The organism is Denitromonas iodatirespirans (genome assembly GCF_018524365.1).
GTDB lineage: Bacteria > Pseudomonadota > Gammaproteobacteria > Burkholderiales > Rhodocyclaceae > Nitrogeniibacter > Nitrogeniibacter iodatirespirans.
The window spans coordinates 1-54846 of record NZ_JAEKFT010000021.1 but is presented as its reverse complement, the minus strand read 5'-3'; the positions used below and the strand labels follow the sequence as shown (position 1 = coordinate 54846).

Below are 54846 nucleotides of genomic sequence, written 5' to 3'. Positions count from 1 at the left end.
AATCAAGAGATGTCCAGCTAGTTAGTCGCCGCGCGCGACACAGCGATGAAGCGATGAGTACGGCCAGTCACCTGCCGCTTCGACCAGTCCGCGTTTGAGCGGATTGATAAGGACGTCGTCCACATGCGCCGCGTAATCGCTTTCATCCCGGATCGTATGCTCCCAGAACCGACGCTGCCAGATGCCTCGCTCGCCCTTTGCAACGCGCCTCGGTGATCGCCATTCCGTTTTCGGAAGCGCCTTGGCGAAGGCAATCTTGATCGCCCGCCAGCGGCCGGAGTAATCGCTATCGCCCAGCGGTAGCGTCCACACCGCGTGCTTGTGATCAGGGAGCACCACCCACGCGTCGATGTGAAACGGACGGCGCGTGCGCACCTTTCGAACGGCATCGCGCAGCAGGTCGATGTGCACCGCCAGTGCATCGCTGTCGCGGTCGAGCAGGTTGACCGTGAAGAAGTAGCACCCGCCCGGGATGCGGTTTCGGCGGTAGTCGGGCATTCAAGGGGTGTTTCTTTGTGCTTTTCGCGGTGGCGGTGGATGCGGAGAACGTTTGGCGGAAGGCGCTTCGCTTTTCCGCCCTACGCGAGCTGAACTGCATGCGTTTTCACCCAAAACTGGTCTCCCGACGAGCGGCGAGTTTTCAGGAGGTCCGCGCCAGATGCGGCGCTCCGAGCGCCCATGGAGACTACCCCTTTTGGGTGTGTGCTGCGCTACGCAAGAATGCGGTTGGCATGCCAGGAGGCCAGGCTAAATTCGGGATATCGCCATGGCATTGGCCGAAGTGGCGGTACTTGCCGAGGATAGTGGCTGAAGCGGTGAGTCTTGCTCGGCAACAGCGAAGGAAGCTGATTATGCGCACAAGTCGTGTCTTGATCCCCACTATCGCGTTCGCGACTGCATTCATGTCGAGCTGTGCGAGTCCACCAGTCCAGTCCTCTACAGATGAGGCAACGCGAGAGTTTGCCGACCTTCGCGGGCTATGGGGAAAACTCCTTGCGCCATATCGGTTAACCGCGCGTTTCCCGCCGGACGAGAGCACAAGACCTGGTGATATCTTCCTTGTTTGCCACAACGATGACCCCAAGGCCAAGGAGGCGTTCCCGGCCGAGAGAATAGGGAACCTGTTTTCCACCGCTCCGGCCTCGGACAGAACTCCCGCTCCGGAGAGCGATCGGTTCTACCCCTCACTTCCAGACAAGAACGGAAAGATTGGCGATCCCATGGCGTCCAAGAAGCCACACCCGAGGTTGCCAGTTGCCAGCTTCCCGGCATTGGTGAGCAAGCTGGGGGACGCCAAGAGCTTTGGCATATCACTGCCCACGGGGAGCGGACTGTGGGGCTTTGGCGCCTCAGAAGAACGCAACTTGTACTACACCCTGAGTATCCCGCTTGCCGAGGTGAACGAACTTCCCCGAGTGCAGTTCCTTCAGCAACTGGCCAAGCAGAATACCCCGGAACAGAAAGAGATGTGGGCCAAGGCTAAGGCCATCAGGACTGATTTTTCCAAAGCATACCGAGAGGTATGCCAGGAGGTGCGTCTAGCCGTGGTTCGGCAAACCTATGCTACACGTCGATTCAGTGTCTCCTTGTCCGCCGACAGGGCTGGTGCGCTCGGTGGTCAAATGCAGATGGCGCTTGGAAAGGAAAGGGCCAAGGTGGTTGAGGCCTTGGCCGCGTACGCGTCCGACGACGCGCAGGCCGACAACCAAGGGAACCAATCGGCCAATAGCAAGGATGCTGAGATCTCGCGCCTTCGCAAGGCCCTACTCGCCAAGGATCTGGCGCTCGATCTTGGTTTCCCTGGTGTCAGAGGAGAATCGGCAAATTCTTCGGAGACATCCGTGAAGCTGGAGTATGTGTTCGACGTACCGGTTGTTTTTGCGGTCGCGACGCTATGGGAACAAGAGATCGGCGACCCTCCGGGCGAGGGAGGACCTCCGCCGGGTGTTTCACCGAACGGGCCGGATATTCTTAATAAGAAAAATGCCGAAGGCGTGAAGTAATCGACCTGTGGCTTCAAGAGATAAAAGTCCGGCGAATGCACCAGGTTTTCTTTGTTGGAGGCAGAACTTCTGACGACTCGTCCGCGGCCGTCATAGCTCAAGCGTGAGGCTGTGCCCTTCCTGCTCAAGTGGGTGCGCACCCATGGTTGACTGTGTGATTTGCTTACCGAACTAACGTCCGGCACCGCAACGTTCCTTCAATCCCCCGCAGCCGCTTGAGATCCTCCGCCGACAACGCGGCATCGATATCAATCGCCGCATAGCCGAGCTCCGGCCCGGTTTGCAAATACTGCGCTTCGATGTTGATGCCGGCGGCGGAGAAGATGTCGTTGATCTTGGCGAGGACGCCGGGGACGTTGCGGTGGATGTGGAGGATGCGGGTGGCGCCGTGTTGGACGGGGAGGGAGAGCTCGGGGAAGTTGACGGCCATGAGGACGGAGCCGTTCTGGCCGTAGCGCATGAGGTGGGTGGCCACTTCGGTGCCGATGTTTTCTTGCGCTTCGAGGGTGGAGCCGCCGATGTGGGGGGTGAGGATGACGTTGTCGAAGCGGGTGAGGGGCGAGGTGAAGGTGTCGCTGTTGCCGCCGGGCTCCTGCGGGAAGACGTCGATGGCGGCGCCGCGCAGGTGGCCGCTGGCCAGGGCCTTGGCGAGGGCGTCGATGTCGACAACGGTGCCGCGCGAGGCGTTGATGAGGTGGCTGCCGGGTTTCATCTGTGCGAGGCGGTCGGCGTCGATGAGGTTTTGGGTGGCGGCGGTATCCGGCACATGCAGGCTGACGACGTCGGCCTGGGCGAGCAGGGCGTCGAGGGTGGGCATGGCGCGGGCGTTGCCCAGTGCCAGGCGGCTTTCGATGTCGTGGAACAGGACGCTCATGCCGAGCTGTTCGGCGAGGATGCCGATCTGCGTGCCGATGTGGCCGTAGCCGATGATGCCGAGCGTTTTGCCGCGGGCTTCATGGGCGCCGGTGGCGTGTTTCATCCACCCGCCGCGGTGCTGGGTGGCGTTCTTTTCGGGGATGCCGCGCAGCAGCATGATGATTTCGGCCAGCACCAGTTCGGCGACGCTGCGGGTGTTGGAGAAGGGGGCGTTGAAGACCGGGATGCCGCGGCGCGCGGCGGCGGTGAGGTCGACCTGGTTGGTGCCGATGCAGAAGCAGCCGATGGCGAGCAGGTGCTCGGCCTTGGCCAGCACGGCGTCGGTGAGGTGGGTGCGCGAGCGGATGCCGATGATGTGGGCGTCGGCAATGGCGGCGTTGAGCGCGTCGCCCGAGAGGGCGGTGGCGTGCTGCTCCACATGGGTGTAGCCGTGGCTTTCGAACACGCTGACCGCCGAGGCGTGGATGCCTTCGAGCAGGACGCATTTCATGGTTTCGGGGTGGAAGGCTTCGTCGATCATGGGGCGTGCTCCGGAGGAGGTGCCGGCTGCGGTGGCGTGTCGGGTTGGCGCGGGCGGGTTGAAGCCCGCCCGGCGGGGGCTGCGCCGGGTTGGCCGCGGTGCGGGTGACGGCTAGAACATGCCCATTTCGAGGCGGGCGGCGTCGCTCATCATTTCGCGGCTCCAGGGCGGGTCCCACACCAGATTGACTTCGGCTTCGGTGACGCCGGGGAGGGTGAGCAGCTTGTCGCGCGCTTCGTCGGCGATCAGGGTGCCCATGCCGCAGCCGGGGGCGGTGAGCGTCATGTTCACCACCACGCGGAAGCTGTCGGGCCCGATCGATTCGGCGGTGCAGCCATACACCAGGCCAAGATTCACGATGTCGATGGGGATCTCGGGGTCGTAGCAGCTGCCCAGTTGGGTCCAGGCGGCCTGTTCGACGCTGTCGGCGGTGCGCTCGCCGGTGTCGGTGGGCGGCGGGGTGGCGGGCAGCTGCGGTTCGAGGCCGAGGGCGTCGGCGTTGCGCTCGTCGATGCGGTAGAGGTTACCGCCGCACATGACGGTGATCGAGCCGCCGAGGCGCTGGGTGATCAGCGCGTAGCTGCCCGCCTCGAGCGTTTCACGCTGGCCCCAGGGCACGCTGATCGCGGCGCAGTCGCGCTGCAGGGTGCGGGAGTCGGTTTCGCCGTAGGCGTCGCCCATGATGCGCTCCTTATTCCGTTTGAGCCGGGGTGTGTTCCCCGATCAGTGCGTTGTGCAGGGTGTGCCAAGCCAGCGTGGCGCATTTGACCCGGGCGGGGAATTCGCGCACGCCGGTGAGCACGGCGAGCTTGCCGAAGTCGCGCTCGGGCGGGATGTCGGTGAGCAGGGCGTGGAAGTCCTTGAACAGGGCCTCGACCTCGGCCACCGTCTTGCCCTTGACCGCTTCGGTCATGAGCGAGGCGGAGGCGGTGGAGATGGCGCAGCCGTGGCCGACGAAGCTCACGTCTTCGATCATGTCGTCCTTGACCCGCAGATACACCGTGAGCTGGTCGCCGCACAGCGGGTTGTGGCCGTCGGCATGGCGGTCGGCCTCGGGCATGTCGTGGAAGTTACGCGGCTGGCGGTTGTGATCGAAGATCACCTCCTGGTAGAGCTCGCGCAGGTTGCCGTCCATGGTGTTCATCGTTTGGGCCTCGTGCCGAACAGGGTTTGCGCCTTTTCGATGGCGGCGACCAGCGCGGCAATGTCAGTTTCATTGTTATAGACCGCCAGCGAGGCGCGCGCGGTGCCGGGGATGCCGAAGCGGGTCATGAGCGGCATGGCGCAGTGGTGGCCGGCGCGGATGGCCACGCCTTCGCTGTCGAGAATGGTGCCCAGGTCATGCGGGTGAATATGCTCGATGACGAAGGAGAGGATGCCGATCTTGTCCGCCGCGGTGCCGACCATGCGCAGGCCGGGGATCGCGGTGAGTGCGGCGGTGGCATGCTCAAGCAGGGCATGCTCGTGCGCCACGATGGTGTCCATGCCAAGGCCTTGCACATAGTCGATGGCGGCGGCCAGGCCGACGGCGCCGGCGATGTTGGGGGTGCCGGCCTCGAAGCGTTGCGGCGCCTCGGCGTAGGTGCTGCGCTCGAAGCTGACGGTGCGGATCATGTCGCCGCCGCCGTGCCAGGGCGGCATCTCGGCGAGCAGCCGGGCGCGGCCGTAGAGCGCGCCGATGCCGGTCGGGCCGTACAGCTTGTGACCCGAGAACACATAGAAGTCGCAGCCCAGCGCCTGTACGTCGACCGCCTGGTGGGCCACCGCCTGCGCGCCGTCGACCAGCACCACGGCGCCGACCGCATGGGCGCGCTCGACCATGCGGGCCACCGGGTTGACGGTGCCCAGCGCGTTCGACACATGGGTGATGGCGACCAGCCGGGTGCGCTCGCCCAGCAGGGCATCGAAGCCGTCCTGCTCGACCTCGCCGGCGTCATTCACCGGCGCCACCTTGAGCACCGCGCCGGTCTGCTCGCACAGCATCTGCCAGGGCACGATGTTGGAGTGGTGCTCCAGCGTGGTGATCAGGATCTCGTCGCCGGCCTTGAGCGTCTTGCGCCCCCAGGTGTTGGCGACCAGGTTGATGGCCTCGGTGGTGCCGCGAGTGAACACGATCTCGTCGGCCCGCGCGGCGCCGATGAAGCGCTGCACCGTGACGCGCGCGGCGTCGTACAACTCGGTGGCGTGCTGCGACAGCCAGTGCACGCCACGGTGGATGTTGGCGTTCGACTCGCGATAAAAGCGCGCCTCGGCCTCGATCACCGCATTGGGTTTTTGCGTGGTGGCGCCGTTGTCGAGGTAGGCCAGGCGGCGGCCATGCACCGGCCGGGCGAGGATCGGGAAGTCGTCCGCCGCCGGCAGCGCGGTGGCCGCCGAGGCGCGGAGCGGGTCAGCAACGGTGTTCACAACAGTTCCTCCAGCAGTTCGCCGCCGGGCAGGCGCGCCATCAACGCGGCGCGCGCCTGCTTGCGCAGCGGCGCCAGGTCGATGCGGTCGAGCGCTTCGGTGGCAAAGGCGTAGGTGAGTAGCCGGCGGGCATGGGTTTCGTCCAGGCCGCGGGTCTGCAGGTAGAACAGGCTGTCCTCGTCGATCTGGCCGACCGTGGCGCCGTGGCTGCACTTGACGTCGTCCGCATAGATCTCCAGCTCCGGCCGGGCGTCGGCCTCTGCCTGGCGCGACAGCAGCAGGTTGTCGCAGCGCTGCATGGCGTCGCTGCGCTGGGCGTCCTTGGCGACGATGACGCGCCCGGTGAACACCCCGCGCGACAGCCCGTCGAGCAGGCCGCGGTAGAACTCGCGGCTGGTGCCGCGCGGCTGGGCGTGGTCGATGCGGGTGTGGTGGTCCACATGGCGCCGGCCGTCGAGGTGATAGAGCCCGTTGAACAGCGCCTCGCAGCCCTCGCCGTCGAAGCGGGTGCCGATGTCGTGGCGCGCCAGGCGGGCACCGAAGGACAGCGAGTGCGAGGCGAAGCGCGCGCCGCGCCCCTGCACCGCGTCGATGCGCGCCAGGTGTACGGTCTGCTCGGCTTCCTGCTGCAGTTTGAGATGGGTGAGCCGCGCGTCGGCGTCCACCTGCAGACGGGTGACCGCGGTGGTCAGCGTGCTGGCCTCGCCGCTGCCCAGGTAGTGCTCGACCACCGTGGCTTCGCTGTTGGCCTCGGCGACGATCAGGTTGCGCAGGTGGCGGCTGGCCTCGTCGGCGCCGGCGATGAACACCAGATGCACCGGGGCCTCCAGCGTCACGCCGCGCGCCAGGCGCAGCCAGGCGCCGTCGCTGGCCAGCGCGGCGTTGAGCGCGGCCGGGCTGTCGCCGTCCTCATGGCTGCCGAAGGCGGCTTCGACCGCTTCGGGATGCGTGGCCAGCGCCTCGGCGAGGCTGCTCAGCTGGGCGCCGGCGGGCAGGGGGCCGATGTCCGACAGGGCTGCGTCGAAGCGGCCGCCGACGAACACCAGCCAGTGGCCGGCATCTTCACCGCGCAGGCGGGCGAGCGCCGCGGCGGCATCGGGGGCGACGCCGGCCGGGGCGAAGTCCTGCTGGTCCATGAAGGCCAGCGAGGTGTGGTTCCAGCGCGGATGGCGGCGGGTCGGCCAGCCTTCGTCGGCAAAGCGGTAGATGGCCTGCCGGCGGATGTCGGCCAGCCAGGGCAGCTCGGCGCCCGGCAGCACGGCCGAGTGGGCATGGTAGTGGGCCAGCCAGGTGTCGACGTCGCTCATTGCGCGCCTCCTGCCGGCTCGGGCGCGGAATGCACCTCGCCACTGTCGCCGATCCAGCCGTAGCCTTTTTCTTCCAGCTCCAGCGCCAGTTCGCGGCCGCCCGAGCGCACGATGCGCCCGTGCGAGAGCACGTGCACCTGGTCGGGCACGATGTAGTCGAGCAGGCGCTGGTAGTGGGTGATGACGATCAGCGCGCGCTCGGGCGAGCGCAGGCGATTGACGCCGTCGGCCACCACCTTGAGCGCATCGATGTCTAGGCCGGAGTCGGTCTCGTCGAGGATCGCCAGGCGCGGTTCGAGCAGCGCCATCTGCAGCACTTCGTTGCGCTTTTTCTCGCCGCCGGAGAAGCCTTCGTTCACCGCGCGGTAGAGGAATTCCTCCTTCATGCCGACGGCCTTCATCTCGGCCTTGACGCGGGTGAGGAAGTCCATGGCATCGAACTCGGGCAGGCCACGGTGCTTGCGCACCGCATTGACCGCCGCCTTGAGAAAGTAGGCGTTCGACACGCCGGGGATCTCGACCGGGTACTGGAAGGCAAGGAACAGACCGGCGCGGGCGCGCTCTTCGATCGGCATGGCGAGCAGGTCGTGCTCGTCCCAGGTGACCGAGCCGCCGGTCACCTCGAAGGCATCGCGCCCCGCGAGCACCTGCGCCAGCGTGCTCTTGCCCGAGCCGTTGGGGCCCATGATGGCGTGCACTTCGCCGGCTTTCACATGCAGGTCCAGGCCCTTGAGGATGGATTTGCCTTCGACCGAGGCTTGCAGGTTGTTGATATCGAGCATATTTAGTTCTCCAAGGGGGCTGCTGACATGGTTTTGGACATCGCGCTCATGGCGGTTTGGTTGCAGGGCAAGGCGCGCCGACGCTGCTTGGGTGGCCCCCAAGCGAGGAGGCGCAACGCAGCCATGCGACCAAACCGCCTTGAGCCCGGAGGGTTGTGCCCAAACAGCCTGCATGCCGGGTGGTAGCCTTCGTCGGAGCGTACGACGCTCCGCCGTTTGGTGTGGGGTATTGGGGCGCTGTTTGGGCGCAACGCGATGTTCAAAATCATGTCGGCAGCCCCCATTAACCGATGCTGCCTTCGAGGCTGACACCGAGCAGTTTTTGCGCCTCGACGGCGAATTCCATGGGCAGTTCCTTGAACACCTCGCGGCAGAAACCATTGACGATCATCGACACCGCGTCCTCGGCGGTCAGGCCGCGCTGCATGGCGTAGAACAGCTGGTCTTCGCCAATGCGCGAGGTGGTGGCCTCGTGCTCGACATGCGCCGTGGGGTTGCGCGCCTCGATGGTCGGGAAGGTGTGGGCCGCGCACTGGTCGCCGATCAGCAGCGAGTCGCACTGCGTGTAGTTGCGCGCGCCCTCGGCCTTGGGGCTGACCCGCACCAGGCCGCGGAAGGTGTTGCTGCCGTGGCCGGCCGAGATGCCCTTGCTGAGAATGGTGCTGCGGGTGTTGCGGCCCATGTGGATCATCTTGGTGCCGGTGTCGGCCTGCTGGCGATGGTTGGACAGCGCCACCGAGTGGAAGTCGCCCACCGAGTCGTCGCCGCGCAGGATCACGCTGGGGTATTTCCAGGTGATCGCCGAGCCGGTCTCGACCTGCGTCCAGGAGATGTGCGAGCGCGCGCCACGACAGTCGCCGCGCTTGGTGACGAAGTTGTAGATGCCGCCCTTGCCGTCCTTGTCGCCGGGGTACCAGTTCTGCACCGTGGAGTATTTGATCTTGGCGTCGTCGAGCGCGATCAGCTCCACCACGGCGGCGTGCAGCTGGTTTTCGTCGCGCATCGGCGCCGTACAGCCTTCGAGGTAGCTGACCGAGGCGCCTTCCTCGGCGATGATCAGCGTGCGCTCGAACTGCCCGGTGTCGCGGGCGTTGATGCGGAAGTAGGTGGACAGCTCCATCGGGCACTTGACGCCTTTCGGCACGAACACGAAGGAGCCGTCGGAGAACACCGCCGAGTTGAGCGCGGCATAGAAGTTGTCGCCCTGCGGCACCACGGTGCCGAGGTATTTGCGCACCAGCTCCGGGTGCTTCTGCACCGCCTCGGAGAAGGAACAGAAGATGATGCCGTGCTCGCCCAGTTCCTTCTGGAAGGTGGTGGCCACCGACACCGAGTCGAACACCGCATCGACCGCCACGCCGGCCAGGCGTGCGCGCTCATGCAGCGGCACGCCGAGCTTGTCGAAGGTTTTCAGCAGCTCGGGGTCGACCTCGTCGAGGCTCTTCGGACCGTCCTTTTTCTTCGGCGCGGAGTAATACACGATGTCCTGGAAGTCGATCTCCGGGAAGCTGACCGCGGCCCATTTGGGCGGCGTCATGGTCAGCCAGTGGCGATAGGCCTCGAGGCGCCATTCGAGCAGGAACTCGGGCTCCTTCTTCTTGGCCGAGATCACGCGGATCACGTCCTCCGACAAGCCCTTGGGCAGGGTGTCGGCCTCCAGCAGGGTCTCGAAACCGGCGGAATATTCCTGGTCGAGAAAGTTGGTGATCGGGCGGTTGGCCGGTGCGGTGGCGGTAGCGGTTTTCATGGGTGACGTCTCCTGTGGGCTACGGCGTCGATTTGCGTTCGGGGGTGCGGCGGAGGAGCAGCGCCTCGGTGGCCAGGGGCGTGGGTTGCACCATGTCGGCCAGGCTCACGTCGTCGAGCACGCGGCGCACCACGGCATTGATGCGTTGCCAGTTGGCCCGGATGCGGCAATCGCCTTCGATGTCACAGGTGCCCGCGGTGGCGCTGCATTCGGTGAGGCCGAAGGGCTGGTCCTCGAGCGCGTCGATGATCTGCGCGACGCTGATCTCGGTCGCCGGGCGGGCCAGCGCATAGCCGCCATGGGCGCCGCGCACGCTGCTGACCAGCTCGTGGCGGCCGAGCGCCTTGAGCACCTTGCTGATGGTCGGGGCGTTCAAGTGCAGCACCTGCGCCAGTTCGGTGACGCTGAACAGGCGCTCGGGAAAGCTCGCCAGGTGCGTCAGCACCAGCGTGCCGTAGTCGGTCAATTTACTTACGCGCAGCATGTGGATTCCTTTCGCCCATCGCAGTGAGCGGGTGGCGATCATCGGTCTGCCGACGGGCTGCCGCGGCCGGGCGATCCGCTCCGCCGTGCGCCACGAGCATGGACACCGTCTCCGGCGGAAGGCCGAAGTAGCGGGCCGAAACGGTCAGCAGGCGATCGAGGGCCGGAGCGGGGGGCATGGGTTTCTCCGTCGGGTGTTGCGTTTAAATAAGACTATATTAGTCCTATTTTAGATGTCAACTCGCCGATGCCCTTTTTCTGTGCCGGGCGATCGGGCTGAAATCCTTTCTGGTATTGGGGTTTTTGGGTGTCCGGCGGCTACGCCGACGGCATCGTCAGGGTGGCGCGCAGGCCGCCCAGCGGGGAGATGTCGAGGCGCAGGTCGCCGCCGTAGACCCGTGCCAGTTCGTGCGCGATGGCCAGCCCCAGGCCCGAGCCCGGCGTGTGCTCGTCGGCGCGCACACCGCGCGCCAGCACCGCGCTGCGCTGGGCCTCGTCGAGGCCGGGGCCGTCGTCGTCGATGTGCACGACGAGCTGGCCGTCGGCGGTGGCGGCGGTGATGCTGACCTGGCGGGCCGCCCACTTGCAGGCGTTGTCGAGCAGGTTGCCGAGGATTTCCTGCAGGTCCTGCGCGTCGCCGCGGCAGGCCAGGGTGTCGGCGACATCCGCCATCGCGATGTGCAGATCGCGCTCGGCGTGCAGGCGGCGCATGACGCGGATCAGCCCGTCCAGCACCGGGCGCAGCGGCGTGCGCAGGCCGGGCTGCTGCACGGCCACGGCCGCGCGGGCGCGGGCCAGGTGGTAGTCGACCTGGCGGCGCGCGTCGCCGACCTGTTCGTCGACCAGGCGGGCCAGTTCGGAGGGGTCGTTGCGGGCGGCGTTGGCGAGGATGGTCAGCGGCGTCTTGACCGCATGGGCGAGGTTGCCGGCCTGGGTGCGGGCGCGCTCCACCATGGCTTCGTCATGGGCCAGCAGGGTGTTGAGCTCGTCGACCAGGGGCTGCACTTCGCGCGGGTAGTCGCCTTCGAGGCGGCGCGTGTGCCCGTCGCGCACGGCGCCCAGCGCCTGGCGCATGCGCCCGAGCGGGGCGAGGCCGATGCCGACCTGCAGCACCGCCGCGGCGCCCAGGCCGAGGGCGAGCACGCCGAGGGCGATGGCCAGCAGGGTGGCGAACTCCTCGACCGGCTCGTGGATCTGGCGGGTGTCGAGGGCGACGATCAGGCGGTAGGCGGTGTCGGGCTGTTCGGCGGGGCGGATCAGGCGCTCCATCAGGCGCACGCGGCTGGCGTCGGGGCCGTCGACATCGTGCACATGCACCTCGCCGTCGGCGAGTGTGTCGGGCGGCACGCTCAAGGCCGTGTCCCACAGCGAGCGGGAGCGCAGCAGGCCGATGGTGCCGGCCGGGCCGCCATCCACCTGCCAGTACAGGCCGGCATAGGGGCGACTCAGGCGCGGGTCGGACAGCGGCATGCGCAGCGTTGCGGTGCCGTCCGGGGCGATTTCAAAGAGCGCGGTGAGTTGGTCGAGGTGGCCGTGCAGTTCGGCGTCGACCCGCTCGCGCACATGCTGGCCGAACAGGTCGGCCAGCAGCACGCCGGTGATCGCCACCGCGGCGAGGATCCACACCAGCGAGCCGGCGAGCAGGCGCAGGCGCAGCGAGCGGTGCATGGCCGGGCGGGCGGGCACCGGCGGTGTCGCCGTCATGCCGGCGCGACCAGCCGGTAGCCGAGGCCGCGCACGGTCTCGATCATGCCCTCGGGCAGCTTCTTGCGCAGGCGGCCGACGAAGACTTCGATGGTGTTGGAGTCGCGGTCGAAGTCCTGCGCGTAGAGGTGTTCGGTCAGCTCGGTGCGCGAGATGACCTTGCCCGGGTGGTGCATGAAGTAGGCCAGCAGGCGGTATTCGTGGCTGGTGAGCGAGACCGGCCGGCCGTCGTCGGTGAGCTGGCCGCTGCGGGTGTCGAGGCTCAGCGGGCCGCAGGCGAGCAGCGCGCTGGCATGGCCGCCGGCGCGGCGGATGAGGGCGCGCAGGCGGGCCAGCAATTCGGCCATGTGGAAGGGCTTGGTGAGGTAATCGTCGGCGCCGGCGTCGATGCCGGCCACCTTCTGGTGCCAGTCGTCGCGCGCGGTGAGGATCAGCACCGGCATCGTGCGCCCGGCGCTGCGCCATTTGCCGAGCACGGTGAGGCCGTCCATCTGCGGCAGGCCGAGGTCGAGCACCACGGCGTCGAAGGGCTCGGTATCGCCGAGAAAGTGCGCGTCGAGGCCGTTGTCGGCGCGGTCGACCGCGTAGCCGGCGTCGGTCAGCGCATCGGCCAGCTGGCCGGCGAGGGTGGGTTCGTCTTCGACCACGAGGATGCGCATCAGCGGTGACTCCGTTCGTGGCGCTTGCCCCGCACTTTCAGGATGCGGGCGTCGGCGGCGTCCACCTCGAGCTTGAGCAGCCGGCCGTCGGGCTGCACCAGCTTGATCTCGTAGATCCAGCGCATGTCTTCGTCCTCCAGTTCGACTTCCAGCACCTTGCCCGGATAGTCCTGCGCGACCCGCGTCAGGATGGCCGGCAGCGGCAGCACCTGGCCGGCGTCGAGGGCGCGGCGGGCGCGGTCATGGTCGCTGTCGGCCAGGGCAGGGGCGATCAGCGCAAAGCTCAGCAGCAGGGCAGGTGTCCAGCGCCGGTGTCTCATGGCGGGTCTCCGTGTCGATATGCCCATTTTCTACCCCGGTGAAGCTGAACGGCGGATGAATGCGGGCTTCAGGATCGATTCAGGTGCCGCTGCGCACACTGCAAGCCATGACGAATCCCGTGCATGCCTCAAGGAGACGATGATGCAGCGACCCCTGATCGTGATGTTCCTGGCCGCCCTGGCCGCGATGCCGGCGGCCAACGCCGCGCCCCGCGACGACATTCTCGCCGGCTATGCCGCACAGGCCAAGGCGGACGACGCGGCCTTCGGCGGTTTTTCGGCCACCCGCGGCGAGGCGCTGTATCGCGACCGCCATGGCGGCGGCAAGCCGGATACGTCCAGTTGCACGAGTTGCCATGGTGACAAAACCCGCGCCGCGGGCCGCACCCCGGTCGGCAAGGCCATCGATCCGGTGGCGGTGTCGGTTGCGCCGACGCGCTACACCGAGCCGGCCAAGGTCGAGAAATGGTTCCGCCGCAACTGCCGCGAAGTGCTCGGGCGCGAATGCACTGCCCGCGAGAAGGGCGACTGGCTCGCCTTCATGATGACCCAATGAGTCGGGGAGACCGAGATGACTACCGTGATTCGATCGATCGTTGTGGGCGCCGTGCTGTTTGCCGCCGGCGCTGTGATGCTGAGCCGAGCGAAAGCCGGCAGCGACGAGTTCTTTCCGCCGGTGACCGATCCGCTGACCCGCCAGGAGTGCGGCGGCTGCCACATGGCCTTTCCGGCCGGGCTGCTGCCGGCGCGCTCGTGGCAGAAGGTGATGGGCGAGCTGGACAATCACTTCGGGGATGACGCCAGTGTCGATGCGGCCACGGCCAGACAGATCAACACCTATCTGATGGCCCATGCCGCCGACAGCGCCGGCAATGGCGGCATGCACCGCTGGTTGCGCGGGGTTTCCGCCGCGGCCGCGCCGCAGCGCATCACCGAGTTGCCCAAGTGGGTGCGCGAGCACCGCGAAGTGGCGCGCAGTGACTGGACGCGCAAGGAGGTGGCCAGCAAGGCCAATTGCGTGGCCTGCCATGTGGATGCCGAGCGCGGCTATTTCGAAGACGATTGAGCCCCCGCTGCGCGGGGCGTAACCTGATATTGAACGAGGCGAATGTCATGAAAACCTTTCTCGCCCTCTATATCGCCGGCGTCGGCCTGATCTGGACCCTGGCCGGCGCCGAGCCGGCCCAGGGCGCCGGCAGCCTGCCGTGGATGCTGCGTCACCAGGCGCTGTATCTCACCGGCCTGTGGGCCTTCTCGCTGATGTCGCTGGTGATGGTGCTGGCGACCCGCCCGGCGTGGCTGGAGCGCGCCTTCGGCGGGCTCGACAAGATGTACCGCACCCACAAGTGGGCCGGCATCCTGGCCATCGGCTTCGCCGCGCTGCACTGGATGGTGGAGATGTCCGACGACATCATCAAGGCGCTGTGGGGCCGCGCCGGACGGCTACCCAAGGAACACGGTGACGGCGTCTTCGAGGCGCTGCGCGACATGGCCGAAGAACTCGGCGAATGGGCCATCTACGCGCTGCTGGCGATGCTGGTGCTGACGCTGTGGAAGCGCTTCCCCTTCCACCTGTGGCGCTACCTGCACAAGGCCATGCCGGTGCTCTACCTGATGCTGGCGATCCATGCTGCCTTCCTGGCGCCGGTGGTCTATTGGTCGCAACCGGTGGGCTGGCTGCTGGCAGCGATGGGCGCCGCCGGCTCGGTCGCGGCGCTGATGGCGCTGCTCGGCCGCATCGGCCAGCGACGCCGCCATGCCGGCACCGTCGAAGCGGTGACGACGCCGGCCCCCGGGCTGACCGAAGTGGTGTGCCAGCTGCCGCGCTGGCCGGGGCACCGGGCGGGGCAGTTCGTCTTCCTCAACTTCGATCGCTTCGAAGGGCCGCACCCCTTCACCATTGCCAGCGCCGACACCGGCGACGGGCGGCTGCGCTTCGAGATCAAGGCGCTGGGCGACTACACCGAGTCGCTGGCCCGCCGGGTGCAACCGGGGCAGGCGGTGACGGTCGAGGGGCCGTATGGCTGCTTCGACTATCGCCGTGCCCGCAGCGGTGCGCGCCAGATCTGGGTGGCGGCGGGGGTGGGCGTCACGCCCTTCCTGGCCTGGCTGGAGCGCCTGCAGGCTAGGCCCGAGACAGCGCCCGCGGCCGACCTGTATTACTGCGTGCGCAACCGCGACACCGACCCGTTGGTGGCTCGTGTGACCGCGCTGTGCGAACGCCTGCCGGCGGTGCGTCTGACAGTGATCAGCACGGATCGCGAAGCACCGCTGAGCGCCGGGCAACTGAAGGTGAACGGCGCGGCCGACGTGTGGTTCTGCGGCCCGAAGGCCTTCGGGGCCGCCTTGCGCAAGCAGCTCGGCCGCTGGCGGGTGCGCTTCCATCAGGAGGCGTTCGAGATGCGGTGATGCGTCCCTCCGTAGGGCGGGTTTCAACCCGCCATGGCCGGCTGAAGCCGGCCCTACGGTGGGGCGGTGATTCGCCCGGATCAGCTGCCGCAGGCCTGGATCAGGAACTGGCGCAGTGCCTCGGCCGGTTCAGACAGCTTGGCGTCCTTGGGCCAGATCAGGCCGACTTCCATGTGCGGCACGGCGTCGAGGATGGGGCGCGCTTCGATCTTCTTGCCCTCCAGCGACCACGGCCGATAGGCCATGTCGCTGAGGATGGTGACGCCGAAGCCGTGCGCCACCATGCCGCGCACCGCTTCCATCACGCTGGTGCGGAAGGCCACGCGCGGCTCCAGGCCGTTGTCGCGCCAGAAGCGGCGGTTGGATTCCTCGCCGCCATCGACGGTGAGCAATATGTAGGGATGCTCGGCGATGTCGGCCAGCGAGGGGTAGGGCGTCTGCAGCACCGGGTGGCCGGCGGCGGCCCACAGCTGGCGGCGCGAGCGCATCAGCACATGGTGGCCGAAGCGCGCCGGGTTTTCGACATTGGACAGCACCACCACGCCCAGCTCCAGCTCGCCGGCCTCGACCGCGGCTTCGACCTCGAGCCGGCTCATGTCGTGCAGGTCGAGATCGACATCCGGATAGGTGGCGCGAAAGCGCGAGAACAGCGGTGGCAGGAAGTAGCCGAGCACGGTGTAGGTGGCGGCGATGCGGATGCTGCCGGTGAGGTGGTCGGCACTGAAGCGCGGCTCGCGCAGGGCGTCCTGCACCGAGTCGAGGATGTTGCCCGCGTGCTGGTAGAAGCGGTGGCCCTCGGCGGTGAGCACCACGCCATGCGGCTGGCGCTCGAACAGCTTCACGCCGAGGCGCTCTTCGAGCAGCAGGATGGCGTTGGTGATGGCTGACTGCGAGACGAACATCTTGGCCGCGGCCATCGAGAACTGGCCGGTTTCGGCGGCGGCGGTGAAGTAGCGCAGCTGGCGGAGCGTGATCTCACTTGCCATTCGTTTTTTTGATACCGGAATAGAATTCTTGTGATTTTACGATAGCCGATCGACTTCCTATCATTTCGCGAAACGACATAAAGACCCTGACCACACGATGGAGGAGACGGTCGATGAACGCACCCCACAAGGATGCAGAAGCGGTCGCATTGCGCGAAGTGACTTTGAACGACAAATATACGCTGCCCAGCGGCCGCGTCTATTTGAACGGTACCCAGGCGCTGGTGCGCCTGCCCATGATGCAACGGGCCCGTGACGAGCGCGCAGGGCTGAACACCGCCGGCTTCGTCAGCGGCTACCGCGGATCGCCCTTGGGCAACGTGGACCATGAGTTCTGGCGGGCGAAGAAATTCCTCGAACCGAACCACATCACGTTCCAGGCCGGTATCAACGAAGACCTCGCCGCCACCGCGGTGTGGGGCACCCAGCAGGTCAATCTCGACCCGAACGCCAAGTACGATGGCGTGTTCGCCATGTGGTACGGCAAGGGCCCGGGCGTGGACCGCACGGGCGACGTGTTCCGCCATGCCAACGCGGCGGGCACCTCGAAGTTCGGCGGCGTGCTGGCCATTGCCGGCGATGACCATGCCGCCAAGTCCTCGACCCTGCCGCACCAGACCGAGCATGTGTTCAAGGCGCTGATGATGCCGGTGCTGGCCCCGGCCGACATCCAGGAGTACCTGGACATGGGCATCCATGGCTTTGCCATGTCGCGCTACTCCGGCTGTTGGGTGGCCTTCAAGGCTCTCGCAGATACCGTCGAGACCTCCGCCTCGGTGAACGTCGATCCCTTCGCCGTCGAGACCGTCATCCCGACCGATTTCCCGATCCCGGCCGACGGCCTCAACATCCGCTGGCCCGATCCCCCGCTGGTGCAGGAAAAGCGCCTGCTGCATCACAAGCTGTATGCCGCGCTGGCCTATTGCCGCGCCAATAAACTCAACAAGGTCGTCATCGACAGCCCGACCCCGCGCCTGGGCATCGTCACCAGCGGCAAGAGCTACCTCGACGTGCGCCAGGCGCTGGAAGACCTGGGCATCGATGACGCCGTGGCCGCCAAGATCGGCCTGCGCCTGTACAAGGTCGGCATGGTCTGGCCGCTCGAAGCGGAAGGCGTGCGCGAGTTCGCCGAGGGGCTCGAAGAGATTCTGGTGATCGAAGAGAAGCGCCAGTTCCTCGAATACCAGATCAAGGAAGAGCTCTACAACTGGAGCGAGTCGGCCCGCCCGCGCGTGATCGGCAAGTTCGACGAGAAGGGCGAGTGGTCGCTGCCGCACAGCGAATGGCTGCTGCCGGCGGCCGGCGAGCTGACCCCGGCGATGATCGCCCGTGTCATCGCCGCGCGCATCGCCCGCCACTACACCTCCGAGCGCATCGCCGCGCGCCTGGCCTTCCTCGAAGCCAAGGAGGCGGCGCTGGCCAAGCCGAACCGCGCCATCGCGCGCATTCCGCACTACTGCTCGGGCTGCCCGCACAACTCCTCGACCAAGGTGCCCGAAGGCTCCAAGGCGCTGGCCGGCATCGGCTGCCACTACATGGCCACCTGGCTGTCGCCCGAATCGACCCAGACCTTCTGCCAGATGGGCGGCGAGGGCGTACCCTGGGTCGGCCAGGCGCCGTTTACCGAAACCCGGCATGTGTTCGCCAACCTGGGTGACGGCACCTACATGCACTCCGGCCTGCTGGCGATCCGCCAGTCGATCGCCGCGGGTGTGAACATCACCTACAAGATCCTCTACAACGACGCGGTCGCCATGACCGGCGGCCAGCCGCACGACGGCCAGCTCTCGGTGCCGATCATCGCCCGCCAGCTGGCGGCCGAGGGCATCCACAACCTGGTGGTGGTCACCGACCAGCCCGAGAAGTACGCCGGCGACGTCGGCCTGCCGCACCACACCCCGATCCGCCATCGCGACGAGCTGGACGCCGTGCAGCGCGAGCTGCGCGAGATCGCCGGCGTGACCGCGATCATCTACGACCAGACCTGCGCGGCCGAAAAGCGCCGCCGCCGCAAGCGCGGCAAATTCCCCGATCCGGCCAAGCGCGTGGTCATCAACGACCTGGTGTGCGAAGGCTGCGGCGACTGCTCGGAGAAATCCAACTGCATGTCGGTGATGCCGGTCGAGACCGAGTTCGGCCGCAAGCGCACCATCGACCAGTCGTCCTGCAACAAGGACTTCTCCTGCCTCAAGGGCTTCTGCCCGAGCTTCGTCACCATCGAAGGCGGCGCGCTCAAGAAAGGCAAGGCCGCAACCCCGGCCGAGACGATGTTCGCCAAGCTGCCCGAGCCGGTGCTGCCGGGCACGGCGGCGCCTTGGGGCCTGCTGATCACCGGCGTCGGTGGCACCGGCGTGGTGACCATCGGCGCGCTGCTGGGCATGGCGGCGCACCTCGAAGGCAAGGGGGTGTCGGTGCTCGACATGGCCGGTCTGGCGCAGAAGGGCGGGGCGGTGTGGTCGCATGTGCGCATTGCCGACAAGCCCGAGTCGCTCTACGCGGCGCGTGTGGCGGCCGGCGAGGCCAACGCCGTGATCGGTTGCGATCTGGTGGTGACCGCCTCGGACGAGTCCATCGCCAAGATGCGCGCCGGGCACACCCGCGTGGTGATCAACAGCGACAAGAGCAACACCAGTGACTTCGTGCGCGGCTTTGCCGCCCAGGCGCGCAGTGGCGACGTGCAGAAGTACCCCGACCCGCAGTTCCCGCAGGACGGCATGGAAGCGCGCATCGCCGACGCGGTCGGTGAAGACCATGCCGACTTCCTGAACGCCTCGCACCTGGCCACCACCATCATGGGCGACGCCATCGCCACCAACCTGTTCATGCTCGGCTACGCCTGGCAGAAGGGCCTGGTGCCGCTGACCCGCGAGGCCATCGTGCGCGCCATCGAGATCAACGGCGCGGCGGTCAAGGCCAACATCACCGCCTTCCAGTGGGGCCGTGCCGCGGCCGTGGATATGGCCATGGTCGCCAAGGCCGCCCAGCCCGCGCATGTGCCGGCGCACCACCAGCTGTCGACCACGGTCGACGAGGTGATCAAGCGTCGCAAGGAACAGCTCACTGCCTACCAGAACGCGGCCTATGCCGAGCGCTACCTGGCGCTTGTGAACAAGGTGCGCAAGGCCGAAGAGGCGGTGTCGCCGGGCATCACGCTGCTGACCGAAGCCGTCGCCCGCGGCTACTACAAGCTGCTCGCCTACAAGGACGAGTACGAAGTGGCCCGCCTGTACACCGACAGCGACTTCCTCCAGCGTGTCGAAGACCAGTTCGAAGGCGACTACAAGCTCGTCTTCCACCTGGCCCCGCCGCTGCTGGCCGACAAGGATGCCGCCACCGGTCATCTCAAGAAGCGCAGCTACGGCCCGTGGATGCTCAAGGCCATGCGCCTGCTGGCCCGCTTCCGCCACCTGCGCGGCAGCGCGCTCGACCCCTTCGCCCGCAGCGCCGACCGCAAGCTGGACCGTGCGCTGATCGCCGAGTACGAAGCGCTGATCGACACCGTGCTGGCCGGCCTCAAGCCGAGCAACCACGAAACGGCGGTCGAGCTGGCCAACCTGCCGGACCAGATGCGCGGCTTCGGCCATGTGCGCGAGCGCTATGTCGAGCATGCCCGCCAGCAGCAGAAGACGCTGGTGGCCCGCTTCGAAGGCAAGGCCACGCTGGGCGAGGCCCAGGTGCTGCGCCACATCCCGACGAGCAAGACCGCGGCCTGATCCCGGCCACCCCTGAATCGCGGCCCGCCCGCCCAAGTCGCCACAAGTGACGGCGGCGGGCGTGCCGCATCCATTCGGCGCCCCCACACCGGGCGCCCGACCCAGAAGGAAGGAGACCCACCATGTCCGTATTTTCCCTGCGCGATTTCGCCGACCATGAGCAGGTGGTGTTCGTCAGCGACGACGCCAGCGGCCTCAAGGCCATCATCGCCATCCACAATTCCAACCTCGGCCCGGCCCTCGGCGGCTGCCGCATGTGGCCCTATGCCAGCGAGGAAGAGGCGATCCGCGACGTGCTGCGCCTGTCGCGCGGCATGACCTACAAGTCCGCCCTGGCCGGCCTCAAGCTCGGCGGCGGCAAGTCGGTGATCATCGGCAACCCGCGCACCGACAAGACCCCGGCGCTGCTCGACGCCTTCGCCACCGCACTCAACCGGCTCAACGGCCGCTACATCGCTGCCGAGGATTCGGGCACCAGCGTCTCCGACATGAAGTACCTGGCCGAGCGCACCGCGCATGTGGCCGGCATCGTCGACAAGCCCACCGATGGCGGCGGCACCCGCAGCGGCGATCCCTCGCCGGCCACCGCGCTGGGCACCTTCGTCGGCATCAAGGCCGCGGTCAAGGCGCAACTGGGCCGCGATTCGCTCGACGGCGTGCGCGTGGCCGTGCAGGGCGTGGGCAACGTCGGCTTCGATCTCGCGCAGCAACTGCATGCGGCCGGCGCCCAGCTGTGGGTGACCGACATCCACAAGGACAACCTGATCCGTGCCGGCGCCGAACTGGGCGCCACCGTGGTCGCCCCCGACGCCATCTACGGCCTGGATGTGGATGTGTTCGCCCCCTGCGCGCTGGGCGCGGTCATCAATGACCAGACCATTCCCCAGCTCAAGGCCCGCATCGTGGCCGGCGCTTCCAACAACCAACTGGCCGAGGCCCGCCACGGCACCGAGCTGATGCGCCGCGGCATCCTCTATGCGCCGGACTACGTGATCAACGCCGGCGGCATCATCGACGTGTACTACGAGCGCACCGGCTTCGACCGCGCGGCGCTGCTCAAGCATGTCGAAGGCATCCATGACACGCTGCTCGAGATCTTCGACCGTGCCCGTCAGGAAGAACGCCCGACCGGAGAGGTCGCCGACGCGATCGCCGAAGCCCGCTTCAAGCGCTGAGAATCTTCCCCCGGCCGGATCGCGACATCACCAACACACAAGAGCGATCCGGCCGACAGCCGCCCGCCCGGCAGCCGCCGCGCGGGGGCGAACCACAATAATCCAAAGAAGGAGACAGACGTCATGTCAGCAGTCAAAGAAGGCCACGGCCAGTGGTCGTCGCGCATGGGCTTCGTGCTCGCCGCCGTCGGTTCGGCCGTCGGCCTGGGCAATATCTGGAAGTTTCCCTACATGGTCGGCCAGAGCGGCGGCGCCGCCTTCGTGGCCGTGTACCTGGTGTGCATCGCCCTGATCGGCCTGCCGATCATCGTCGCCGAGTGGATGATCGGCCGCCGCGGGCAGAAGAACCCGATCAACTCGATGGCCGATCTGGCCCGTGAAAACGGGCGTGGCAAGGGCTGGGCCCTGGTCGGCGTCAGCGGCACGCTGGCCGGCTTCCTGATCCTGTCGTTCTACAGCGTGATCGGCGGCTGGGCGCTGTCCTATCTGCTCGACGCGCTCAGCGGCAGCTTCGGCGGCATGGACTCCGACGCCGCCGGCGCCGCCTTCAACGGCATGCTCGGCAACCCGGGCTCGCTCACCCTCTGGCACACCGCCTTCATGGTGCTGACCGCCGGTGTGGTGGCGCTCGGCGTGTCGGGCGGTCTGGAGCGCGCCTCCAAGATCCTCATGCCGGCGCTCGGCGTGCTGCTGGCGCTGATGGTCGGCTACGGCGCCGCCTCCGACGGCTTTGGCCGCGCACTGGAATACCTGTTCGCGCCGGACTTCTCCAAGCTCACCGGCGAAGTGGTGCTGGCCGCCCTCGGCCATGCCTTCTTCACCCTGTCGCTGGGCATGGGCGTGATGATCGCCTACGGCTCCTACCTGGGGCAGAAGGTGAACCTGCTGCGCGCCGCGCGCACCGTGGCCATCATGGACACCGTGATCGCCCTGGGCGCCGGCTTGGCGATCTTTCCCATCGTGTTCGCCAATGGCCTCGACCCGGCCGCCGGCCCGGGCCTGATCTTCGTCACCCTGCCGCTGGTCTTCGGCAAGATCACCGGTGGCGTGATCCTCGGCACCATGTTCTTCCTGCTGCTCACCTTCGCCGCACTCACCTCGGCCATCTCGCTGCTCGAACCTTCGGTCGAGTTGCTGCAGGAGCGCACCCCGCTGGGCCGGGTCGGCGCCACCGTGCTGGCCGGCGTGGTCATCTGGGCGCTGGGCATCGCCGCGCTGCTGTCGTTCAACGTGTGGAGCGACGTGCTGATCTTCGGCAACAACATCTTCGACCTGCTCGACAAGCTCACCAGCAAGTTCCTGCTGCCGCTGACCGCGCTGGGCGCGGTGGTGTTCGTCGGCTGGTGCCTGAATCGCGACAGCGTGCGCGAAGAGCTGGACCTCGGCGGCGGCGGTTTTGCGCTGTGGAACCTGGTGGTGCGCTTCGTCGCGCCGATCGGGGTGATCGTGGTGTTCGTCTCCAGCCTCTGAGGCGCGTCGCTCGATGTGAATACGCCCGGCCTGCGCGCCGGGCGTTTTTCATTGTCGGTATAGTTCGCAAGACACCACCATGATGCGAACCGCCATGACCCATACCCCCATTCTCCCCACCGTCGAGATCGAAACCGGCGCCAATCCCACCCATGCCGTGATCTGGCTGCACGGCCTGGGCGCCGACGGCCACGACTTCGAACCGGTGGTCGACGCCTTCGACGAAGCCGCGCTGCCGCCGACCCGCTTCGTCTTCCCTCACGCGCCCACCCGCCCGGTGACCATCAACGGCGGCTACGTGATGCGCGCCTGGTACGACATCGTCTCGCAGGACTTCTCCGCCCGCCGCGAAGACCCGGAAGGCGTGCACCAGTCGGCCGCACAGATCGAAGCCCTCATCGCCCGCGAAAACGCGCGTGGCATCCCCGACGCCAACATCGTGCTCGCCGGCTTCTCGCAAGGCGGCGCCATCGCCCTGCACACCGCCCTGCGCCACCCCAAGCGCCTCGCTGGCGTGCTGGCCTTGTCCACCTACCTGCCGCTCGCCGACACGCTGGCCGCCGAAGCCAGCGATGCCAACCGCGACGTGCCCATCTTCATGGCCCACGGCCGCGACGACGGCGTGATCCCCCACGATTTCGCCCTCAAATCCTTCGCCCAACTCAAACAAGCCGGCTACCCGATCGCCTGGCAGACCTACTTCGTCGAGCATGGGATCGTGATGGAGGAGGTGCGGGATATCGAGCAGTGGCTGGGGACGGTGTTGGTGCGGTAGGGGCGGGATGCTGGTTGCGTAGCCCGGATGCAGCGCAGCGGAATCCGGGGACGGTGGTCGATTAAGCGATGAATCCCGGAGGCGGCCCTGCGGGCCTTGTCCGGGCTACGCTTGCTTCATGGCGCCCACCGCGTACGAACGCAACGTCACCGTACAACAGCTTTTTCGCGGTGTCCGAAAGAATTGACCATTACAGTCTGCCGACGGGACCACATATCCTCACGTTGGCTTTCGTTGGACGTGCGGCGGTACTCACCGCCGTTCATCTCGTGGTTCTGCATTTCACCGATCAACAAACGCATTCGGAGATACCGCCCTATGTTTCGACGCCTTGCCTATACCATCGCTGGTCTGGCCGTCGTCGTGCTGGCGGTGCTCGGTTCTCTGCTCGCCACCGGGGAGCGCGGTCTCTCGGGTCGCGCCGACCACATCCGCTCGCCGTTTGGGCCAAGAACCGTGGATACCTATCGGGCGGATGCCGCCGAGGCGGAGCGCCTTGGCTGGTCGCCTGGGGCACTTGACAGGGTGCTCGACTACGTATCGCGACTGAGTGCCGATACCTTCATCATCATGACGGATGGCGAAGTCGTCGCCTCTTTGGGCGATATCGAGCAGCCCCATTCGATACATTCCGCGCGAAAGGCGATGCTCAGCGCCGTCGTCGGCCAGCATGTCGGCGAGGGGCCGAACGAGGTCCCGCTCGACGCCACGCTCGAGGAACTTGGCGTCGACGATTCCCCGGGATCCCTTACGCCGCTTCAGCGCCGAGCGACCGTCCTGGACCTGCTCCACAGCAAGTCGGGGATCAATCACCCCGCGGCCGCGGAAGGCGGTCTGACCGCAGAAAAAGACGAGCGTCTCGGGAACACGGAGAACGAGCCCGGCACGATATGGGCCTACAACAACTGGGACTACAATGCCCTGACGACGATCTTCGAGCAGAGAACCGGTCTGTCGGTTGCCCAAGCCTTTGAGACCGGCATCGCCGAACCGACCGGCATGGAGGACTACACCCTCGACTCCGTTTCCTATTCGGAAGCACCCGACCGTTCGCAGCACAGGGCCGTGATGTTCAAAATGTCGGGCCGCGATCTTGGCCGGTTCGGCCAGCTCTATCTGGATCAGGGCGTTGTCGGTGATGCTGCGGTCCTGCCCAGATCCTGGATCAATCGCATCACCATCGACTTTGCGGAGACGGGCATTGGTGGCCTCAGGGCCGGGCACGGGTTCCTGTGGTGGCTCCCCGATCCCGAGACTGGCTTGCCTGAAGGCAGCTACTTTGCCTGGGGGTTGGGGCAGCAGTCGGTTTTCGTTATTCCCGCTTGGAATACCGTGATTGTGCACCAGTCGGATACGACGGAGTTCCTTAAACGGTGGTTTGATTTGCAACGGCAGGGCGTCGGCGGCGACACGGCGTTGGAACAGATCCTTGAGGGCTGTTTGGAGAAAGATGCGCTGAAAACCGAATTCTGCCGCGAACACCGCTTTACCGGTCGTCGGGAATTCAATCGGCTCATTTCAGCTGTCGCGGCGGCTCGCCACCAGCGCGGACCATGACATGGCGGCGGGCAACTTCGGACGGTATTGGGCGGGGACGTCAGCCGCCCCGACCCGACTCGCGCTTTTGCGGTACCTGAGACATCCTCCTCAAGCGTAGTCGGGAAAAGGCCCGCAGGGCCGCCTCCTGGACTCATCGGTTGATCGACCACCGCTCCCGGATTTCACTTCGCTCCATCCGGGCTACGTTTGCCGCGAACGATCTGGTGCAACCCAACCCCTACGGCACGTCCAGCGCCCGCTCCATGAACAGAACGGAGGCCCGGTAGGTCGCCATCGACGCCGGGGCTTGATAGTCCTTCATGCTGTTGTCGGCATAGGGCGCGATTTCCCGGAAGCCGACCGATCGATAGAGCGTGTGCGCCGCCGTCAATGCCCTGAGGCTCTCCAGCCGCACGGTGTCGAAGCCCATGCTCCGCGCGTCGGCCAGTAGCCGTTCGACCAGCAGTCGGCCGACCCCCAGGCCGCGTGCATCGTGCCGGACATACATGCGCTGGATTTCGCCCACGGACGTCGTCAGGCGCTTGAGGCAGCCGACGGCGACATAACGGTCCTCGTGGCGAACGACATAGAAGCGCCCCGCGGGCGGGTAGAACTTTGCCCGGTCGTCAAGATCCGAGGCGATCATGGCCTCGATGTCGAAGCTCAGCCGATAGTGGTCGCGGGCGGTCTCGGCGATGAATTGCAGGTACTCGCGGATGAGCGATGCGGCGGCGGCAGCGGTGTCGGCATCGCCGACGGGGACAAGAACGGGTTGGGTGGCGGGCATGCGACGCTCCGTGTTGACGCGGGTTCGCGGTTGAGGGATCAGGCGGGCGGGGGCTCAGCTTCCTTTCTGTCTTCGCCCTGGTCCGGCATCGTCAGCGTGACCGGTAGCGGGGGAAGGGGCTTGCCGTCCGCGCCCTGGAGCTGATGGTCGAACGCCGCCTGGAGGCCGGTCTCGCCCTCGACCTCGTGGCTGGCGGGATGGTCGATGTAGCGCGGATACAGGGGCGACAAGACGGCGACCAGGATACCGATCGCGGCGAACATGGCAAACGCATCGGCGTAGCCGAATGCATTCACCAGCAGGCCGACGACGGGCGAACCCGTCGCCTGCCCCAATGCAACGGCCATGAAGGGCAGCACCGGCCCCATGGACAGCCGGCCCGGCAGCAGGCGGATGCCGGTCATCAGATAGAGCCCCGTCAGGCTCATGTAGGCCAGCCCGAAGACCAGCGCGGAAAACGCGGCGAGCACCAGCCGGCCGGGGCTGGCCGCGAGCAATGCCAGGCTCGCCGACAGCATCATCAGCATCAGCGCCTGCGTGATGGGCGGGTTGTTGCGATCGGCCAGGTCGGCGACCACGGCACCGCCGAGGCCGGCAATGCCGACCGCCAGCCAGAGCCACCCGGTGGCATTCGGCGGCAAGCCGCCGAGGGCGACCGCCAGGTCGGGCGCGAAGATCCAGTACGCCGCGGAGACGAAGCCCATCGCAAAGGCGAACAGCGAGAGCCTGAACAGACGCGACCACTGCAAGACGCTGATCGGAGGCGGCGGCGCGGCGTTCGTGGGCGTGACGCGCGAAACCGAGGGGAGGATGGTCCAGGCCGCCACCACGCCGACGCCGGCCAGCACGGCAAAGGACAGGTAGGCCAAGCGCCAGGCATCGGCCAGGAACAGAACGGCGGGGACGGCAACGGCAACGCCGATGCTGGTCCCCGCGTTCATGACCGCGCTCACGCGTCCGTGCAGCGAGCGCTTGACCATCGCCTGCATGGCGGCGGTGAGCGCCGGCATCATCAGGCCGGTGCAGATGCCGCACGCGAACACCCCCGCACCGAGCGAGAGGGCGTCAAAGGCCAGGCTGATCAGGGCCAGGCCGCCGGCCCCGAAGCCCCCGGAGAGCACCGCCGAGTAACGGGCGCCGAGGCGATCGGCGATGAAGGGCGCAACCAACGTGGCCAGCAGGAAACTGATGAGCGGCAGCGCGCCGATGATGCCGATCAGGTCCGGCGTGAGATCCAGCTCGGCGCGGATGGGCGGCACGAACAGCCCGAAGGCGAAGCGGGCGAGCCCGAAACTGATCGCGATCAGCGCGGCACCGAACAGCGCAAAAGCAGTGCTCGACAGTGACTTCATGTGGCCTCCGTCAGACAGGCATCTGGCAAGCGCCGCGTGCATCGGCGAAGGAAGCCGAACACGCTGGCACGGCGGCCGAGCACCTGCAGATGTCCAGGGCGGCGTTCAGCGTTCAAACCGCACGGTCAGCCCAGGCAGCGGGATGCCTTGCAACGCGGTTGTCCAGGTCTGGCCAGGGGCCAGGGCGTATGCGCGGGTCAGGGTGCCTGTTGTCACAAGTTCGCCGGCCTGCAGCGGCACGGCATCTTGCTGTGTGGCCAGGACCTCGGTGAGCTGAGCCAGGGCGCGCAGCGGGCTGCCGAGCACGTTGGCGCCTGTCCCGACTTCGCGCACGGCCCCGTCGCAGGCCAGGGTGACGGTGAAGCTGGCCAGCGCTTCCTGTGCCGCCTCGCCGAGTTGAGCGATGGGCACCGGCGGGCCGAGCAGCAAGCTGCCGTGAAGCGAGCCGTCGGCGACGGTGTCGGCGGCCTGGAACGCCCAGCCGGGAAAATGCGATTGCACGACCTCGAAGGCATGGGCAACCCAGTCGATCGAGGCCAGCAGTGCGCGCAAGTCACTGCCGACCGGGGGCTGGGTGCGGAAGTGGAAAACGATTTCCGGTTCGATCTTGGGTTCGGCGAACGGGCCGATGCGGCAAGTGCCTTCGCCCGTGTCGAACGAAACGACGGTTTGATCGTAGACATAGGCCCAGATGGGATCGCGGACGCCATAGATGCGCCACATGTCCGCGTTGGTGAAACCGATCTTGCGGCCGACCGGCACGGCGCCTTCGGCCATGCGCCGATCATGAACACGCCGCGCCACGGCGTAGGCCGAGGGGAGGTCGAAGGCGGCCACGCCCTGCGAGAATGGCGCGATCTGGCGCACCGACTTGTGTGCCGACCATACCTGCGAGGCGATATGGTCGAGTTCCCGGGCTTCAAGCATGGCCGTCGCTCCTGATGACACATTGAGCTTAGGCGACCCGGTCGGTAAGGTCTAATCCGGCCGGCCGCGTGCTGGTGGTGCTGCGGCGAACGAAAGCCGGCGCCGGGGGGCGATCGGCCGATACACCTCGGAGGCGGCCCTTCGGGCCCTATCCGAGCGATGCGGGCGCGTTTGACGCGACGACCGGCAGTCCTACCAGAACGCCGGGTCGCTCAGCGCCGCGACGCACCGCGACGCCCCCTTGAGCGGTGTCAGGGGGCGCTCCGACAGCGACTGGCCCATCCAGCCTTCCGGGTGCTGGAGTTTGAAGGGGGGCCTGGCGTCGGCTTCGCTGATTTGCCGGAAACCCACGCGCATGTAGTAGTTCGGATCGCCATAGGTGAGGGCGGCGTCAACGCCGGCGTCGCGCAGGGCGGCCAGACCGTGCTTCAGCAGTTGCTGGCCGATGCCTTTGCCCTGCGCTTCGGTCGCGACGGCGACCGGCCCCAGGATGAATACAGTGCGCGCATCCTGCGCAAAGCGCATGCGCGAGAAGAAGATGCCGCCAACGATCCGGCCTTCGTCCCCGGCGGTGAACACCAACAGATCCTGTGGCGGGGTGTCGTGCAGCATGGTGCGCACGAGCGAGCCGATCCGCGCGCCTTCCTCGGCACCTTCGGAGGCGGTGAAGGTGTTGGTGAAGAGTGCGATCAGCGCGTCTTCGTGGCCGGCGATGGTGTTTGAGAAGTGCATCTGTTTTCCTGGCTCGCGCTGATTGGGCGGCGGTCCCGGATTTCGCGGTGCTCGATCAACCGGTGATTCCCGGAGGCGGCCCTGCGGGCCTTGTCTGGGCTATTCGTTCGGCATTATGTGCGTTTAACCGGCGCCATCCGGCGCTACCTTGTCCTGCGTCTTCAATTCAAAATCCGACGCATCATGCCGCTCGTGCAATTGCTCCGAGGGTTCGCCCCAGCTGCGGTTGACCATGCACCCACGCTTCACGGCGGGGCGTTGGGCGATCTCGCGGGCCCAGCGGTTCAGGTGCGTGTAGCTCGCGGCGTCGAGGAATTCGGCGGCGCCGTAGGCCTGGCCGAGCACAAGCTTGCCGTACCAGGGCCAGGTGGCGATGTCGGCGATGGTGTATTCGTCGCCGCCTAGGTAGCGGTGCTCGGCCAGCTCGCGGTCGAGTACGTCCATCTGGCGTTTGACTTCCATGGTGTAGCGGTTGATGGGGTACTCGAACTTTTCAGGAGCGTAGGCGTAGAAGTGGCCGAAGCCGCCGCCAAGATAGGGCGCCGAGCCCTGCAGCCAGAACAGCCAGTTGAGCGCTTCGGTGCGTGCGGCCGGGGCCTTGGGCAGGAGGCGGCCGAACTTTTCGGCGAGGTAGAGCAGGATGGCGCCGCTTTCGAACACGCGGCTGCCGGTGGTGGTGTCGAGCAGGGCGGGGATCTTGGAATTGGGGTTCACCGCGACGAAGCCGGTGGAGAACTGGTCGCCCTGGCTGATGCGGATCAGGTGGGCGTCGTACTCGGCGCCGTGCTCGCCGGCCGCCAGCAGCTCTTCGAGCGCGATGGTGACTTTCTGGCCGTTGGGCGTGCCCATGGAGTAGAGCTGCAGCGGGTGCTTGCCGCGCGGCAGGGTGGCCTCGTGGGTGGGGCCGGCGATGGGGCGGTTGATCTTGGCCCACTCGCCGCCGTTCTCGGCGTCCCAGGTCCAGACCTTGGGCGGGGTGTAGGAGGGTGTGTCGGACATGCGTGTGGCTTCCTTGTTCCGTGTCGGGGGCTATTCCGGCTGCTTGGCCAGTTGTTCGAGGATGCGGGTGTAGTTGTCGACGCCTTGCGCGCCGCTCACCAGATAGCGGTGGTTGAAGATGATGGCGGGCACGGCCTGGATGCCCTGGGCCTGCCAGTGGCGTTCGGCCTCGCGCACCGCGGGGGCGAAGCGCTGGTCGGCGAGCACGGCGCCGGCTTCGTCGCGGTCGAGCCCGACGGTGGCGGCCATGTCGGCCAGCATGGCGGGGTCCGACAGATCGCGGTGATCGGTGAAGTGCGCTGCAAACAGCGCCTGCGCCAGCGCGTGCTGGCGGTCGTGTTGATCGGCCCAGTGCAGCAGTTGGTGCGCGTTGAAGGTGTTGTGCATGCGCAGGTCGTCACTAAAGTGAAAGGTGAAGCCGAGTTCGGCGCCGAGCGCGGTGATTCTCTGGCGGTTCTCTTCCGACTGGGCCGGCGTGGTGCCGTATTTCTCGGCCAGGTGCTCGCGCAGGTTCTGGCCCTCGGGCGGCATGTCGGGGTTCAGTTCGAAGGGGTGCCAGCGAATCTCGTGCGGCGTGCCGGCGGCGGCCAGCGCGGTGGCCAGCTGGCGGTAACCGATGAGGCACCACGGGCAGACGACATCGGACACGATGTCGATCTGCAGCGCTTGCGCGTCGTGGGTCATGGGGTCTCCTGGGTCGGATCGGGCTGCGTGGATGAAACCGACCGGACAAAGTTGGTGGATTTGCGCCCATCGGTCAAGTCGAGCGCCGGCGCATGGCGTGGGCAACCGGTGCCGGCCCGGCGCGTGGACACCTGCTGCAAGCATCCGCGGATGCGGGAAGCGGCCGGGCGCTGGTAAGCTGGCGGCGGGAGAGGAGACTGCGAATGAGCGCGTCTGCGACACAGGATAACGGCTGGAAGCTCAAGGCTCGGCGGTGGGTGTTGGGCGTCGTTGCGGGCGTGGTGCTGTATGCGCTGCTGGGCTTTTTTGCGCTGCCGGCGCTGGTCAAGTGGCAGCTGCCGGTGCAGGCCGGCGAGGCGCTGGGCCGGCAGGTGACGCTCGACGACGCCCGCTTCAATCCCTTTTCGCTGACCCTGTCGCTGTCCGGCCTGCGCGTTGCCGAGGCGGACGGCAGCTCGGTCGCTGCGCAGATCGGCCGACTCGACACCGATCTGCAATGGCGCTCGCTGTATTACTGGGGGCTGGTGTTTTCGCGGCTCGACATCGATGCGCCCGCGCTGCGCCTGACGCGCTTCGAGGACGGCCGCCATAGTTGGTCCGACGTGGTCGAACGCCTGACCCGGCCCGAGCCCACGCGACCGCGTCCGGAGGTGGAGCCCGGGCCGCCGCGCTTTTCGGTCAACAACATCCGCATCACCGGCGGCAGCATCGACATCGACGACCAACCCGCCGGCGTGACCCACACGGTGCGCGAGCTGAGCTTCGGCCTACCCTTCATCTCGGGGTTTCCGGCCGAAGTCGAGCGCTATGTGACGCCGGCGCTGTCGGCGCAGATCAACGGCTCGCCGTTTCGCCTCGACGGGCGCACCCGCCCCTTCGGCGAAGATCTCGAAACCGTCATCGACCTGCAGCTCGACGCGCTGGACATCACGCCTTATCTGGCCTACCTGCCGTTCGACCCGGCCTTCAAAGTGCCCTCGGGCACGCTCACCACGGCCCTCGAACTGGCCTTCTCCGAGCCGCAGGGGCTGGGGCCGCGGCTGATGCTGGCCGGCAACATCGCGCTGACCGATCTGGCGCTGCGCCACCGCGACGACCGGCCGGTGATCCAGCTGCCCAAAGTCACGACGGTGATCCGCGAGTTCGACGTGTTCGGTCAGTCGCTGCATCTCGAACGGATCGACATCGATCGGCCGACGATCGACTTGCGCCGGCTGGCGGATGGCACGCTCGATGTGATGCAACTGATCCCGACGCTGCCGGCCGAGGCGCCGACGCCGGCAACCGCCGATACCCCGACACCGGCGGCGGCCGATACCCCGGCCGAGGCCGCCCAATCGCCGGCCGCCGACCAAGCCCCGGCCGCGGCACCGGCCGACCCCCCGACCCCTTCCGGGGCGCTGCTGGTGACGGTCGACCAGTTCGACATCACCGGTGGGCAGTTCCGCTATACCGATGCCGCAGCCCCGGCCGGTGCCTTCGAGACGCAGCTCGACGACATTGCCGTCTCGCTCACCGGCTTCGTGTCGAATGGCCATCGGCCCGCGCAACTGAGCATCACGGCGCGCAGCCCGGCCGGCGAGCAGATCGCGCAGCAGGGCGAACTGGCCCTCGCGCCGCTGCGCGCCTCGGGCACGCTGTCGTTGACCGACATCCCGCTGGCCTGCTACCAGCCGTACTTCGCCCAGCAGCTGGTCGGCGCCCGGCTCACCGGCGGCACGGTGTCGGCCACGCTGCCCTATGTGCTCGACGAGGCCGGCCTGCGCCTGGACAAGGCAGAGCTCACGCTGGCCAAGGCCGCGCTGCAGCTGGACACACAGAAGAAACCCGCCGTGCGCATCGATGCGCTCAAGCTCGACGGCATCGACATGGATGTGACGGCGCGCAGCGCATCGGTGGCGCGCGTGAGCAGCAGCGGCGGGGTGCTGGCGGCCGTGCGTGCGCGCGACGGCAGCATCGATCTGGCGCAGATCGTGGCGCCTGCCGACGATGCGCCCGCGCCCGAGGGGCCGCCCTGGACCGCACGCGTGGCGCGCACCGAGCTGAGCGGCTGGACGCTGCGCTTCGAAGATCGCGCGGCGCCCGCGCCGGTGGTGGTCGAGGCCGGGCGCATGGCCGTGAGCCTCGGTGTGGTGGGCTCGGATCTGAGCCAACCGCTGTCGCTGAGCCTCGAAGCCATCATCAACAAGGGCGGCTATCTGGCGGCCAAGGGCACGGCCAACCTCGCTCGCCAAGCGGTGGACATGCGGGTGGACGTCAAGGGGCTGGCCTTGCGGCCATTCCAGGCGTACGCGACCGGCGGCATCGACGCGAGCCTGCGCTCGGCCAGCCTCTCGCTCGGCGGCCAGCTCCGGGTGGGCGCAGCGCCCAAGCGCGGCGCGCCGCCCGTGCAGTTCCGCGGCGAGGCGGCCATCGAGGATCTGATCGCGGTCGATACGCGCAACGATGTCGATGTGCTGACCTGGAAGCGGCTGGCCGCGAGCGGGCTCGACCTGCGCACCGAGCCGCTGTCGCTGGCGGCGAGCGAGATCACGCTGAACGACTTCTTCTCCCGCCTGGTGCTCAGCGCCGAGGGGCGGCTCAATTTCCGCGAGATGACCGCCGCCGAAAAGGACGCCTCGGCGGCCTCCGCTGCCGCGGCCAAGGCGTCTGCGGAGGCATCGGCGGCGAGCAGTTCATCGGTCACCCCCGGCGAGTTCGATGGCGGGCCGGCGGCCAACGCGGCCACGCCCCCGCAGGCGACCGCCACGGTGCCGCCGCCGTCGCCCGCGCTGCCGCCGATCCGCATCGACCGCATCGTGCTCGAAAACGGCAACGTCGCCTTTGCCGACCGCTTCGTGCGGCCCAACTACGACGCCAACCTCACCGAGGTGGGCGGCACCCTCGAAGGCCTGTCGTCCGACCCGTCGAGCGTCGCCACGCTGTCGCTCACCGCGGCCATCGACCATGCCGCGCCGGTGACCATCACCGGCCAGCTCAACCCGCTGCGCGACGACCGCTACCTCGACATCGTCGCCACCATGCGCGGCTTCGAGCTGCCGACGGTGTCGCCGTATTCGGGCAAGTACGTGGGCTACGGCATTGCCAAGGGCAAGCTGTCGGCCGACCTCACCTACAAGATCATCGACCGCCAGCTCACCGCCGAGAACAAGATCCTGCTCGACCAGCTCACCTTCGGCGAGCGGGTCGACAGCCCCGACGCGGTCAATCTGCCGGTGCAGCTGGCGGTTGCCCTGCTGAAGAACCGCAAGGGCGAGATCGACCTGTCGGTGCCGGTCAGCGGCACGCTCGACGACCCGCAGTTCAGTGTCGCCGGGCTGGTGGCGCGCGCCTTCTTCAACCTCATCCTCAAGGCCGTGACCTCGCCCTTCGCCTTGCTCGGCTCGGTGTTCGGCAGCGGCGGTGAAGAGCTGGCCTATGCCGAGTTCGCACCCGGCCTGGCGCGGCTGACCGACGCCAACACCAAGAAGCTGGAAACCATCGCCAAGGCCTTGTCCGAACGCCCGGCGCTCAAGCTTGAGATTGCCGGCCAGGTCGACCCCGTCGAGGACGAGGCCGGCCTGCGCGAGCAATGGGTGCTCGACCGCATGCGCGAGCGCCAGCGCGAGGCGCTGCTCGACGCCGGCCAGACACCGCCGCCGCTCGACCAGATCAAGATCCCGGATGACAAACGCGACGCCCTGCTGGCCGAGGCCTATGACGAGGCCGAGTTCGAAGGCAAGCCGCGCAACTTCATCGGCCTGACCAAGACGCTGCCGCCCGAGCAGGCGCGCGCGCTGATGCTCGAGCACGCGCCGGTGGGGGAGGCCGAGCTGGCCGCGCTGGGCAAGGCCCGCGCCCAGGCGGTGCGCGACTGGCTGGTGGGTGTGGGCAAGATCAGCGCCGAGCGCATCTTCATGGTCGGCCCGTCGGCTGCCGACACGGCGGACGCGGCGGACAAGAAGGACGTGGCCGGCAGTCGAGTCGATTTTTCGTTGAAGTAGCGGGGCGGGCCGGAGGGCGCCGGCGAACAACCTACCGGCCCGGTAGGCTGGGGTTTCAATCCGCCAAACCACGCCTCCCAGCGCCACCGATGGCGGGATGAATCCCGCCCTACGGTCCCGGATTCTTGGGGGGGGTGGAGGCCCGTTGGGCCAGGCCGTGTAGGGCCGGATTCATCCGGCCGTCAATGCCGTCCTGTCTGACAACCCCCTGGCCAGCTACCGCGCCACCGGCCAGCGCGCATCCACGCTGCGCAGGAAGGCGTCGACCGCGCCGGTGTAGGCGGCATCGTTGCCCAGATCGACATTGATCTCACGGTGCGAGCGGGCCTGCGGCAGAATCTCGACGCGCATACCCAGCGGCTTGGCTGCCGCGGCAAAGGCCTCGGCGTTGGGGCAGGGGCCGTCGTTGCGCTCGGTGGAGCATACGGCCAGCAGCGGCGGGCCGGCCGTGCGCTGCTGGTGCAGCGGCGAGGCGGCGCGCCAGTTGGCCGGGTCGTCGCCGAAGGCCTGGTCATACAGGCGCAGATGACGTCGCTGCATGATCGCCGGCAGGTCGAGCGCGGCGCTGTCGAGCGCCACCGTGGCACGCCAGGGCGCGGCGCCGGCGGCTTTGACGCGTTCTGGCGAGGCGCCGAGCAGGGCCACCAGATGCGCGCCGGCCGAATGGCCCATCAGCACCAGCCGGTTCGCATCGCCGCCCCAGCCGGCGGCCTGGCGCTGCACCGCGGCCAGCGCCCGGGCCACGTCGTCGGCCTGTTCGAGCGGGGCGGTCTCGGGCAGCAGGCGGTAGTTGGTCGACACCAGGATCACCCCCTGACCCACCCAGTGGCGCACCTTGTGCTCGACCACGCTGTCGGCCCCCTTGTCGCCATGACGCCAGCCGCCGCCGTGCACCAGCAGGATGATCGGCGCGCCGGTGGGGCGTGGTTTGGGCAGGTAGACGTCGAAGCGCTGGCGTTCGTGCGGGCCGTAGGCGAGGTCCTTGAGCTGTTCGAACGGGGCGGCCTGCTGGCGGCGCTCGGCGATCCGGTCGCGCAGCGCGCCGGCGTGGGTGGGCAGGGTCAGCAGGACGAGGAGGGCGGCGAGTAACCAGCGTGGCATGGGCGATGCTCCGTGGCAGGGGCGGCCGGTGGCCGCCATCGGGTCACGAAATCATGACGTAAATGTATGACGCTGTGCCAGCGGGCACCCGTTCAGTGGCGCCGGTAGCGCGTCAGGCGTATGTCCACGGTGAGTGTCACGGCGGTCAGCGCCGCCGCGCGGGCGCGGCCCTCGGCGCTGGCGCGGTAGAAGTGCGGCGTCATCACCAGCAGGTCGGCGATGGTGTCGGTGCCTGTGAGTGTGAGCGGGTAGCGGAGGGTGTCGCTGCCCGCGTGACTGAAGCCGGTCGGCAGCGGTGCTTCGCCCGAGCGCTCGGGCTTGAGGCTGGGGTAGATGATCTCGCGCAGTTCGCGCAGGTGGTCCGGCCCGGCATCGACCTGCAGCAACAGGCCGCCGGGCTTGAGCACGCGGGCGAATTCGGCATACACCGGGAAGCCGAACAGGCACAGCACGCGGTCGAGCGTGGCCGGCAGTACCGGCAGCTTGGCATTGCTGCCGACCACCCAGGCGGCGCGCGGGTCCTGCCTGGCGGCGGCCTGCACGGCCCACTTGGAGATGTCCAGCCCGAGCAGGGCCAGCTTGGGCCCGTCGTCGGCCGCGGCCGCGAGTTGGCGCAGGTAGTAGCCCTCGCCGCAACCGGCATCCAGGCAGGCGAGCGGGGCGTCGGGCGCCGCGTCGGCCAGGGTCGCCTGGCTCACCGCGTCGGCGATCGGTCGGTAGTGGCCGGCGTCGAGAAAGCGCTGGCGCGCCGCCACCATCGCCTTGCTGTCGCCGGGGTCGCGCGAGCGCTTGTGCTGCACTGGCAGCAGATGGATGTAGCCCTGGCGGGCGATGTCGAAACTGTGGCCGGTCTCGCAGCGCCAGCTGGCGCCCTCGCGGGTCAGGGGCGCGCCGTCGAGCGGGCAGGCGAGGGCGGTGAAGGCGGTGTGCGGCATGCGGCGTCTGAAAGGTGCGGGGCGAGTATCGCCGGCATTGTACGTGGCCCCGGCACCGGCTTCAGGGGTCGGCGGGCTTTTTGGCGACGATGAACACCGCGCTGTTGGGCTTGGGCTGCCACCGGTGCGCGATGTCGAAGCCGGCGCGGGTCAGGCTGGCGTGCAGATCCTTTTCGGTGAACACGCTCAGATAGGGCAGCAGGCCGAGGCGTGAGCCGATCGACAAAACGAAGCCGATCGCCCGCAGCTTGGGCGAATCGCCGGCGCAGGTGGTGCTGGTGATGAACACCCCGCCCGGCTTGAGCAGGCGATGGACCTTGGCGATCGCGGCATCCTTGTCTCTGAGCAGATGCAGGATGCTGTGCCCCATCACCACGTCGAAGCTCGCGTCGGCCGCGGCCAGCGCATCGATGCTCGACTGCTCGAAGCGCACATTGCTGACGCCGGCGGCGGCCGCCTTTTGGCGGGCGATGTCGAGCATCTTGGGCGATACGTCGATGGCGCGGATCTGCGCCACGTGCGGCGCATGGGAAATGGCGGTGGTGCCCGTGCCGCAGCCGAACTCCAGGACCTGCATGTCCGGGGTGAAATACTGGCGGGTGACGTCCAGCTTGTGCTGATAGGCCGCCGCGTCGGGCACCGGCTGCTTCGCATACCGGTCGGCAATCCAGTCCCAGAACCGGGCCGATTCGCTCATTTCGTTCTCCTTGTGCGTCGATGCTCAGCGCTCGGCCAGCGCCAGTTGCGCGCCGAGCCCGGCAAACACCCCGGCAAAGCCGCGCCGCAGCCATGCCTGCACGCGCGGCGACTCGATCACCGCCTTTCGGAAAGCATGCGCCAGCAGGCCGTAGAGCACAAACACGGCAAAGGTCATGGCCATGAACACGCCGCTGAGCACCAGCAACTGCGCCATCGGTGCCGCGGCGTTGGGGCTGACGAACTGGGGCAAAAACGCCAGGAAGAAAATGCTCAGTTTGGGGTTGAGGATATTCAGCAAAAAGGCCTTCACCATCAAGCGCCGCGCCGACTGCCGGGCGGCGGTCGTGTCGATGGCGAAGGGCGTGGTATCCCGCCAGGTGGCCCAGGCCAGATACAGCAGATAGGCCACACCGGCGACCTTGAGCGCCTGGAAGGCCAGCGCGCTGGCATGCATCAGCGCGGCCAACCCCAGCACCGTGGCCAGCAGATGCGGCACGATGCCGGCGGTGCAGCCGAGTGCCGCGAACACGCTCGCACGCCGGCCGTGGGCCAGCCCGGTGGCGACGGTGAACACCACCCCCGTGCCGGGAATCAACACGACGATGAGCGAGGTGATCAGGAATTCAAGCGACAGCATGGGCGGGGCTCCGGGGCAGGGGCGCAGGCCGTCAGGGTAACGCCTGCATGGCGTGCCCTCAAGGGACGCATGACGCCCGGATGCGCTACCGGGGCGCCAGCGCCGAGGTGCCCAGGCGCAACACGGCATAGGCGGGAGACAGGAGCACGACCGTCGGCGACGACAGCGAACATTCGGCAACGCTCGTTTCGCTGATGGTCAGCAGCGTAAAGGGGTTGCCGGCGCGGGTGGATAACTCGATTTTCTGGATCTGACGATAGACATCCACCTTGGGAAGCCCCGGCCCCGACAACGTGCCGATCGGCTGGGCGTCCAGCAGTGTGGTCTTCAGGTGGTACGGCGTGTTGTCGTCGCGGTAGATGGCCGATGCGTCGGGCACATGGCCGGCATTGACGAGTTCGACCAGGGCGCTCTGTGTTGCATGGTTTTCGGGCCCGTAGCACGGAGGCGCCGTATCCGCGGCTGTCGCGGCGGCACTCGCGGCAAGGCAGCACGCTACGATGAGATGCAAAATCCGCTCCAACAGGCTTCTGCCTTTGCGCTTATTCGACGACTTCAAGGTCGTGATCCCCGGAAGTGACGATCATGGCCCGGACCGTGTAGGGCAGGATGATGCAACCCTCGGACGCGGTACCCGGGTGGCGGATGCTGTCGCCGTGAATGCGAAAGGCGCTGCGCCCGAAGGTAGCGGTGCCGGGCTTGGGGGTGAGTGTGATCGTCAAGGGGCCCTTGCTGTTGGTGTATCCGCCGATCGTCCAGGCGCCACGGGGAATGGGTCCCAGGCTCGAAAGATGCTGCGATGCCGGCCGGTTTTTGTGCGCGCCCTTGCCGGCATACCCGACGCCGCCGGGCACTGCCGCACCATTGTGAGAGAGCATTCCCGACGATTGATCGGAGGCCCAGGTCATGATGGTGGTTTGCTTTGGAAAGCGCTTGTTTAGCATGTCGGCATGTTTCGAACAAGTCGCAGTGGCCACCCTGCGGGAGTCACCAGCAGATGCCACCTACCAGAACGCGACCACCAGCGCGGCGGTGGCGAGCGTGAGCCCAGCGGCGCCCCAGCGCACGCCCGGCGGGGCCGGGGCCACTTGGCGGGCGTCGACCGCGTCGAGTTGCGCGGTGCTCGGCGCGCTGCCCAGCAGGGTTTGCCACAGTGCGGCCGCGGCCGTCGTGATGAGCAGCAGCACAAAGGCGACGAGGGTGAAGTGCAGATTCAGCCAGCCTAGCTGGGTGGCGACAAACCATGCCGCGCTCACCGCGTGGCCGGTGGCCAGGGCCGCCAGCGCGGCATTGGCGGACAGGCGGCGGGACAGCATGCCGAGCGCGAAGACGGCCACCAGCGGCGGGGTGACATAGGCGAAGGCCTGCTGCAGATAGGCGAACAGGCCGGGGAAGCGGTCGATGGCCGGCGCCCATAGCGCGGCGACGACCATCAGGCCCAGGGTGGTGAGTCGGCCGAGTCGGGCCAGTGCCTTGGCATCGAGTTGCGGGCGGCGCGGCTGAACGAAGTCGCAGATCACCAGCGTCGAGGCCGAGTTGAGCGCCGAGTCCACGCTCGACATGATCGCCGCCAGCAGGCCGGCGAGCATCAGCCCGGCCAGCCCGGGGGGCGCGTAAGTGGCGATGAGGCGGGGGAAGACGGTGTCCGGCCTATCCAGGTCGGCGAACAGAGCCACCGCCATGACGCCCGGCAGCACCATCAGGAACAGCGGCAGCAGCTTGAGCGCGGCGGCGATCAGCGCGCCGCGGCCGGCCGTGCCGATGTCGCGCGCGCCGAGCAGGCGCTGGCACACGTATTGGTTCATGGTCCAGTAGTAGAAGCCGAGAATCGGCAGGCCCAGCAGCGTGCCCAGCCAGGGCAGGGCGGGGTCGTCGAGCGGGCGGATGAGCGACAGCTTGTCGGCCGGCACCTGCGCTGTCACCTCGGCCCAGGAGTAGTCGAATTCGGCGAACACCAGCACGAACAGGATGGTCGAGCCGACCAGCAGCACCAGCGATTGCAGCACGTCGGTGTAGGCCACCGCCCGCAGGCCGCCGGCGGCCGTGTAGATGCCGGCGAACAGCGCCAGCGCGGCGCAGGTGGGGCCGAGCGACAGGCCGGGCACGAAGAGCATCACCACCAGCGCACCGGCATACAGGCTGCCGGCGGTGTCGAGCAGCACGCTGAGGATCAGGCTGGTGCCCGACAGGTATTTGCGCAGGCGTGCGTCGAAGCGCTGTTCGAGCAGCTCGGGCACGGTGGTGAGGCGCCGGCCGATCAGCACCGGGGCCACGAACACCGCGGTGAACACCAGCACCAGCGCTGCCATCCATTCGTAGTTGGCCACCGAGATGCCGGTCGCCCAGGCCGCGCCCGGCAGGCCGATGAGCGTGGTGGAGGAGATGTTGGACGCAAACAGCGACAGGCCGATGACGCCGGCGCCCAGTGTGCGCCCGGCGAGAAACAGGTCGTCGGCATCCGGGCTGCGGCGGGTGACGCGCACGCACACCACGACGACGATCAGCAGGTAGACCGCCATGATGGCGTAGTCGGCGGGGTGCAGCGCATTCATCCGGACATTCCGTTATCTTGGGTTCGAGGTGGGCGGCTGACCCTTTTTAGGGAAACATGAAGCCGCGCCGCGGGGCAAGCGCCGGGCCCCGCGCCGCGGCAATGCCCGGCACGGCTTCCTATACTGCCCTCACAAGCCCACCGACCCAGGAGACCGTCATGAACGCGCATGTATACAAGATCGTCGAACTGGCCGGCTCGTCCGCCACCGGCTCCGACGACGCCATCCGCAATGCCATCGCCCGCGCATCCGAAACCCTCGAACACCTCGACTGGTTCGAGGTCATCGAGTCGCGCGGCCACATCGTGGATGGCAAGATCGCGCACTATCAGGTCAAGCTGAAGGTCGGCTTCCGGCTTGAGTAGCCGCCGCGCGCACGCCGCACGCACCGCGGAGGCTGCCGATGACCGACGCGCACCTCTACCGGCTGGCGGCGGACGGTGTGCTGCTGGTGCACTTTGCCGTCGTCATCTTCGTGGTCGGCGGCCTGGTGGTGGTGCTCGTCGGCAACTGGCGGCATTGGGCCTGGGTGAATGGGTGGGCGTTTCGGCTCGCCCACCTGGTCGCCATCGGTATCGTCGTGGTCCAGACCTGGCTTGGCGCAATCTGCCCGCTCACCGTGCTCGAATCCTGGCTGCGCCAGCAGGCCGGCCAATCCGCCTATGCGGCGAGTTTCGTCGAACACTGGGTTCAGCGCCTGCTCTTCTATGAGGCGCCGTTCTGGGTGTTCGCCCTGGCTTACACGGTGTTCGGCGCGCTCGTCGTGGCCGCCTGGTGCTACTTTCCGCCGCGCCGCGGCAGGCGTCGCCCGGGCGGGCCGCCGCTGTGAGGCCCCCGGTGTGGGTTGGGGCGGCAGGCGCTGGTAAGCTGCGCCGCTCTCCACGGATCGACAGGCGTTCGGTATGAACAGGGTTCCCGGCACCGCAGGGTACGACAGCGCGCCCCAGGGGTTTATCGCGTGCTGTCAGGCATTGCGCTTCGACGAGGCTTGCCGGGAGTTCGTCCGCTTCCTGCCGCACGCACCGGCCCGCGTTCTTGATGTTGGCGCCGGTGCCGGCCAGAACGCCGCCGCCCTGGCTGCGCTCGGGCATGTCGTCACGGCGGTCGAACCCATGGCCGTGTTTCTGGATGCGGCGCGGGCGACCTACGCGGCGCTGCCCATCACCTGGCTGGCCGACAGCCTGCCGGTGCTCGATGGTTTGCGGCCCGAGGCGGGGCGCTTCGATTTCATCCTCGTCGCCGCGGTCTGGCACCACCTGGACGCCGCCGAGCGCAAATGCGCCATGGCGCGTCTGGCGCACCTGCTCGATCGCGGCGGGCATTGTGCGCTCACCTTGCGCAATGGCCCGCCCGGCCTGGGCTCTCGCGTCTATGCCACAGATGCGGCCGAGACGGTTCGCCAGGCCGAAGAGGTCGGGCTGTCGTGCGTTCTGCGGTTGGACAACCAGCCAAGCCGCCTCGGCCACAAGGAGGGCGTCCGCTGGGCGCGGCTCGTGCTGCAACAGGCGTGAGCGTCGTTGCTGCGACATGCCGTGCCACCGGGGGGCCGCCCCGGACGCGGGCCGGATCGACGAGCGCGGCCGCCCACCCGCCGTGTGCCCCCGTCCGTCACGTGCGATTGACTTGGCCTGATGCAATTGCTTACATGTTTTCTCGCCGTCACGGTGGTCCGTGGCGGCCGATTCGACATTGAGGCAACGCGTTCGATGAGCAGTTTGCGCGGCGTTCTATGCGCCTTTCTCGCCGGCGCCAGTATGGCTGCCACGGCGGGGCAGTTCGGTACCACGGTGGCCATGCAGAGCCGGGATTCGGTCACCTATTACGTTGCCGTCCAGATCTCTGGACTGGGCGCCGCGGACCTGATGGTGGACACCGGCTCCGGCTACATGACGATCAACGAGGAGATGCTCGCCCAGCTGCAGCGCGCCGGCCAGGTGCGCTATCTGCGTCAGTTGCGCGGGCGGCTGGCCAACGGCCGTACGCTCGAGGTGCCGGTGTACAACATCGCGTCACTGAGCATCGGCGACGGGTGCTGGCTCGAGAATGTCGAGGCTGCGGTGTTTCCCGGTAAAACCCGCGCCATCCTCGGGCTCAACGCGTTGCAGCGTGCTGCGCCCTTCGTGTTTTCCTTCGATCCGCCTCAGCTGGTCCTGAGCAACTGCAAGGGCAGCTCGACGGTGGCCGCCGTGGCTGAGACGGATCTGGCGGCACTGGACGAACATGTGCCCGGGCCGACGGCAGAGACGCCCCGACCGTAGACGGGAAAACCCCGGCCCGAAGGCCGGGGTTCGTGCGCTGCGGCGCCTCGATTCACCGGTGGGTTACTGCGGCTGTTCCGGCGTGGTCGGCTTCGGCATGATCTCCGCAGGAGCGGTGGGTGAGCCGGCAGCCCCCGGCGTCACATCGTCCCGCGGTGCGGTGCCGGCATTGGGTTGCGCGCCGCGATCCTGCCCAGCGCCCGGCACGGGCTCGAAGGCCGAGAACTCGCTGATCGGCTGGTCTTTGGGTTCCAGCGCGACATAGTTCTCCTCTTTGTAGCCCTCGCTGGCGGCGGTCAGCGCCTCCTTGGTCTGCGAGACGGTCAGCTTGCCATTGACGACCTTCAGCTGGTCGAACGGCACGGCGGCTTCCTTGTCACCGATGCCGAGCAGGCCGCCCATGGAGATCACCACCTTCACGCCTTGCTTGGCGGCATCGCTCACGACCGACTCGATCTCACCGATGTGCTTGCCGTCGGGCCCGAAGACTTCCTTGCCCTCGAGCTGATCCGGGGTGAGGCCGGCGAGATCGCCCTGACGGAGCATCTGGTCGCTACGCGAGGCGCTGCTGGCTGGGTCCTGTTGCATCCGGGGCTTGCCGGCCGGCGCCGTGCTTTCCTGCGCGGCTTTACCCGGCGCGACCTTGCCTTCGGTTTCAGCCCATACCGGACTGGCCGCGAAGGCGGCGATCGATGCGGCGATCAGCGTATTTTTGAAACGTGCGTTCATTTCATCCTCCTGTGTCGTGATGTTGCCGACGGCGTCGTCGGGACCACACCCCGGTCGGTAAGACCGGCGGCGTCTCCAGAAGCACCGGGCGGAGCCCCCGCAGCCATGCTGCACACGGCAGATCGATGCGGTTCGGCGGGTCAATGCCCTCTGCTGCTAGTCGGGCGTACTCATACCCTCGTGATACCGCTCACGCGATATGGGTTTGACTTCGGAACTGGGCAAGGTCACCTCCTCGTCATGGCGCTCATCCCGAAAGCGGATGGCACCCGCGTCGCCTTCGTCGTCCACGTCGGTCGTGTAGTACTGCCGGCCGGTGGTCGGGTCGGTGACCTGGAAGTAACTGGTGCATGCGCCCAACAGGGTCGCCCCCAAGGCGACGGCTGCGATATGGCGTGTCTTGATGTCCATGGCTGCCCCCGTGATTGCTGGATGGGATCGACCCTGCCGCTAGGCGATGGAACGAACCCGATTCCGATGACTTCATGATAGGGAGCGGGCCTTTGGGCCGCAGTCGGTCGAGGCTGAAAGCGATGTAGGACGGCGCCTACGCCGAATTCATGGCATCCGCTCGGGCGTCAGCCGGCCCACATGTCATGACCAAAAGGCGCGCGTCTACAGGCGGCGGAGGGGGGCGGAAGGCGGGGGGCTACCGCGCGATGGCGGGGGCGGCAGGAGGGGCCAGCGCGATGCTGGAAAAATCGACCGGGAACGCTCTACTGGTAGGGGTGCCAGGTTCTCGGTGTCTTGCCTCGAACGGCAACATAGGAAAACGGCCAGAAAAGAAATCCGAGCAAGGCCAGGGTGACAATATTCTTGAAAACCGCATCGAAGGTTCTGGCATCGAACATGAGCGTGTGCAGGGTGTCGGAAAACACGCACAGCATCAGTATCGACAGCGGTATGGCCAGCACGCGTACGACAGGGTGAGTCTTTCGGCCTGGCGCAAGCAAGGAGGTGGCGTTGAATTTTTCCATGGGGAGATCCTTATGTCCCCCCGGTGGTGCAAGGCCGAAAGGCGTGGTGAGCGGGTTGTGTCTAGCGCACCGACATGTGAGATCGGCCAGCTGGCCATGTGTTTTTACGGTGTCATGATTTCATGACCGTACGAGTTGTCGATCGAACACAACCACTTGCCGTCGGTGTCTTGGATGAACACGTAGGTGGCTTTGCGCGTGCTTGTCGGCACGTTGGGCGCCGATATGACGGTATTGGCCAGCACCAGGGCGGTTCGGCCAGAGGCCAGAACCGTCATGCCCTCTTGGCTCACCTGCAATCCATTCTTGAAATAAGCGGCAATCGCCTCGAACGCTTTTCTGATGGCGTCTTTGCCCACGGCATGTCTTCCCGGTTCGACAACCAGTACGGCATCGTCCGTGTAGATGTCGAGCAGCGTGTCAAAATCTTCCGCCACGATGGCTGCATCCGCCTTTTCGATTTGAGCAACGACTGGGTGCTTGTCCATGGTCTTGCCTTTCTTGGCACGAGTGTTCGGGGCTGCTGTCCTGAGCGTGGCGGCATGATGGTTCGTGCGCGCCCGGCACCGGCCCGAAGTTGTGGGGTGAAAGCCGCCGGTGAGCGTCCCGGCCAGGCCTCGTCATGCGTCGAAGATACCCGCGGGACGATGACAGGGGCAATGCCGTGGCCGCGAGTCCGATGACAAGCGGCGCAACGAGGCGGACAGCGGCTGCATGCAAGGCCAAGGATCACTGCGATCCATCGGCCCGAACAGACGACGAGCGGCCCAGCAGCGCCGATACACGAGCGGACCGGCTGCACACAAAGCCGTAAGCTGCGGGAAACGGCCGTGGCCGACATGGGGAAAAATCGATGGGAATGCAGATCGGATGATGGAGAACGCAGAATATTCGATGACGTCGCGATTGAGGCGGCTGGCCTTGTCGCGGCAAGGCCTGGTGGCGCCGTCGCCGTTTGGCACCGGTGTTTCGGGCACCCGCCGCGCCATCGAGCATCTGGGCTATGTGCAGATCGATACGCTGTCGGTGGTCGAGCGGGCGCATCACCATGTGCTATGGAGCCGGGTGCCGGGCTATGAACCCAGCCACTTGAACCGGCTGATTGGCGAGCGGCATATTTTTGAGCACTGGTTCCATGCCGCGTCGTATCTGCCCATGCGCGACTATCGGTATGCCTTGGTGCACATGGCGTCGATACGCAGCGGCGAGAGGCCCTATTTCAGCAATGTCGACAAACGCCTGATGCACGAGATCCTGGCCCGCGTGAAGGCCGAGGGGGAGTTGCGGGTGCGCGACATCGACACGGGAAAATCGCGTCAGGGCAGTTGGTGGAACTGGGGGCCGGGTCGGCGCGCCCTCGACAAGCTGTTCATGCAGGGCGACCTGATGGTCTGCGGCCGCGATGGCATGGAGAAAGTCTATGACCTCACCGAGCGCTGCCTGCCCGAAGGCATCGATCTGAGCCTACCCACGCTGAGCGACTACGCGGCCTGGTTGTTCGACACCACACGCCGCGCGCATGGCGTGTTCACCTGGAAACAACTTCTGCACCTGAAGACCGGCAAGCCCCTGCGGGAGGCGATGCGCCAGGTGCTCGACGCGCATATCGACGCCGGCACGGTGAAGGCGCTGGACGACGCCGACGGGCCGCTCGTCTATGTGGATACCGACGCGCTCGCGCAGGCGCCGACGGTCGATGGCGCGGTGAAAGTGCTGTCGCCCTTCGACAACGCGGTCATCCACCGCGATCGCCTGAGTGCGCTGTTTGGCTTCGATTACCGGATCGAGTGCTACGTTGCCGCGCCCAAGCGCGTGTTCGGCTACTTCTGCCTGCCGATTCTGTATGGCGACCGCTTCGTCGGGCGTGTCGACTGCAAGGCGCATCGGGCCGAACGGCGATTCGAGGTGTTGAGCCTGCATCTCGAAGCCGGGCCCCTGGCGCGCGAGCCGTTCTTTCCCGCGCTACGCGGCGAGCTGCAACGGTTCGCCGATTTCAACCAATGCCCGCAACTCGACGATCGTGTGGTCGGCAAGGCGCAGCGCCGCCGTGCCGGTACCACCGTTCGCCAACGTGGCGGCGCATGACGGGAGGTATGTGCTTGTGATCACGGGAGAATGTTTTTGCGGTGCCCTGCGCTATGAAATCAGCGCGCCGCTGAGCCGGGCCCAGGCCTGCCACTGCTCGCGGTGCCGCAAGGCGTTCAGCGGCGCGTCGTCCGCCTTTGCCGAGCTGTCCTCGCCCGAGTCGTTTCGCTGGGTGGCCGGCGAGGCGCAGTTGCGGCAATACACCTCGCAGGCGGGGTGGGGGATCGGCTTTTGCAGCACCTGCGGGTCCACCCTGTGCGGTCTGTATCAAGGCCGGGTGATGGGAGTTACCCTCGGCACCGTCAACGGCAACCCCGGGATCGAGATCGGGGAGCACATCTTCGTCGCCTCGAAGGCGCCCTGGGATCATATCGGTGGTTCGGCGCCGCAGTTCGCCGAGTGGCCACCGTGGCATAACGGCACGCCAGGCGACGCGCTATGAACATCTTCATCGCCACCTATGGCTCGCGGGGCGACGTCCAACCCTACATCGCCCTGGGGAAGGGGCTGCAAGCGGCCGGGCATGAGGTCACCCTCGCCACCAGCGAGCGCTTCCGCGAGGAGGTGGAAGCGCACGGCCTGCACTTTGGCTACATGAACGACACCATGCTGGCGATCCTGGATACGGACCAGGGGCGCGAGATGCTGGAGAACACCCGCAGCGCGTTCGCGGTAGTCAAGCGCACCTTCAGCATGATGAAACAGGTCGGCCCCCTGCAGCGCCGCCTGCTGCAGGAAGGCTGGGACGCCGCCAGGCAATGCCAACCCGACCTGATCATCTTTCACCCGAAAGCCTACGGCGGCCCCCTGTATGCCGAAAAGCTCGGCGTGCCGGTGATCCTGGCGCTGGTGATTCCCATGCTGGTGCCGACGGCGGAACACCCCCACCTGGGCTTTCCGGATCTGAAGCTGGGCGCCGCCTACAACCGCATGACCCACGCCCTGGTCAAGCGCCTGATGGGGCTGTCTGCCGGCAAGCCGGTGAAGGCCTGGCGCGCGGCCAACGGTCTGCCGCGGCAGGGGCGATTCGATGTCCTGCATACCCATGCGGGCAAGGCCATTCCCGTTCTGTGCGGATTCAGCCGGCATGTGGTTCCGCCGCCGACCGACTGGCCCGAGACCGTGACAACCACCGGCTACTGGTTTCTCGACGGCCATGACCACTGGACGCCGCCGCCTGCGCTGGCTGACTTTCTCGCCGCCGGGCCGCCGCCGGTCTATGTCGGCTTCGGCTCCATGGCCGGCCGTGACCCGCAGCGCCTCGGCCGGATCGTGATCGACGCCCTGCAACACGCCGGCGTGCGCGGCATCGTCGCGACCGGCTGGGGCGGCCTGCAGATCGACGCCCCGCTGCCGGACAGCATCCTGCGCATCGAGCAGGCGCCGCACGACTGGCTGTTTCCGCGCATGGCGACGGTGGTGCATCACGGCGGCGCCGGCACCACCGCCGCCGCCCTGCGCGCGGGCAAGCCCTCGGTGATCGTGCCGTTCTTCGGCGATCAGCCCTATTGGGCGCGGCGCGTCCATGCCCTGGGGGCCGGCAGCCGCCCCCTGCCGCAAAAAACGCTGACCGTCGAGGCGCTCGCCGCCGCCATCAACGGCGTTGACGCCGGTGTCCGCGAAAAGGCGGCCGCGCTGGGGGCGGCGATTCGCAACGAGGACGGCATCGGGAACGCGGTGGCCCAGATCGAAAAGCTCATGGGCGGTGCCTGAGGTGGCGCCTCCGACAAGCCACTGCGATTCACCGCCGGTGCCGGTTCTGAACGACAGGGAGGCCGCGTCATGCCCATGCCTGACCGCATCACACTACGGCCGGCGAAGCCGGGCGAAGGCCCGCTGCTGAGCGCATTGGCCTTTCGATCGAAGTGCCACTGGGGCTACTCCCCCGCGTTCATGGCGGCCTGCCGTGCCGAACTGACGGTGTCGGAAGCGGATATCGCCAACCCGGCGCGCCATTACCACGTGGCCGAGTCCGGCGGAGCGGTCGTCGGCTTCTACGCGCTCGAACGCACGCCCCCGAATCACTACGAACTGGAGGCCCTGTTCGTGGAGCCGAAACATATCGGCCACGGTGTCGGCCGAGCCCTGATCGAACACGCCAAGTCGCATGCCCGGCGCCTGGGCGCCATGTCGATACGCATTCAGGGAGACCCGAACGCGATGTCGTTCTATCTTGCCGCCGGCGGCCTTCAGGTCGGAACGCGCGAGTCGGCCAGCATCCCCGGCCGCGACCTGCCGGTATTCTGCATACCCTTGGCGTGATCGCGGCACGCCGCCCCCCGTCATCGCACGACAACAAGGAGCGCAGCCCCATGGAATACCGCCTCATCGATGAAACCAGCACGGACGAAGTGGCACGGCTCGCGGTGTGCCTGACCAACGAGATCATCGAAAGGACCGGGGTCAAGCACTTCGACGTGGACCTGCCCCTGGCGATGGCGCTGTGCGACGAATTCGTTCGGCAGGGGCAGTACAGCGTGATCGCCGCCTTCGACGGCGCCACCATCGTCGGCTTTGGCGCCCTGTGCGAATGCCGCTCCCTCTATGCCGAAGGCAGCTTCGGCACCATTCAGGAGTTCTACGTGCTGCCCGACTACCGGTCCCGGAACATCGGCAAGGCATTGCTCGGCGAAATCATTGCGTTTGCCAAGCGAAAAGGCTGGAAACGGCTGGAGCTGTGCACGCCCCCGGTGCCGGAGTTCGATCGCACCGTCGCCTTCTACCAGGCCAACGGCTTCGAGATCACGGGCGGCTACAAAATGAAATACGCCATCGGGTAGCCCGCCGCCGGGTGGAGCCTGCCGCCAGCCCCGTCCCACCCGGTGCGCGACACCCAGGCGAACTGATCCGGCCGCATGGCGTCCCACAGGTATTTGGCCTGAAAGACCGGAGGGCATGAACACACGGCATCCATCCACCGACAACATCATCGAGCGCCCCATTCTTCGGGAAGGCGCCACCTGCTGGCGTCGCGCGCATGCCGACAGACTGCGTTTTCTGATCGATGGCGCGGCGTATTTTCATGCACTGCGCGAGGCGCTGAAGCAGGCGACCCGGCGCATCTTCATCATCGGCTGGGACATCAACAGCCAGCTGGAACTGTTGCGCGACGGCGATCACCCCGGATCCACCGCCGCATGCGACGACGGCTTGCCGGTGGCGCTCGGTGCGCTGCTGACGACACTGGCCGACACCCGGCCCGGGCTCGACATCCATGTGCTCAATTGGGACTACGCGCTGCTCTACGCGCCGGATCGCGAGGCCTTGTCGCAGCTCCGGCTCGGCTGGACCAGCCCGGCGAACATTCACTACAGGGTCGACGACTGCCATCCCGTGGGCGCCTGCCAGCATCAGAAGCTGGTGGTCATCGACGATGCGCTGGCCTTCGTCGGCGGCATCGACCTGGCCCTCGGGCGGTGGGACACGCCGGCGCATCGGCCTAACGATCGCCGCCGGATCGAAAACGGCGAGGGGCCGCCGCGCCCCTTCCATGACGTCCATCTGCTCGTGGCCGGCGAAGCGGCGCAGGCGCTCGGCGCGCTGGCGCGGGAGCGCTGGGCGTGCGCAAGTGACGAGGCCTTGCCGGCGATCGACACGCCGCCGGCCAGCGACACCATGTGGCCGGCGGCAGTGCCGGTCGACGCGAGCGCGCTCGACATCGCGATCGCGCGCACGCAGCCGGCCTACAAGGGCGTACCGGAAGTGCGCGAGATCGAAGCGCAGATCGTCGCCGCGCTGCAACAGGCCAAGCGCTACATCTACCTGGAAAACCAGTACCTGACGGCCAATTGCGTTGCCGAGCAATTGGCGCAGAAACTGCGGGAGCCCGGCGGCCCCGAAGTGATCCTCGTCCTGCCCTTCGAAACCGACGGCTGGTTGTCGCAATACACCATGGACGTGATTCGCGAGCGCATCATCAAGCGCCTGCGCGCCGAGGATCACGAAAGCCGCCTGCGGGTCTTCTACCCGCATGATCCGGCGCTGGGCGAGCACTACATGATCGTGCATTCCAAGGTCACGATCATCGACGATGCCTATCTGCGCATCGGCTCGGCCAACAACAACAACCGCTCGATGGGGCTGGATTCGGAACTCGACATCGCGCTCGAAGCGCACGGGCAGCACGCTGCCGAGGCCCGCCGGGCCATCGCGCTGTTTCGCGATCGTCTCCTCGGCGAACATCTGGCGGTCGACCCCGAGCGCTTCGCCGACACGCTCGCCCGCACCGGCTCGCTGATCGACACCCTCACGGCCCTGCACAAGCCCGACGGCCACTCGCTGTTCGCACTCCCGTTGAAAGTGCCGGCAGACGTCGACGAGCTGGTGCCGGAAGGCCGCTTCGTCGATCCCGAGCAACCGATCCAGGCCGACCTCCTCGTCAGGGAAGTCCTGGCCCGGCCCGAGAGCCGCCCCCTGTTCAGACGCGTTGCGCTGGGCGTCTACCTGTTGCTCGGCATCGCGGCGATGGCGGCCGCGCGGCGTTGGACACCGCTGTCGCAATGGCTGGATGTGCAGACGCTCACAACGCACATCGGCGCCTTGCCGCAACGCTGGTACGGCCCGCTGCTGATGATCGGCCTGATCATCGTCAGCACCCTGCTTGCCTTTCCCATCACGCTGATGAGCTCGGTGGTGATCTTGCTGTTCGGCCCGATCTTCGGCACGCTGCTTGCCCTGATCGGCGCCGTCTTGAGCGCGGCCTGCGGCCATGCCCTGGGGCACCGCCTGGGGCGCTCGACGGTCGAGAAGATCGCCGGCAACACAATGGGCCGCCTCGAGCGGCAACTGCACTCGCGCGGCCTGGCCACGGTGATCTTTGTGCGCATCGTCCCCATCGCGCCCTTCACGCTGATCAACATGGCCGCCGGCGCATTCAATTTCAAACGCGTCGATCTGCTGTTCGGCACCCTGATCGGCATGCTGCCGGGCCTCCTGTTGATCGCGCTCTTCATCGACCAGGTGACGGCCGTGATCGAACAGCCGGACCTGCCGACGTTTGCCATGTTTGCGGCGGCGCTCGGCGCGCTCCTGGTGGTCGTTTGGGGCGGTCGAAAATGGGTTCGCCGCCTGCGCGATGCCGCAGCCGCCCGCGATGCTTAGATTCGCCAGCTACAACGTCCACCGCTGTGTCGGCGTCGATGGCCGGCATGCGCCGGCGCGCATTCTCGCCGTCCTGAAGGCCCTGGGCGCCGACGCCATCGCATTGCAGGAGGTCGAAGCCACGCGCGACGAAAGCCTGGACTGCCTCCGGCACTGGTCACGCGAGTTGCAGATGCAGGTGGTGTATGGCCCGACCATGGCCTACGAAAACACGCAATACGGCAACGCGCTGCTCACCCGCCTGCCGGTCGCCCAATCGCGCCGCCTGGACCTGACCCTGCACCGGCGCGAACCCCGCGGCGCCATCATCGCCCGGCTGGAACACGGCGACCAACTGCTGGGCGTGATCGCAACGCACCTCGGCTTGCGCCCCTACGAACGCCGCCACCAGGTGCAGCAGATCTTGGCGCAACTGGATGACGAACCCGCGCTGCCGCGGGTCTTGATGGGCGATATCAACGAGTGGCTGCTGTGGGGGCGGCCGCTACGGCACCTCCATCGGTATTTTTCGGCCGTGCCGCATCGACGCAGCTTCCCGTCTCGCTGGCCCCTCTTTGCCCTCGACCGCATCTGGGTCAAACCCCGCATGTCGCTGCGGCGGATCGACACCCACCGCACGCCGCTGACACGCATCGCGTCCGACCATCTGCCGCTGGTGGCAGACATCGATTTCTAAGCGGGCGACGCCATCGGGCCGAGAGGCGGTCAGGTCAGGTGCTGCAGCACAGCGCTGGGTGCGATGCTGTAGGGCAGGGTAAAGAAGGCGACCGTGGCCACGGCCAACACCGTGCCGGTGACAACGGCGAGAAGTTCGCGGGAGAAAGCAGTCTGGCGGAATTTCATGTTGAGCTCCTTTGGCGCGGCGTGCGCGCATTGTCGTGACGACGTGGTGCCTGCCTGGCGACTCGCGCTGCCGATGCGCCAGCCGTGAATGCATTGTCGTCGGGTGGACTTGAACAGCGTCTGAAGTCCGCGTTCATCGTGCATTCATCGCCCGGCGCCCGAAAGAAAAACCCCCTGCCGACCCAGGGTCGGTAGGGGGCTGCGCAGGGCAGAAGCGCGAAGCGCATTCCGCAGCCTGAGGTGATAGAAGTGCCGCCGCTCGGCGGAAGCGCTTTGCTGACGCGTCCTGCGCCAGCGTCGCTCCGCGACTAGTCTGTATTTTGGCCAATTCGCCAAAGAACGCCCGACGGGTCAAACAGGCAAAAATCCCGCATTCTCCAGGGCTGCTCAGCCAAGTCGGTGACGCTGACCCCGTACTTTGAAAGCACGCCACTCTCGTGGACATGATTCCACCACGCGTCCACATCCTCGACGAGGATATGCATCATGAAGTTCTCCGCAAGCGCCTCTGCGCAGAAGTCCTGGAGCAAGAAGCTGACATGCCCAAAGTGAAAGTAGGCAATGCCGCCGCCTTCCGACGCCATGGTGAATCCGAGATCCTTGTAGAACTGCTTGGAAACCTCGAAGTCCTTCGACGGAACGAAAGCCTTGATTTCAGAGACCTTGAGATTCGCCAAGTCTTTCTCCTGTGATGTCGAACGCCGCCAATTCGTTCGAATAGCGACGAGGGGGCTGGTCAGTATCGCCGAAACGGAGGCGCCGGTCGGACGGAAAGCGACGCGGCGTCCGGCTCCCAGCAGGGGCTAATGGGTGACCCCACCGGTGTGTGACACCACCGGTGTGGACTTGTCCGTCCAGCGAAAGACCTCCACAAAGGTCGGGGTGGCGAGGGTGGGGGCGGGAAGTGCGGCGAGAATGGCTGTGGGTTTCATTCGGTCGTTGGGTGGTGTCGGTGTTGTGATCTTGTAAGTCGCAATGATTTTTCCTTAGCGGGGGCACAGGTAGGGCGGAAGAGCGAAGCGTATTCTGCCGTACGCATCCGCCGACGCGCGTTGGGATTCGTCGGCAGATCAAGCGCCTGCGAAGCTCAGTCGTTTCGGACGACTATCTCGATGTTCTGAAGGCTTGCGCTGTCGCCCGCCTGCTCGACGTACTGGATGTCCAGCGTGTCGTGCGCGAAGACGGCGCGTACCGGGGCGCCTCGATCTGCGTCGACGTAGGCTTCGCCAATGGCATCGCGGTCGGCCCGGCCGCAGGCATCGAACGACGGCTTGTGGTCATACAGGACAAGGAAGCTCGCCTTGTCGCTGACGCCGCTTGTTTTCAGGTAGAGGTAGTAGCGCGTCTGTCCGGAATCGACCTGCGTGATCTCCTGGACGGTGTCGGCGACGCCGCAGTCATCCTTTTCTGCGCATGCGCTCAGCAGGCCAAGTGCCGTCAGCCAGACGAACAGGTGTTTTGCCTGCATCATTTTTCCCACCATTCAGTCCATGTGGCAGCGTACGCAAAGTCCTGTGCGACGCCTATGGTGGTGAGATGCTGGGAGAGACCGTCCGGGAGCTTCAGAACAAAACCATCGGCCAGGGGGATGTTCGTGACGTGACCGGCACTGAACGGTTCGAAGTCGTAGAGGCTTTCCACTTTCCAAGTCGAGAAGAACAGGCCATTTGCGTTCCTGACAGTGCTCACGCTCAGAAAGAATCGGTTGTCAGTGTTCTTCAGCCGCTGATTGGATTGCTCGGCGAGCAGGCAACCGTTGGGGAGCAGGCGACCTTTGGATTGAAAGTTTCGCCCATGTTGCAAGGATCTGGCCTGCGCGGTTTGCAGGAAACCTGCATCACTGCTTTTGAGCGGGGTGAAGCTGCGCTTTTTGGTGACTTGCTCCTTGATGTAGGCTTTGAGGGCGATCATCGTGTCTTTGACGATGACCGACGTCTGGTAGACAGTCGAGCCGATCTTGATGGATTGCCCGCGGCCGTTCACATAGTGATCGGCCAAGCGTGCCGCCTCTGCATATCCGCGAATGGTGCCGCCCCACCACAGCGCCTCGAAGAGTTCGGTCATGAACTCCTTCTCGTCATCGGTAAATGGTCGGCCGGACTGGCCTTTGCAGGCCAGGTAGTCCACCGTGTTCTGGATCAAGTCGAAACTGGCTTGCGACTGAAGTAGCCGCACTTTGCCCATCTGCCAAAGCGGTGCGCCGGGAATGTTGTCCCGGTCTTCAAGACATTTGTTGCTTGCGGTGGCGATTTTTTCGATACCCATGGCGACTTGTCCATGATTGGGGGCGTGAGTCCGAGGATGAATTGCATGCCGACATCCATCCGCGTACCCGGCATTTCTTGAAAAATGACGTGTGACTATACCGAATTTCCTTGTGCGGGTGTGCTCGAACGGGATAGTCGCGGCCGGTTCCCCGTACGGTTGTCACCCGGCCGAGGTCCGCCGGCACGGTACCCCTCAAGGCAATGCTCTCAACTTAAGCCGCCTTGTATGCCAAATGCAAATGCGGCTTGACTCTGGCCGGTCTTGGGTAGCTTCGTCCAGACTGGATGCGGCATCTGTTTTTGGCGATCGTCGCCAGCACCGCGG

General features: G+C 66.9%; 55 protein-coding genes. 21 read left to right on the top strand and 34 right to left on the bottom strand.

Annotation, left to right across the window (positions count from 1 at the left end; all coding sequences use genetic code 11):
- Window positions 1-21 precede the first annotated feature (21 nt).
- Window positions 22-498: an REP-associated tyrosine transposase gene (locus I8J34_RS16910; RefSeq protein WP_230411883.1), complete on the bottom strand. Its 477-nt coding sequence runs from the start codon at window positions 496-498 to the stop codon at window positions 22-24.
- Between the two features lie 722 nt (window positions 499-1220).
- On the opposite strand from I8J34_RS16910, the gene I8J34_RS16905 reads away from it, so the two are divergent.
- The gene (locus tag I8J34_RS16905) at window positions 1221-2003 is read left to right on the top strand and encodes a hypothetical protein (protein ID WP_214362812.1); all 783 of its coding nucleotides are present in this window, start codon (window positions 1221-1223) and stop codon (window positions 2001-2003) included.
- Between the two features lie 163 nt (window positions 2004-2166).
- Here I8J34_RS16905 and serA read toward each other — a convergent pair whose 3' ends face one another.
- The 11 genes from serA to I8J34_RS16850 form a co-directional block, all read right to left on the bottom strand.
- The gene (gene serA / locus I8J34_RS16900; RefSeq protein ID WP_214362811.1) at window positions 2167-3399 is read right to left on the bottom strand and encodes a phosphoglycerate dehydrogenase; all 1233 of its coding nucleotides are present in this window, start codon (window positions 3397-3399) and stop codon (window positions 2167-2169) included.
- A gap of 111 nt (window positions 3400-3510) precedes the next feature.
- Window positions 3511-4080: a putative Fe-S cluster assembly protein SufT gene (gene sufT, locus I8J34_RS16895; protein ID WP_214362810.1), complete on the bottom strand. Its 570-nt coding sequence runs from the start codon at window positions 4078-4080 to the stop codon at window positions 3511-3513.
- A 10-nt stretch (window positions 4081-4090) separates the two neighbouring features.
- A complete protein-coding gene (gene sufU, locus I8J34_RS16890; RefSeq protein WP_214362809.1) occupies window positions 4091-4543 on the bottom strand; it encodes a Fe-S cluster assembly sulfur transfer protein SufU in 453 nt (150 codons plus the stop codon).
- On the bottom strand, window positions 4540-5805 hold the full coding sequence (locus I8J34_RS16885; RefSeq protein ID WP_214362808.1) for a cysteine desulfurase: 1266 nt from the start codon (window positions 5803-5805) through the stop codon (window positions 4540-4542). The genes sufU and I8J34_RS16885 overlap by 4 nt, the downstream gene beginning before the upstream one ends.
- Entirely contained in the window at window positions 5802-7112 is a 1311-nt protein-coding gene (gene sufD, locus I8J34_RS16880; RefSeq protein ID WP_214362807.1) for a Fe-S cluster assembly protein SufD, read from the bottom strand. Before sufD ends, I8J34_RS16885 begins: the two co-directional genes overlap by 4 nt.
- Complete coding sequence (gene sufC, locus I8J34_RS16875) at window positions 7109-7894, bottom strand: Fe-S cluster assembly ATPase SufC (protein WP_214362806.1); 786 nt, start codon at window positions 7892-7894, stop codon at window positions 7109-7111. The genes sufD and sufC overlap by 4 nt, the downstream gene beginning before the upstream one ends.
- A gap of 283 nt (window positions 7895-8177) precedes the next feature.
- Window positions 8178-9641 carry a Fe-S cluster assembly protein SufB gene (gene sufB, locus I8J34_RS16870; protein ID WP_214362805.1) on the bottom strand — a complete coding sequence of 488 codons (1464 nt, stop codon included), beginning with the start codon at window positions 9639-9641 and terminating at the stop codon, window positions 8178-8180.
- Between the two features lie 19 nt (window positions 9642-9660).
- Window positions 9661-10125, bottom strand: a complete 465-nt coding sequence (locus I8J34_RS16865; protein ID WP_230411882.1) for an SUF system Fe-S cluster assembly regulator — start codon at window positions 10123-10125, stop codon at window positions 9661-9663.
- Between the two features lie 317 nt (window positions 10126-10442).
- A complete protein-coding gene (locus tag I8J34_RS16860) occupies window positions 10443-11828 on the bottom strand; it encodes an ATP-binding protein (protein ID WP_230411881.1) in 1386 nt (461 codons plus the stop codon).
- Window positions 11825-12487, bottom strand: coding sequence for a response regulator transcription factor (locus I8J34_RS16855; RefSeq protein WP_214362804.1), 663 nt, complete (start codon window positions 12485-12487; stop codon window positions 11825-11827). Before I8J34_RS16855 ends, I8J34_RS16860 begins: the two co-directional genes overlap by 4 nt.
- Window positions 12487-12807 (bottom strand): PepSY domain-containing protein, encoded by a 321-nt coding sequence (locus I8J34_RS16850; RefSeq protein ID WP_214362803.1) that lies wholly within the window; start codon window positions 12805-12807, stop codon window positions 12487-12489. Before I8J34_RS16850 ends, I8J34_RS16855 begins: the two co-directional genes overlap by 1 nt.
- Window positions 12808-12949: 142 nt before the next feature.
- Here I8J34_RS16850 and I8J34_RS16845 point away from each other — a divergent pair, with 142 nt between their 5' ends.
- Genes I8J34_RS16845 through I8J34_RS16835 form a run of 3 tightly spaced genes read left to right on the top strand, consistent with a single transcriptional unit; the run spans window position 12950 to window position 15216 of the window.
- A complete protein-coding gene (locus tag I8J34_RS16845) occupies window positions 12950-13363 on the top strand; it encodes a DUF1924 domain-containing protein (RefSeq protein ID WP_230411880.1) in 414 nt (137 codons plus the stop codon).
- A 15-nt stretch (window positions 13364-13378) separates the two neighbouring features.
- On the top strand, window positions 13379-13873 hold the full coding sequence (locus I8J34_RS16840) for a diheme cytochrome c (RefSeq protein WP_214362801.1): 495 nt from the start codon (window positions 13379-13381) through the stop codon (window positions 13871-13873).
- Window positions 13874-13920: 47 nt separating this feature from the next.
- Window positions 13921-15216: a ferredoxin reductase family protein gene (locus tag I8J34_RS16835; RefSeq protein WP_214362800.1), complete on the top strand. Its 1296-nt coding sequence runs from the start codon at window positions 13921-13923 to the stop codon at window positions 15214-15216.
- Window positions 15217-15296: 80 nt separating this feature from the next.
- Here I8J34_RS16835 and I8J34_RS16830 read toward each other — a convergent pair whose 3' ends face one another.
- Entirely contained in the window at window positions 15297-16202 is a 906-nt protein-coding gene (locus tag I8J34_RS16830) for a LysR family transcriptional regulator (protein ID WP_214362799.1), read from the bottom strand.
- 113 nt (window positions 16203-16315) lie between these two features.
- On the opposite strand from I8J34_RS16830, the gene I8J34_RS16825 reads away from it, so the two are divergent.
- The 5 genes from I8J34_RS16825 (at window position 16316) to I8J34_RS16805 (ending at window position 24892) form a co-directional block, all read left to right on the top strand.
- On the top strand, window positions 16316-19915 hold the full coding sequence (locus I8J34_RS16825; RefSeq protein WP_214362798.1) for an indolepyruvate ferredoxin oxidoreductase family protein: 3600 nt from the start codon (window positions 16316-16318) through the stop codon (window positions 19913-19915).
- Window positions 19916-20037: 122 nt separating this feature from the next.
- Window positions 20038-21090: a Glu/Leu/Phe/Val dehydrogenase dimerization domain-containing protein gene (locus I8J34_RS16820; protein WP_214362797.1), complete on the top strand. Its 1053-nt coding sequence runs from the start codon at window positions 20038-20040 to the stop codon at window positions 21088-21090.
- A gap of 123 nt (window positions 21091-21213) precedes the next feature.
- Window positions 21214-22560 (top strand): sodium-dependent transporter, encoded by a 1347-nt coding sequence (locus I8J34_RS16815; RefSeq protein WP_214362796.1) that lies wholly within the window; start codon window positions 21214-21216, stop codon window positions 22558-22560.
- Window positions 22561-22654: 94 nt separating this feature from the next.
- Window positions 22655-23335, top strand: coding sequence for an alpha/beta hydrolase (locus I8J34_RS16810; protein WP_214362795.1), 681 nt, complete (start codon window positions 22655-22657; stop codon window positions 23333-23335).
- Between the two features lie 318 nt (window positions 23336-23653).
- Window positions 23654-24892, top strand: coding sequence for a serine hydrolase domain-containing protein (locus I8J34_RS16805; protein ID WP_214362794.1), 1239 nt, complete (start codon window positions 23654-23656; stop codon window positions 24890-24892).
- A 220-nt stretch (window positions 24893-25112) separates the two neighbouring features.
- On the opposite strand, the gene I8J34_RS16800 is transcribed toward I8J34_RS16805, so the two are convergent.
- The 6 genes from I8J34_RS16800 to I8J34_RS16775 all read right to left on the bottom strand — a co-directional run bounded on the left by I8J34_RS16800 (window position 25113) and on the right by I8J34_RS16775 (window position 30355).
- On the bottom strand, window positions 25113-25661 hold the full coding sequence (locus I8J34_RS16800) for a GNAT family N-acetyltransferase (protein ID WP_214362793.1): 549 nt from the start codon (window positions 25659-25661) through the stop codon (window positions 25113-25115).
- Between the two features lie 38 nt (window positions 25662-25699).
- Window positions 25700-27013, bottom strand: coding sequence for an MFS transporter (locus I8J34_RS16795; protein WP_214362792.1), 1314 nt, complete (start codon window positions 27011-27013; stop codon window positions 25700-25702).
- 105 nt (window positions 27014-27118) lie between these two features.
- The gene (locus I8J34_RS16790; RefSeq protein WP_214362791.1) at window positions 27119-27940 is read right to left on the bottom strand and encodes a 2-keto-4-pentenoate hydratase; all 822 of its coding nucleotides are present in this window, start codon (window positions 27938-27940) and stop codon (window positions 27119-27121) included.
- Between the two features lie 192 nt (window positions 27941-28132).
- The gene (locus I8J34_RS16785; RefSeq protein ID WP_214362790.1) at window positions 28133-28672 is read right to left on the bottom strand and encodes a GNAT family N-acetyltransferase; all 540 of its coding nucleotides are present in this window, start codon (window positions 28670-28672) and stop codon (window positions 28133-28135) included.
- A gap of 123 nt (window positions 28673-28795) precedes the next feature.
- Window positions 28796-29671: a glutathione-dependent disulfide-bond oxidoreductase gene (yghU, locus tag I8J34_RS16780; protein WP_214362789.1), complete on the bottom strand. Its 876-nt coding sequence runs from the start codon at window positions 29669-29671 to the stop codon at window positions 28796-28798.
- A gap of 30 nt (window positions 29672-29701) precedes the next feature.
- The gene (locus tag I8J34_RS16775) at window positions 29702-30355 is read right to left on the bottom strand and encodes a DsbA family oxidoreductase (RefSeq protein WP_214362788.1); all 654 of its coding nucleotides are present in this window, start codon (window positions 30353-30355) and stop codon (window positions 29702-29704) included.
- A 203-nt stretch (window positions 30356-30558) separates the two neighbouring features.
- On the opposite strand from I8J34_RS16775, the gene I8J34_RS16770 reads away from it, so the two are divergent.
- Entirely contained in the window at window positions 30559-34338 is a 3780-nt protein-coding gene (locus tag I8J34_RS16770; RefSeq protein WP_214362787.1) for a DUF748 domain-containing protein, read from the top strand.
- Window positions 34339-34554: 216 nt separating this feature from the next.
- Here I8J34_RS16770 and I8J34_RS16765 read toward each other — a convergent pair whose 3' ends face one another.
- The 7 genes from I8J34_RS16765 to I8J34_RS16735 form a co-directional block, all read right to left on the bottom strand.
- Window positions 34555-35439 carry an alpha/beta hydrolase gene (locus tag I8J34_RS16765; protein WP_214362786.1) on the bottom strand — a complete coding sequence of 295 codons (885 nt, stop codon included), beginning with the start codon at window positions 35437-35439 and terminating at the stop codon, window positions 34555-34557.
- A 92-nt stretch (window positions 35440-35531) separates the two neighbouring features.
- Complete coding sequence (locus I8J34_RS16760) at window positions 35532-36374, bottom strand: putative RNA methyltransferase (RefSeq protein WP_214362785.1); 843 nt, start codon at window positions 36372-36374, stop codon at window positions 35532-35534.
- Window positions 36375-36435: 61 nt separating this feature from the next.
- A complete protein-coding gene (locus I8J34_RS16755; protein ID WP_214362784.1) occupies window positions 36436-37071 on the bottom strand; it encodes a class I SAM-dependent methyltransferase in 636 nt (211 codons plus the stop codon).
- Window positions 37072-37095: 24 nt separating this feature from the next.
- A complete protein-coding gene (locus I8J34_RS16750) occupies window positions 37096-37710 on the bottom strand; it encodes a LysE family translocator (RefSeq protein WP_214362783.1) in 615 nt (204 codons plus the stop codon).
- Between the two features lie 85 nt (window positions 37711-37795).
- Window positions 37796-38269, bottom strand: a complete 474-nt coding sequence (locus tag I8J34_RS16745) for a hypothetical protein (protein WP_214362782.1) — start codon at window positions 38267-38269, stop codon at window positions 37796-37798.
- A complete protein-coding gene (locus tag I8J34_RS16740) occupies window positions 38253-38654 on the bottom strand; it encodes a tlde1 domain-containing protein (protein ID WP_214362781.1) in 402 nt (133 codons plus the stop codon). Before I8J34_RS16740 ends, I8J34_RS16745 begins: the two co-directional genes overlap by 17 nt.
- Window positions 38655-38714: 60 nt before the next feature.
- On the bottom strand, window positions 38715-40262 hold the full coding sequence (locus tag I8J34_RS16735) for a sodium:solute symporter family transporter (RefSeq protein ID WP_214362780.1): 1548 nt from the start codon (window positions 40260-40262) through the stop codon (window positions 38715-38717).
- A 158-nt stretch (window positions 40263-40420) separates the two neighbouring features.
- On the opposite strand from I8J34_RS16735, the gene I8J34_RS16730 reads away from it, so the two are divergent.
- The 4 genes from I8J34_RS16730 to I8J34_RS16715 all read left to right on the top strand — a co-directional run bounded on the left by I8J34_RS16730 (window position 40421) and on the right by I8J34_RS16715 (window position 42520).
- Window positions 40421-40627, top strand: a complete 207-nt coding sequence (locus I8J34_RS16730; protein WP_214362779.1) for a dodecin — start codon at window positions 40421-40423, stop codon at window positions 40625-40627.
- Window positions 40628-40665: 38 nt separating this feature from the next.
- Window positions 40666-41091 (top strand): DUF2784 domain-containing protein, encoded by a 426-nt coding sequence (locus tag I8J34_RS16725; protein ID WP_214362778.1) that lies wholly within the window; start codon window positions 40666-40668, stop codon window positions 41089-41091.
- A gap of 73 nt (window positions 41092-41164) precedes the next feature.
- Complete coding sequence (locus I8J34_RS16720; RefSeq protein ID WP_214362777.1) at window positions 41165-41773, top strand: class I SAM-dependent methyltransferase; 609 nt, start codon at window positions 41165-41167, stop codon at window positions 41771-41773.
- A gap of 195 nt (window positions 41774-41968) precedes the next feature.
- Window positions 41969-42520, top strand: a complete 552-nt coding sequence (locus I8J34_RS16715; protein WP_214362776.1) for a retropepsin-like aspartic protease family protein — start codon at window positions 41969-41971, stop codon at window positions 42518-42520.
- 63 nt (window positions 42521-42583) lie between these two features.
- Here I8J34_RS16715 and I8J34_RS16710 read toward each other — a convergent pair whose 3' ends face one another.
- The 4 genes from I8J34_RS16710 to I8J34_RS16695 form a co-directional block, all read right to left on the bottom strand.
- On the bottom strand, window positions 42584-43249 hold the full coding sequence (locus tag I8J34_RS16710; RefSeq protein WP_214362775.1) for a PRC-barrel domain-containing protein: 666 nt from the start codon (window positions 43247-43249) through the stop codon (window positions 42584-42586).
- A gap of 156 nt (window positions 43250-43405) precedes the next feature.
- The gene (locus I8J34_RS16705) at window positions 43406-43660 is read right to left on the bottom strand and encodes a hypothetical protein (RefSeq protein ID WP_214362774.1); all 255 of its coding nucleotides are present in this window, start codon (window positions 43658-43660) and stop codon (window positions 43406-43408) included.
- Window positions 43661-43965: 305 nt separating this feature from the next.
- Window positions 43966-44226 (bottom strand): hypothetical protein, encoded by a 261-nt coding sequence (locus I8J34_RS16700; protein WP_214362773.1) that lies wholly within the window; start codon window positions 44224-44226, stop codon window positions 43966-43968.
- 104 nt (window positions 44227-44330) lie between these two features.
- The gene (locus I8J34_RS16695; RefSeq protein ID WP_214362772.1) at window positions 44331-44714 is read right to left on the bottom strand and encodes a YybH family protein; all 384 of its coding nucleotides are present in this window, start codon (window positions 44712-44714) and stop codon (window positions 44331-44333) included.
- Between the two features lie 406 nt (window positions 44715-45120).
- Here I8J34_RS16695 and I8J34_RS16690 point away from each other — a divergent pair, with 406 nt between their 5' ends.
- The 7 genes from I8J34_RS16690 to I8J34_RS16660 all read left to right on the top strand — a co-directional run bounded on the left by I8J34_RS16690 (window position 45121) and on the right by I8J34_RS16660 (window position 52087).
- Window positions 45121-46311 carry a winged helix-turn-helix domain-containing protein gene (locus I8J34_RS16690; protein WP_214362771.1) on the top strand — a complete coding sequence of 397 codons (1191 nt, stop codon included), beginning with the start codon at window positions 45121-45123 and terminating at the stop codon, window positions 46309-46311.
- Between the two features lie 10 nt (window positions 46312-46321).
- Window positions 46322-46753, top strand: coding sequence for a GFA family protein (locus tag I8J34_RS16685; protein WP_214362770.1), 432 nt, complete (start codon window positions 46322-46324; stop codon window positions 46751-46753).
- On the top strand, window positions 46750-48024 hold the full coding sequence (locus I8J34_RS16680; RefSeq protein WP_214362769.1) for a glycosyltransferase: 1275 nt from the start codon (window positions 46750-46752) through the stop codon (window positions 48022-48024). The genes I8J34_RS16685 and I8J34_RS16680 overlap by 4 nt, the downstream gene beginning before the upstream one ends.
- Before the next feature lie 69 nt (window positions 48025-48093).
- Complete coding sequence (locus tag I8J34_RS16675) at window positions 48094-48573, top strand: GNAT family N-acetyltransferase (protein ID WP_214362768.1); 480 nt, start codon at window positions 48094-48096, stop codon at window positions 48571-48573.
- Between the two features lie 50 nt (window positions 48574-48623).
- Window positions 48624-49091, top strand: coding sequence for a GNAT family N-acetyltransferase (locus tag I8J34_RS16670; RefSeq protein WP_214362767.1), 468 nt, complete (start codon window positions 48624-48626; stop codon window positions 49089-49091).
- Window positions 49092-49206: 115 nt separating this feature from the next.
- Window positions 49207-51411: a VTT domain-containing protein gene (locus I8J34_RS16665; RefSeq protein WP_214362766.1), complete on the top strand. Its 2205-nt coding sequence runs from the start codon at window positions 49207-49209 to the stop codon at window positions 51409-51411.
- A complete protein-coding gene (locus I8J34_RS16660; protein WP_214362765.1) occupies window positions 51404-52087 on the top strand; it encodes an endonuclease/exonuclease/phosphatase family protein in 684 nt (227 codons plus the stop codon). Before I8J34_RS16665 ends, I8J34_RS16660 begins: the two co-directional genes overlap by 8 nt.
- Before the next feature lie 29 nt (window positions 52088-52116).
- On the opposite strand, the gene I8J34_RS16655 is transcribed toward I8J34_RS16660, so the two are convergent.
- The 4 genes from I8J34_RS16655 to I8J34_RS16640 all read right to left on the bottom strand — a co-directional run bounded on the left by I8J34_RS16655 (window position 52117) and on the right by I8J34_RS16640 (window position 54519).
- Window positions 52117-52254 carry a hypothetical protein gene (locus tag I8J34_RS16655; RefSeq protein ID WP_214362764.1) on the bottom strand — a complete coding sequence of 46 codons (138 nt, stop codon included), beginning with the start codon at window positions 52252-52254 and terminating at the stop codon, window positions 52117-52119.
- Between the two features lie 308 nt (window positions 52255-52562).
- On the bottom strand, window positions 52563-52931 hold the full coding sequence (locus tag I8J34_RS16650) for a VOC family protein (protein WP_214362763.1): 369 nt from the start codon (window positions 52929-52931) through the stop codon (window positions 52563-52565).
- Between the two features lie 410 nt (window positions 52932-53341).
- Window positions 53342-53725 carry a hypothetical protein gene (locus I8J34_RS16645; protein WP_214362762.1) on the bottom strand — a complete coding sequence of 128 codons (384 nt, stop codon included), beginning with the start codon at window positions 53723-53725 and terminating at the stop codon, window positions 53342-53344.
- Window positions 53722-54519, bottom strand: coding sequence for a hypothetical protein (locus tag I8J34_RS16640; protein ID WP_214362761.1), 798 nt, complete (start codon window positions 54517-54519; stop codon window positions 53722-53724). Before I8J34_RS16640 ends, I8J34_RS16645 begins: the two co-directional genes overlap by 4 nt.
- Between the last annotated feature and the right edge of the window lie 327 nt (window positions 54520-54846).

Coding starts and splice junctions, on each gene's coding strand:
- I8J34_RS16660 (WP_214362765.1), top strand. CDS start 51,404: ATGCTTAGATTCGCCAGCTACAACGTCCACCGCTGTGTCGGCGTCGAT.
- I8J34_RS16825 (WP_214362798.1), top strand. CDS start 16,316: ATGAACGCACCCCACAAGGATGCAGAAGCGGTCGCATTGCGCGAAGTG.
- I8J34_RS16810 (WP_214362795.1), top strand. CDS start 22,655: ATGACCCATACCCCCATTCTCCCCACCGTCGAGATCGAAACCGGCGCC.
- I8J34_RS16865 (WP_230411882.1), bottom strand. CDS start 10,125: ATGCTGCGCGTAAGTAAATTGACCGACTACGGCACGCTGGTGCTGACG.
- I8J34_RS16755 (WP_214362784.1), bottom strand. CDS start 37,071: ATGAGCGAATCGGCCCGGTTCTGGGACTGGATTGCCGACCGGTATGCG.
- I8J34_RS16655 (WP_214362764.1), bottom strand. CDS start 52,254: ATGAAATTCCGCCAGACTGCTTTCTCCCGCGAACTTCTCGCCGTTGTC.
- I8J34_RS16815 (WP_214362796.1), top strand. CDS start 21,214: ATGTCAGCAGTCAAAGAAGGCCACGGCCAGTGGTCGTCGCGCATGGGC.
- I8J34_RS16760 (WP_214362785.1), bottom strand. CDS start 36,374: ATGCCGCACACCGCCTTCACCGCCCTCGCCTGCCCGCTCGACGGCGCG.
- I8J34_RS16845 (WP_230411880.1), top strand. CDS start 12,950: ATGCAGCGACCCCTGATCGTGATGTTCCTGGCCGCCCTGGCCGCGATG.
- I8J34_RS16785 (WP_214362790.1), bottom strand. CDS start 28,672: ATGCACTTCTCAAACACCATCGCCGGCCACGAAGACGCGCTGATCGCA.
- I8J34_RS16735 (WP_214362780.1), bottom strand. CDS start 40,262: ATGAATGCGCTGCACCCCGCCGACTACGCCATCATGGCGGTCTACCTG.
- I8J34_RS16905 (WP_214362812.1), top strand. CDS start 1,221: ATGGCGTCCAAGAAGCCACACCCGAGGTTGCCAGTTGCCAGCTTCCCG.
- I8J34_RS16770 (WP_214362787.1), top strand. CDS start 30,559: ATGAGCGCGTCTGCGACACAGGATAACGGCTGGAAGCTCAAGGCTCGG.
- I8J34_RS16835 (WP_214362800.1), top strand. CDS start 13,921: ATGAAAACCTTTCTCGCCCTCTATATCGCCGGCGTCGGCCTGATCTGG.
- I8J34_RS16775 (WP_214362788.1), bottom strand. CDS start 30,355: ATGACCCACGACGCGCAAGCGCTGCAGATCGACATCGTGTCCGATGTC.
- I8J34_RS16645 (WP_214362762.1), bottom strand. CDS start 53,725: ATGATGCAGGCAAAACACCTGTTCGTCTGGCTGACGGCACTTGGCCTG.
- I8J34_RS16695 (WP_214362772.1), bottom strand. CDS start 44,714: ATGGACAAGCACCCAGTCGTTGCTCAAATCGAAAAGGCGGATGCAGCC.
- I8J34_RS16795 (WP_214362792.1), bottom strand. CDS start 27,013: ATGAAGTCACTGTCGAGCACTGCTTTTGCGCTGTTCGGTGCCGCGCTG.
- I8J34_RS16640 (WP_214362761.1), bottom strand. CDS start 54,519: ATGGGTATCGAAAAAATCGCCACCGCAAGCAACAAATGTCTTGAAGAC.
- I8J34_RS16690 (WP_214362771.1), top strand. CDS start 45,121: ATGACGTCGCGATTGAGGCGGCTGGCCTTGTCGCGGCAAGGCCTGGTG.
- I8J34_RS16720 (WP_214362777.1), top strand. CDS start 41,165: ATGAACAGGGTTCCCGGCACCGCAGGGTACGACAGCGCGCCCCAGGGG.
- I8J34_RS16680 (WP_214362769.1), top strand. CDS start 46,750: ATGAACATCTTCATCGCCACCTATGGCTCGCGGGGCGACGTCCAACCC.
- I8J34_RS16705 (WP_214362774.1), bottom strand. CDS start 43,660: ATGGACATCAAGACACGCCATATCGCAGCCGTCGCCTTGGGGGCGACC.
- I8J34_RS16700 (WP_214362773.1), bottom strand. CDS start 44,226: ATGGAAAAATTCAACGCCACCTCCTTGCTTGCGCCAGGCCGAAAGACT.
- I8J34_RS16725 (WP_214362778.1), top strand. CDS start 40,666: ATGACCGACGCGCACCTCTACCGGCTGGCGGCGGACGGTGTGCTGCTG.
- serA (WP_214362811.1), bottom strand. CDS start 3,399: ATGATCGACGAAGCCTTCCACCCCGAAACCATGAAATGCGTCCTGCTC.
- yghU (WP_214362789.1), bottom strand. CDS start 29,671: ATGTCCGACACACCCTCCTACACCCCGCCCAAGGTCTGGACCTGGGAC.
- I8J34_RS16765 (WP_214362786.1), bottom strand. CDS start 35,439: ATGCCACGCTGGTTACTCGCCGCCCTCCTCGTCCTGCTGACCCTGCCC.
- I8J34_RS16855 (WP_214362804.1), bottom strand. CDS start 12,487: ATGCGCATCCTCGTGGTCGAAGACGAACCCACCCTCGCCGGCCAGCTG.
- sufU (WP_214362809.1), bottom strand. CDS start 4,543: ATGAACACCATGGACGGCAACCTGCGCGAGCTCTACCAGGAGGTGATC.
- I8J34_RS16910 (WP_230411883.1), bottom strand. CDS start 498: ATGCCCGACTACCGCCGAAACCGCATCCCGGGCGGGTGCTACTTCTTC.
- I8J34_RS16805 (WP_214362794.1), top strand. CDS start 23,654: ATGTTTCGACGCCTTGCCTATACCATCGCTGGTCTGGCCGTCGTCGTG.
- I8J34_RS16800 (WP_214362793.1), bottom strand. CDS start 25,661: ATGCCCGCCACCCAACCCGTTCTTGTCCCCGTCGGCGATGCCGACACC.
- sufB (WP_214362805.1), bottom strand. CDS start 9,641: ATGAAAACCGCTACCGCCACCGCACCGGCCAACCGCCCGATCACCAAC.
- I8J34_RS16730 (WP_214362779.1), top strand. CDS start 40,421: ATGAACGCGCATGTATACAAGATCGTCGAACTGGCCGGCTCGTCCGCC.
- I8J34_RS16740 (WP_214362781.1), bottom strand. CDS start 38,654: ATGCTAAACAAGCGCTTTCCAAAGCAAACCACCATCATGACCTGGGCC.
- I8J34_RS16665 (WP_214362766.1), top strand. CDS start 49,207: ATGAACACACGGCATCCATCCACCGACAACATCATCGAGCGCCCCATT.
- sufD (WP_214362807.1), bottom strand. CDS start 7,112: ATGAGCGACGTCGACACCTGGCTGGCCCACTACCATGCCCACTCGGCC.
- I8J34_RS16860 (WP_230411881.1), bottom strand. CDS start 11,828: ATGACGGCGACACCGCCGGTGCCCGCCCGCCCGGCCATGCACCGCTCG.
- I8J34_RS16710 (WP_214362775.1), bottom strand. CDS start 43,249: ATGAACGCACGTTTCAAAAATACGCTGATCGCCGCATCGATCGCCGCC.
- I8J34_RS16670 (WP_214362767.1), top strand. CDS start 48,624: ATGGAATACCGCCTCATCGATGAAACCAGCACGGACGAAGTGGCACGG.
- I8J34_RS16830 (WP_214362799.1), bottom strand. CDS start 16,202: ATGGCAAGTGAGATCACGCTCCGCCAGCTGCGCTACTTCACCGCCGCC.
- I8J34_RS16850 (WP_214362803.1), bottom strand. CDS start 12,807: ATGAGACACCGGCGCTGGACACCTGCCCTGCTGCTGAGCTTTGCGCTG.
- I8J34_RS16715 (WP_214362776.1), top strand. CDS start 41,969: ATGAGCAGTTTGCGCGGCGTTCTATGCGCCTTTCTCGCCGGCGCCAGT.
- I8J34_RS16675 (WP_214362768.1), top strand. CDS start 48,094: ATGCCCATGCCTGACCGCATCACACTACGGCCGGCGAAGCCGGGCGAA.
- sufC (WP_214362806.1), bottom strand. CDS start 7,894: ATGCTCGATATCAACAACCTGCAAGCCTCGGTCGAAGGCAAATCCATC.
- sufT (WP_214362810.1), bottom strand. CDS start 4,080: ATGGGCGACGCCTACGGCGAAACCGACTCCCGCACCCTGCAGCGCGAC.
- I8J34_RS16750 (WP_214362783.1), bottom strand. CDS start 37,710: ATGCTGTCGCTTGAATTCCTGATCACCTCGCTCATCGTCGTGTTGATT.
- I8J34_RS16820 (WP_214362797.1), top strand. CDS start 20,038: ATGTCCGTATTTTCCCTGCGCGATTTCGCCGACCATGAGCAGGTGGTG.
- I8J34_RS16840 (WP_214362801.1), top strand. CDS start 13,379: ATGACTACCGTGATTCGATCGATCGTTGTGGGCGCCGTGCTGTTTGCC.
- I8J34_RS16790 (WP_214362791.1), bottom strand. CDS start 27,940: ATGCTTGAAGCCCGGGAACTCGACCATATCGCCTCGCAGGTATGGTCG.